Origin of the sequence: Lactobacillus sp. HBUAS51381 (assembly GCF_012641095.1) — a bacterium.
Lineage (GTDB): Bacteria > Bacillota > Bacilli > Lactobacillales > Lactobacillaceae > Levilactobacillus.
Map to the genome: position 1 here is coordinate 1 of NZ_JAAVSC010000025.1, position 43,380 is coordinate 43,380.

At 49.1% G+C, this 43,380-nt stretch carries 34 protein-coding genes; 10 read left to right on the plus strand and 24 right to left on the minus strand.

Annotated elements, in window-relative coordinates; translation table 11 throughout:
- Positions 1-138: 138 nt before the first annotated feature.
- A complete protein-coding gene (locus HEQ50_RS09090; RefSeq protein ID WP_168900206.1) occupies positions 139-1,026 on the minus strand; it encodes an alpha/beta hydrolase in 888 nt (295 codons plus the stop codon).
- 177 nt (positions 1,027-1,203) lie between these two features.
- On the opposite strand from HEQ50_RS09090, the gene HEQ50_RS09095 reads away from it, so the two are divergent.
- Together HEQ50_RS09095 and HEQ50_RS09100 are read left to right on the plus strand one after the other, a co-directional pair.
- Entirely contained in the window at positions 1,204-1,998 is a 795-nt protein-coding gene (locus HEQ50_RS09095) for a tyrosine-protein phosphatase (RefSeq protein ID WP_168900207.1), read from the plus strand.
- 69 nt (positions 1,999-2,067) lie between these two features.
- The gene (locus tag HEQ50_RS09100) at positions 2,068-3,009 is read left to right on the plus strand and encodes an alpha/beta hydrolase (RefSeq protein WP_168900208.1); all 942 of its coding nucleotides are present in this window, start codon (positions 2,068-2,070) and stop codon (positions 3,007-3,009) included.
- Positions 3,010-3,556: 547 nt separating this feature from the next.
- Here the strand turns inward: HEQ50_RS09100 and HEQ50_RS09105 are convergent.
- Positions 3,557-3,778 (minus strand): hypothetical protein, encoded by a 222-nt coding sequence (locus HEQ50_RS09105; protein ID WP_168900209.1) that lies wholly within the window; start codon positions 3,776-3,778, stop codon positions 3,557-3,559.
- A gap of 24 nt (positions 3,779-3,802) precedes the next feature.
- Positions 3,803-5,098: an adenylosuccinate lyase gene (gene purB, locus HEQ50_RS09110; RefSeq protein WP_168900210.1), complete on the minus strand. Its 1,296-nt coding sequence runs from the start codon at positions 5,096-5,098 to the stop codon at positions 3,803-3,805.
- Positions 5,099-5,371: 273 nt separating this feature from the next.
- Between purB and HEQ50_RS09115 the strand changes: the two genes are divergently transcribed.
- Positions 5,372-6,658, plus strand: coding sequence for an adenylosuccinate synthase (locus HEQ50_RS09115; RefSeq protein WP_168900211.1), 1,287 nt, complete (start codon positions 5,372-5,374; stop codon positions 6,656-6,658).
- Positions 6,659-6,683: 25 nt separating this feature from the next.
- Positions 6,684-7,670, plus strand: a complete 987-nt coding sequence (locus tag HEQ50_RS09120; RefSeq protein ID WP_168900212.1) for a GMP reductase — start codon at positions 6,684-6,686, stop codon at positions 7,668-7,670.
- Positions 7,671-8,294: 624 nt separating this feature from the next.
- Here HEQ50_RS09120 and HEQ50_RS09125 read toward each other — a convergent pair.
- The 3 genes from HEQ50_RS09125 to HEQ50_RS09135 all read right to left on the minus strand — a co-directional run bounded on the left by HEQ50_RS09125 (position 8,295) and on the right by HEQ50_RS09135 (position 10,949).
- Positions 8,295-8,723, minus strand: a complete 429-nt coding sequence (locus tag HEQ50_RS09125) for a universal stress protein (RefSeq protein ID WP_168900213.1) — start codon at positions 8,721-8,723, stop codon at positions 8,295-8,297.
- 205 nt (positions 8,724-8,928) lie between these two features.
- Positions 8,929-9,360 carry a universal stress protein gene (locus HEQ50_RS09130; protein ID WP_168900214.1) on the minus strand — a complete coding sequence of 144 codons (432 nt, stop codon included), beginning with the start codon at positions 9,358-9,360 and terminating at the stop codon, positions 8,929-8,931.
- A gap of 14 nt (positions 9,361-9,374) precedes the next feature.
- Positions 9,375-10,949, minus strand: a complete 1,575-nt coding sequence (locus HEQ50_RS09135; protein ID WP_168900215.1) for an Nramp family divalent metal transporter — start codon at positions 10,947-10,949, stop codon at positions 9,375-9,377.
- Between the two features lie 400 nt (positions 10,950-11,349).
- On the opposite strand from HEQ50_RS09135, the gene HEQ50_RS09140 reads away from it, so the two are divergent.
- The gene (locus HEQ50_RS09140; protein ID WP_168900216.1) at positions 11,350-11,994 is read left to right on the plus strand and encodes a metal-dependent transcriptional regulator; all 645 of its coding nucleotides are present in this window, start codon (positions 11,350-11,352) and stop codon (positions 11,992-11,994) included.
- A gap of 655 nt (positions 11,995-12,649) precedes the next feature.
- On the opposite strand, the gene nhaC is transcribed toward HEQ50_RS09140, so the two are convergent.
- Both nhaC and HEQ50_RS09150 read right to left on the minus strand, forming a co-directional pair.
- On the minus strand, positions 12,650-14,056 hold the full coding sequence (gene nhaC / locus HEQ50_RS09145; protein WP_370520144.1) for a Na+/H+ antiporter NhaC: 1,407 nt from the start codon (positions 14,054-14,056) through the stop codon (positions 12,650-12,652).
- A gap of 408 nt (positions 14,057-14,464) precedes the next feature.
- Positions 14,465-14,995 (minus strand): GNAT family N-acetyltransferase, encoded by a 531-nt coding sequence (locus HEQ50_RS09150; protein WP_168900218.1) that lies wholly within the window; start codon positions 14,993-14,995, stop codon positions 14,465-14,467.
- A gap of 319 nt (positions 14,996-15,314) precedes the next feature.
- Here HEQ50_RS09150 and HEQ50_RS09155 point away from each other — a divergent pair, with 319 nt between their 5' ends.
- Entirely contained in the window at positions 15,315-15,677 is a 363-nt protein-coding gene (locus HEQ50_RS09155) for a hypothetical protein (protein WP_232842726.1), read from the plus strand.
- Here HEQ50_RS09155 and HEQ50_RS09160 read toward each other — a convergent pair whose 3' ends face one another.
- Positions 15,678-16,541: an aldo/keto reductase gene (locus tag HEQ50_RS09160; RefSeq protein ID WP_168900220.1), complete on the minus strand. Its 864-nt coding sequence runs from the start codon at positions 16,539-16,541 to the stop codon at positions 15,678-15,680. It lies immediately after the preceding gene.
- A gap of 205 nt (positions 16,542-16,746) precedes the next feature.
- Between HEQ50_RS09160 and HEQ50_RS09165 the strand changes: the two genes are divergently transcribed.
- Positions 16,747-17,361, plus strand: a complete 615-nt coding sequence (locus HEQ50_RS09165; RefSeq protein WP_168900221.1) for a hypothetical protein — start codon at positions 16,747-16,749, stop codon at positions 17,359-17,361.
- Between the two features lie 253 nt (positions 17,362-17,614).
- Here the strand turns inward: HEQ50_RS09165 and HEQ50_RS09170 are convergent, their stop codons facing one another.
- Both HEQ50_RS09170 and HEQ50_RS09175 read right to left on the minus strand, forming a co-directional pair.
- Complete coding sequence (locus HEQ50_RS09170) at positions 17,615-18,376, minus strand: potassium channel family protein (protein ID WP_168900222.1); 762 nt, start codon at positions 18,374-18,376, stop codon at positions 17,615-17,617.
- Between the two features lie 211 nt (positions 18,377-18,587).
- Positions 18,588-19,760 (minus strand): ArgE/DapE family deacylase, encoded by a 1,173-nt coding sequence (locus HEQ50_RS09175; protein WP_168900223.1) that lies wholly within the window; start codon positions 19,758-19,760, stop codon positions 18,588-18,590.
- 193 nt (positions 19,761-19,953) lie between these two features.
- Here HEQ50_RS09175 and HEQ50_RS09180 point away from each other — a divergent pair, with 193 nt between their 5' ends.
- Positions 19,954-20,466 carry a YbhB/YbcL family Raf kinase inhibitor-like protein gene (locus tag HEQ50_RS09180; protein WP_168900224.1) on the plus strand — a complete coding sequence of 171 codons (513 nt, stop codon included), beginning with the start codon at positions 19,954-19,956 and terminating at the stop codon, positions 20,464-20,466.
- A gap of 31 nt (positions 20,467-20,497) precedes the next feature.
- Positions 20,498-21,010, plus strand: coding sequence for a universal stress protein (locus HEQ50_RS09185; RefSeq protein WP_168900225.1), 513 nt, complete (start codon positions 20,498-20,500; stop codon positions 21,008-21,010).
- Positions 21,011-21,654: 644 nt separating this feature from the next.
- On the opposite strand, the gene HEQ50_RS09190 is transcribed toward HEQ50_RS09185, so the two are convergent.
- The 8 genes from HEQ50_RS09190 to xylA all read right to left on the minus strand — a co-directional run bounded on the left by HEQ50_RS09190 (position 21,655) and on the right by xylA (position 35,471).
- Positions 21,655-24,216 (minus strand): YfhO family protein, encoded by a 2,562-nt coding sequence (locus HEQ50_RS09190; RefSeq protein WP_168900226.1) that lies wholly within the window; start codon positions 24,214-24,216, stop codon positions 21,655-21,657.
- 259 nt (positions 24,217-24,475) lie between these two features.
- Positions 24,476-24,850, minus strand: coding sequence for an iron chaperone (locus HEQ50_RS09195; RefSeq protein ID WP_211089295.1), 375 nt, complete (start codon positions 24,848-24,850; stop codon positions 24,476-24,478).
- Between the two features lie 137 nt (positions 24,851-24,987).
- Complete coding sequence (locus tag HEQ50_RS09200) at positions 24,988-26,358, minus strand: sugar porter family MFS transporter (RefSeq protein ID WP_168900227.1); 1,371 nt, start codon at positions 26,356-26,358, stop codon at positions 24,988-24,990.
- Positions 26,359-26,853: 495 nt separating this feature from the next.
- Complete coding sequence (locus tag HEQ50_RS09205; RefSeq protein ID WP_168900228.1) at positions 26,854-28,095, minus strand: MFS transporter; 1,242 nt, start codon at positions 28,093-28,095, stop codon at positions 26,854-26,856.
- A gap of 167 nt (positions 28,096-28,262) precedes the next feature.
- Positions 28,263-30,296 (minus strand): right-handed parallel beta-helix repeat-containing protein, encoded by a 2,034-nt coding sequence (locus HEQ50_RS09210; RefSeq protein WP_168900229.1) that lies wholly within the window; start codon positions 30,294-30,296, stop codon positions 28,263-28,265.
- A gap of 390 nt (positions 30,297-30,686) precedes the next feature.
- Positions 30,687-32,060, minus strand: a complete 1,374-nt coding sequence (locus HEQ50_RS09215) for a sugar porter family MFS transporter (RefSeq protein WP_168900230.1) — start codon at positions 32,058-32,060, stop codon at positions 30,687-30,689.
- Between the two features lie 433 nt (positions 32,061-32,493).
- Entirely contained in the window at positions 32,494-34,002 is a 1,509-nt protein-coding gene (xylB, locus tag HEQ50_RS09220; RefSeq protein ID WP_168900231.1) for a xylulokinase, read from the minus strand.
- A 119-nt stretch (positions 34,003-34,121) separates the two neighbouring features.
- A complete protein-coding gene (gene xylA, locus HEQ50_RS09225; RefSeq protein WP_168900232.1) occupies positions 34,122-35,471 on the minus strand; it encodes a xylose isomerase in 1,350 nt (449 codons plus the stop codon).
- Positions 35,472-35,728: 257 nt separating this feature from the next.
- Here xylA and HEQ50_RS09230 point away from each other — a divergent pair, with 257 nt between their 5' ends.
- Entirely contained in the window at positions 35,729-36,061 is a 333-nt protein-coding gene (locus tag HEQ50_RS09230) for an LPXTG cell wall anchor domain-containing protein (RefSeq protein WP_168900233.1), read from the plus strand.
- Between the two features lie 64 nt (positions 36,062-36,125).
- On the opposite strand, the gene HEQ50_RS09235 is transcribed toward HEQ50_RS09230, so the two are convergent.
- From HEQ50_RS09235 to HEQ50_RS09255, 5 genes are all read right to left on the minus strand, one after another.
- On the minus strand, positions 36,126-37,325 hold the full coding sequence (locus tag HEQ50_RS09235) for an ROK family protein (protein ID WP_168900234.1): 1,200 nt from the start codon (positions 37,323-37,325) through the stop codon (positions 36,126-36,128).
- A 317-nt stretch (positions 37,326-37,642) separates the two neighbouring features.
- Entirely contained in the window at positions 37,643-38,446 is an 804-nt protein-coding gene (locus tag HEQ50_RS09240; RefSeq protein WP_168900235.1) for an AraC family transcriptional regulator, read from the minus strand.
- Between the two features lie 41 nt (positions 38,447-38,487).
- Positions 38,488-39,831: a glycoside hydrolase family 5 protein gene (locus HEQ50_RS09245; protein WP_168900236.1), complete on the minus strand. Its 1,344-nt coding sequence runs from the start codon at positions 39,829-39,831 to the stop codon at positions 38,488-38,490.
- A 23-nt stretch (positions 39,832-39,854) separates the two neighbouring features.
- On the minus strand, positions 39,855-41,066 hold the full coding sequence (locus HEQ50_RS09250; RefSeq protein ID WP_168900237.1) for an MFS transporter: 1,212 nt from the start codon (positions 41,064-41,066) through the stop codon (positions 39,855-39,857).
- 18 nt (positions 41,067-41,084) lie between these two features.
- A complete protein-coding gene (locus HEQ50_RS09255) occupies positions 41,085-43,097 on the minus strand; it encodes a beta-galactosidase (RefSeq protein ID WP_168900238.1) in 2,013 nt (670 codons plus the stop codon).
- Positions 43,098-43,380 lie beyond the last annotated feature (283 nt).

Sequence of the window (43,380 nt, forward strand, 5' to 3'; positions counted from 1 at the left end):
ACTAGGTGCCAAAAGGTCTCGCCACCTAGCCAGTGCCCCGCATTAATTACCATAAACTATTGATTTAACAATGTTTCTATTGACAAGACGTAGAAAAAAGGTGACCCACCAGCCACGCTGATTGCTCACCTCTTGAACCTATCCCAACTCACCCGTTAGAATAAACTGCTTAATCTCTTTAAATGTTTTCTTGGATTCCGGTAACTCCGGCCACAAGATGTAATCGTGGAGCATCGACTTCATGGCATGTGCGGTGAACGGGGTACCACTCGCATTCGCTAGCTTCTGGAGTAGCCGTTGATCATCGGCCCACAACAACTCATTGGTCCCATAATACAACATGATGGGGCCCAGATCGTCAAAATTGCCATAGATTGGACTGACGACCGGATCGGTTACGGGCCGATCACCGGCGTACTGATAGCCAATCTTCTTGAGCGTCGCCAAGGTCAGGAACGGATCGTGTTTGGCCGCCACGTGAAGGTCCGGATTCATCATGCTCAGATCGGTCCATGGCGAGATCAAAACGGTGCCGGCCGGTAAATCCGCCTGCTGTTCTTGCAACTGCTGGAGCACCGTCAACGCCAATCCACCGCCGGCCGAGTCACCCATCAAGAAGAATTGATCATCCGGATACTGCGCGCGTAAATAGTCATAGGCCTTCAGCGCGAACGAAACGGTCTGATCCACCGTGGCTTCGGGGACTAAGGGATAATCCACGTAAGAAACCCGTAGATTTGCCTGTTGAACCAGGGCCACCATCAACTTACGATGGCCGATCGTTCCCTGCATGGTGTAGGCCCCGCCGTGTAGTAAGATGACATGTTGGGGCAATGGCGCGCCGGAACCAGCGGTCAGAATCCGCCCGCCAAAGACCTCACGTTCCTTGGTCACTACGGACTCCGGAAATTTCTTGGCGATCACGGCTTGATTCTGCCGACTGGGTTGTAAAAATGCTTGCTGCATCTGCTGCTTGAGCTGACTATGCTGGGTCTTGAAAAGTAACCATTTCCCACGCAAACTCACGACTATCACCCTATCTTTTTTACCTTCACCATTCTCTTAAACCTGATGTTTTTTCTCTTATGCCAGTATACAGCGTTTTGAGAAAAAGCGCCCCCCTCAGAAGCAATTACTAGGTAATTTCTCTAAAAACCGTTAGAATAGAACGCGTAGCAACTGACATGAAAGGGTGGGAAGTTAATGACAAACAACCGAATTTTAGCCGTGACTGGCGGCCTCAACTTTAGAGAATTAGGAGGTTACCCCACGGTTGATGGGCACACCGTTAAATGGCATAAACTGATTCGGACCGCCGGATTGGCCAATCTCACCCCCGCTGATCAGCAGCAGCTCAGTGACTATGGCGTTGTGGCGGACGTGGATTTTCGGTCCAAGGACGAACAAGCACAGTCGCCTGACAAGGTGCCGGCTGGCGTTAAATATCATTTTCTTCCCGTCTTTCCGGCCGATGATGAGACGGATGCCTCAGCGTCCGAAGTTCAGCTGGCCCAGCGTTTCTCTAAGGATGACCAATCCGGCTACAAGCACATGTTGGACGTCTATCGTCAGATGATGACGTTGCGATCCGCGCAGGTTGCCTATCACGACTTCTTTAACACGTTACTGGCCAACGACCAGCCGAACCAGTCCGTCCTCTTTCACTGTACGGCGGGGAAGGACCGGACTGGCATGGGCGCCTACTTTGTTCTAAGTGCCTTGGGCGTCGAGCCACAGGTCATTCGTGAAGACTATCTGCTAACCAACAAGGTCATCGCACCACGGATCGCCAAGCAGAGTGCGGACGCGAAGCAACGTGGCCTGGGCGACATCTTTGTCACCAACATGCGGGCCTTATACACCGTGAATGCCGATTACTTTGACGCCGCCATCAAGATTGTCAACACGCAATACGGCGGTGCCCAGGACTATTTACGCGATGTTCTCGGACTGTCTCATCGCGACATCACCGATTTAAAGCGCCTCTATCTCGACTAAATCATAGCCAGACTAACTGTCACTTAGTTAGTCTGGTTTTTCACCACAACCACGAAAGGATTTGATTGATTGAAGAAGAAAACATTGACGTGGACTCTCCCGTTGGCGGGAATTGCCGCGACGTCACTGATCGCGAGCGAACACCTCTTTAATTTCGCCTTTAAACGGGTCAATTACGTCCCGGAAACCTCTGCGGACAAGCAGAAATACGCCGATGCCTACTACGCCTATGTCGATTGGTATAAGGCCATCCCCAAGGAAAAGTGGTATCTGCACGAACACGACCCCAACAACCGCATGGTCGCGGAATACATTCCGGCCGAGTCACCGAGCACCAAGACCGTGATTATTTCTCACGGCTACAAGGGCAACGGCGAGACCATGGCCAACTTCGCCCAGATGTATCATCGGCTGGGGTTCAACGTTCTCTTGCCTGACGATCGCGGTCATGGCGAAAGTGCCGGCAAATATATCAGCTTCGGTTGGCTGGACCGCTTAGATTATTTACAGTGGATTCGCCAAGTGATTGACCGTGCAAACGCCGATGTTAAGATTCTTCTGTTCGGCGTCAGCATGGGCGGGGCCACGATGGAAATGCTTTCGGGCGAAACGCTGCCACCACAAGTGAAGGCCATCATCGCCGACTGTGGCTATTCCAGTATCGAGGCCGAGTTGACCTACCTGTTGAAACGCCAATTTCACCTGCCAAAGTATCCGATTGAACCGCTGGTCAGCACGATTTCTAAACGCCGGTTAGGTTATTACCTCGGCGACGTGACGGCGACCGATCAACTGCGGAAGAACAAGCGACCGATTCTCTTCATCCATGGCGAAAAAGACGTTTACGTCCCGGTGGGCATGGCCTATGAAAACTACGCGGCAACCCACGCCGCCAAACAATTGTGGATTGTGAAGAACGCCTCGCACGCCGAGAGTTTTTGGATCAATCCGGCCCGGTATCAAGCCCATGTGGAAGAGTTTCTCCAGACCTACTTTGACGAGCAACGCTAGAAAAACTTCAAAAATTTAGATTTCCTTTAGTAAATGGTCAAAAAGATGTCACAGCTTTCCCCCGATTCTATTCACAAACTCCGGGTATAGTAATAATCATAGTAATTAGCCAATAACTGTTACTACTCAATTCAATATCCAATCCCTTTTAGATTCTCTCCCCCTAAGAGAATCAATCCCTGGTTAGGTTCCCTCAAGCCTAACCAACTCCTCTAAAATGAGTGTCACTCCCCCTTAAAGTGACCTCACTCCTCAATCAAAGAAGCCACACCGTGCTCTCCCCGAGCCGGTGTGGCTTTTTTGATTTTCTGTCTTGTCATAATTGCCTGCGGCTGCTGGAAGTTCCGCCTGCTGTGGGGACCGGTGAAAGCCAAAGAGCGGTCTTTCACCTCGGTCTGGAGCCGTAACCCACGTCTCCAAACACGTCCAGCCTCCTTCGGCTACGACAACGTAAAAATTAACCAACCACTAAAGTAACACAACTGCTTACAGCAACGATTGTGACGGACACGGCCGCCTTGTTAATGGTCAGCCTGTTAACTGAACCCTACAAATGCCCCCACGCTCGGTACAAATACGCGCGGTGGTGTTGTTCCGTATTTTCCTTAGCCGCCACGAGTTGCTTTTGAATCGCCGCCCAGCGGTCCTCGCTGAGGAGAATGGCCCCTTGATGATGGCCCTCAATCTTAACTGGTTCGCCCGCGTTTGCCGCTTGCATCAATGCCAAAAAATTCTGTTCTGCGTCCGTCAATGAATAGGTCGTCTTCATCTGGCATTCCCCCTATAGTTATGGCTAGTCCAAGCCGAGTCGATGGAAAATATAATCCACGCGTCGTAAATGATAATGGTAGTCAAAAGCGTCTTCAATCTGTGCCGGCGTCAACCGGGCCGTGATTTCGGTATTGGCTTCTACCAACGGCCGAAACTGGACCTGTTGATCCCATGCCTGCGCAGTTAACGGTTGAACCAGGTCATAGGCGTCTTCACGACTCAGACCGGTCTCAATCAACTTCAACAGTAGACGTTGGCTGTAAATCAACCCGTACGTCCGCCCCATGTTGGCCTTCATCGTTTCCGGGAACACGTCCAGATTCGTCAGAATGCGGTTAATCCGGTGCAACATGTAATCCAACAGCGTGGTGCTTTCCGGTAAGATCATGCGTTCTGCGGAAGAATGCGAAATATCGCGTTCATGCCACAGGCTGACGTCCTCATAGGCCGTGACCATGGTACCCCGCAGGACCCGGGCCAAGCCCGTGACATTTTCCGAGCCAATCGGATTACGCTTGTGGGGCATCGCCGAAGAGCCCTTTTGCCCGGGATTGAAGTGTTCTTCCACCTCGTGAATTTCCGAACGCTGCAGGCCCCGAATCTCGGTCGCGATGTTCTCAATGCTGGTCCCAATCAAAGCGAGCGTGGCCACATAATCCGCGTGGAGATCGCGTGGCAAGACTTGCGTGGCAATCGGCTGTGGAGTAATCCCCAACTGATCGCAAACAAAAGCCTCAACCTCGGGTGGCACGTTGGCAAAGGTTCCCACGGCCCCACTAATCTTACCGGTCTCGACTTCCGCGGCTGCGCGATCGAATCGGCCCAGGTTGCGTTGCATTTCTTCATAGAAACGCGCCATCTTCAGCCCAAACGTGGTCGGTTCGGCCTGAACGCCGTGCGTCCGCCCAATCATGACCGTCTTCTTGTAGCGAAGAGCCAACGTTTTCAGCGTGGCAATCAGGTCGACTAAGCTCTGGCGAATCACCGTATTGGCTTGCTTCAGCCGGTACCCCTGTGCCGTATCCACGACGTCGGTACTGGTTACCCCAAAGTGAATCCACTTACGTTCGGCACCCAATGATTCCGACACGTTCCGGGTGAAGGCGACCATATCATGATGGGTCACGGCTTCAATTTCCGCGATCCGATCGACATCAAAGGTCGCATTGGCCCGAATCTTCTGCGCATCAGCCACTGGAACTTCCCCCAACTGTGCCCAGGCCTCATCAATGGCGATCTCTACGGCTAGCCACGACTTGTATTGGTTCTCCAATGACCAGATCTGACCCATCTCTGGTCGTGTATAACGTTCTAACATACGTTTCCTCCTATAAATATAAGCTAAAACCCGAACATTATTTCGATTGTTCCGTTAAATTACTCATGAGCTATTTTACCACAGATCATCTCATTTTAGCGAGTGTTTTCCATTGGTTGTGCCCCAAAATCACTTTTATAATGATATAAATAGAACTTTATTTGTAATTAATCCAGAAATAGTTCGCTTTTCGGTTGATTTTTAATCCCGAACTTGTTACACTAATTCTTGCTGGGTGTTCGGCCTGGCAAAATAAAGTAATGAGGTGTTGTTATGTCATCAACAGTTGTAGTCGGTAGCCAATGGGGCGATGAAGGTAAAGGAAAGATCACGGATTTTCTAAGTGAGAAGGCTGATGTCATTGCCCGCTACCAAGGTGGTGACAACGCCGGTCATACTATTGTCTTTAACGGTCAAACATTCAAATTACGGCTGATTCCTTCTGGGATCTTTTACGCCGATAAAACCAGCGTCATCGGTAACGGTGTCGTGCTCAATCCCAAGTCACTCATTGAAGAACTGACTTATCTGCACGACAACGGTGTCGCCACCGATAATCTCCGGATTTCCGATCGGGCGCACGTCATTCTGCCTTACCACATCCTGTTGGATCAAGCACAGGAAAAGACCAAGGAAAATAAGATTGGGACCACCAACAAGGGTATCGGCCCCGCTTACATGGATAAAGCCGAACGAATCGGGATTCGCGTGGCGGATTTACTCGACCACGACATCTTTGCCGACAAATTACGGCAAAACTTAATTGAAAAGAACAACGTTTTAACGAAGCTTTATAATGAAGAACCACTAGACTTTGATGAAATTTTCGAAGACTATTACGCCTTAGGCCAACAAATTAAGGATCACGTCACCGATACCTCCGTCGTTATCAACGATGCGATTGATGCCGGTAAGAACGTCCTCTTCGAAGGCGCGCAAGGCGTCATGCTGGATATCGATCATGGGACTTACCCATTCGTGACCTCCTCTAATCCGGTCGCCGGTGGTGTCACCATTGGTGCCGGTGTTGGCCCCACAAAGATTGACCACGTGGTGGGCGTCTGCAAGGCCTACACGTCACGGGTCGGTGATGGGCCATTCCCAACCGAATTATTCGATGAGATTGGCGATACCATCCGTGAAACCGGTCACGAATACGGGACGGTCACGAAACGCCCCCGTCGAATCGGCTGGTTCGATAGCGTTGTGCTTCGCCACGCCAAGCGGGTTTCCGGGCTAACTAGTCTGTCACTGAACTGTCTGGATGTCCTGACCGGCCTGAAGACCGTCAAAATTTGCAAGGCCTACGAACTCAATGGCGAAACGATTTACCATTACCCCGCAAGTCTGGTTGACCTCGACGCTTGCCAACCAATTTATGACGAATTACCTGGCTGGACGGAAGATATTACCCACTGCCATGCCGTTGAAGAGCTACCCGTTAACGCCCAAAACTACGTTAAGCGGTTGGCCGAACTGGTCGGCGTGGACATTGCCACCCTTTCCGTTGGCCCCAATCGCGAGCAGACGAACATTTTACAAGACGTCTGGAACGCCTAACTTACACGACTAAGGAGAGACCTCTATGCATCCTGCCGAAGTATTTGATTACGAAGATATTCAACTCATTCCGAATAAATGTATCATTGAAAGCCGTCACGACGCGGATACCAGTATCGAGTTTGGTCCCCACCGCTTTAAGATTCCGGTGGTTCCAGCGAACATGGAAACCGTCATCAACGAACCGTTAGCCGTTTGGTTGGCCCAAAATGACTACTTCTACGTCATGCACCGCTTCCAACCAGAGGAACGTCGCGGATTCATCGAACGCATGCACGCCCAGCAACTATTTGCTTCGATTAGCGTGGGGGTCAAACCCGACGAGCATGCCTTTATCGATGAACTGGCCGCAGCCAACTTGGTGCCCGAATACATCACCATCGACATTGCCCACGGCCACAGCGATTCCGTGATTCGGATGATTCAACAGATTAAGGCCAAATTACCGGATAGCTTCGTCATCGCCGGCAACGTCGGGACACCCGAAGCCGTGCGTGAACTGGAAAATGCCGGTGCGGACGCCACCAAGGTCGGGATCGGTCCCGGTAAGGCGTGCATCACCAAGCTCAAGACGGGCTTTGGGACCGGGGGCTGGCAGTTAGCCGCCCTCCGGCTGTGTGCCAAGGCCGCGCGTAAGCCGATCATTGCCGATGGCGGGATTCGCTACAACGGTGATATCGCTAAGTCCGTACGTTTCGGGGCCAGCATGGTCATGATTGGTTCTATGCTCGCCGGTCACCAACAATCGCCGGGAAGTCTCCTGACGATTGACGGTCGGACGTTCAAACAATACTGGGGATCCGCTTCCGAGAAACAAAAGGGCGCCTACCGTAACGTGGAAGGCAAGCAGATGCTGGTACCTTTCCGTGGCGACATTGCCGACACGCTGAACGCGATGCAAGAAGATCTCCAATCCTCAATCTCCTATGCCGGTGGCCGCAACCTCCTGGACATTCGGACCGTGGATTACGTCATCGTTAAGAGCTCCATCATGAACGGCGATAACTACTAGCCGTGAAGTTTCACTTAAAAATGTGCACCCATTAATACTCTAAAATCACACACAAAGTCGCCCCCTGCCGCTCGGTATTCCACCGATTGACAGGGGGCTTCTTTTCGCTTAGGTTCAACTTCAGGATCGCGGCTCTACGCCATAATGTTTAACCCTGACAGTTACCTACGGCTGCCAGCAATTCCGCCTGCTGTGGAGACCGCCTGCAGCCAAAGGACGGGCTTCCGGCTCGCTTGGAAGCCTTGCACAGCCCGCAAGTCTCCCAAGTCGTCTCACGGTCTAAGCTGGCTAAAACACGCCAGCTAACACCGTTGTCACGGCTGGCTCCATTACTGGCCCCCTCCGGCATACGGTGGTGAATTCGCTGAATGCCAGAGGATCCTACAACGAATCACGCACTGCTGGTTCTTGGCCATCGCCACCGTAGACGTGAGTGAAGCTAAATATGAGCTCAGCCGTAGGATTATCTTAGCGGCGATCGCCGGTTAGATAATGGCGACTTGGAAACGTCGGTCTTTGGCGGTTTCAAGCGAGCTCCGAGACCGCTTCTCAGGCTCGGGACGTCCTGCCTACCGCGATTCAGCTCATGTTTTGCGAACGGTAAGGCGGTCACCTTCCACCATGCTACCGAACCACGATCACCGTGATTGGCGCATACTTGGCCATGTAGGCGGCTTGGCTCCCGAAATGGCGGCTCAGTCCGTGTTTGGTCAAGGCCCCAATCACTAAAACATCCGGCTTAACGTCTGGAATCACGTCCTTCACGATGCTTTCTCCGGGACTACCCGAGGTCAGCATCATCCGGACATCGGACACCCCCGCCGCCAGAGCTTGCCGGCGATACTGCCGTAACTGCTGTTTTAACTCGTCATGCTCCCCACGAAGATAATCACTGTCCAACGTCTGGTAAATATTCAGGCGTTCCTTCTCCAGAACGCGCACAATGACCAATTCAGCCGCATCCCGCTTAGCTAATTGAATCGCGGCATCTAGGGCCATTACGGCATCTTTAGATTCATCGACCCCTACTAAGATTCGTTTGTACCTGGTCATGTCTCGTCATCCCCCAATTATTCGAACTTAGTTACCTCGCTCACATCTAGTGTACGCATCCCCGCCCACGACCGCTTACTCGTCGCACGCAACTGAAAATTAACCATGCAAACCACGCGACTGACGTGACCTAACCCTTTAATCTTTTGACAACACAAAGGGCCTGAACGCTTGGCCCAGACCCTTCAATTTATTTCTGATTAAGCTAACGAATGACCAGTACGGAGATTGGCGCGTATTTCGCCATGTAGGCCGCCTGGCTCCCAAAGTGCCGCCGAGCACCCTTCTTAGCCTCGGAACCCACGATGAGCAGGTCCGGCTTAACGTGTGGAATCACGTCCTTAACAATCGTCTCGCCGGGATCGCCCTCGGCCACCAGCATCCGCACTTGCTTGACGCCAGCGTCTTCGGCTTGCTGTTGATACTTGGCCACGTGCCGTTCCAACTCGCGGTGTTCGCCATGAATATAATCGGAACTCAATGCCTGGTAAACGTTCATGTCGTCGCTCTCCAGAACGGAGACAATCACCAATTCGGCATCGTCTCGTTTGGCCTGATGAATCGCGTAGTTAAAAGCTAACAGTGCGTCGGCCGAATCATCGACCCCTACTAAAACCCGTTTAAATGTCGTTGCCATTGCTGATCTCCTCCCTAATGACGTTCCTGATTACCGGCTGCTACATCGGCCGCCATCTGCTTAGCGCTCCGATGTAATTCGAAGACCGTCCAAGCTAACAACGCAACAATGGCGATGTTCAAGCCCCAAGCAATAATCGTCGCCAACGTGGTATCCGCCGCTGATGGTGTATTGCCAAAGAACCCGAGAATGGAAGCTGGCATATTGTACAGATTCAAACCGGTTAACAACAGAACGGAGAACCAGCCAAGACCCTTAATCCACCAAGAGTTCTTGAACCGATTGCCCATTTCCAACTTACTGTCCGTCATCATCAATAACGGGAGCATTGAGAATGGTAAGGCAAAGGCCAGAAAGACTTGTGAGTTGTTCATCAAATCATTCAACGCCGTGTGTTCATCAATGGCGCTCTTACCACTGGTCAACATGACACAGATTAAAACGGGAATGACGGATAATAAACGGGTAACTAACCGCCGTAACCACAGTGGCATCCGCATGTGAACGAAACCTTCCATGATAACTTGCCCGGTCAACGTCCCGGTAATGGTTGAGTTTTGCCCTGAAGCAAGTAACGCAACGGCGAACAAGGTTGAGAGTACACCGGTCTTCGCCACACCGGCCAACAAGCCGTTACTCATCGTATTGGTGTCGGACAAAGCTTGGAACAGACCGAAGAAGGATGGATCCTTCACAGCACCGCTCTTGAAGACGGCAACCCCCATGATGAGGAGCAACGCGTTGACGAAGAATGCCAGCGTTAATTGTAAATTGGAATCCAGACTAGCAAACTTAACGGTCCGGGCCACATCGTTTTCATCCTTGTGATTGATCTGCCGGGTTTGTGAAATGGCTGAGTGGAGGTACAGGTTATGTGGCATAACCGTCGCCCCAATGATTCCCAGGGCCCCACTGATTGGCGTTTGACCACCAACGGTTGGTGAAGATGAAATAGTCTTCATGCTTGGAACCAGACCCGCAAAGACACCGGCCCAGTCAGGCTTAGATAAAGCCACTTGATAGGCGAAGACGAACAGGATCACGAGAATCAAGCACATAACAATGGCTTCAATCTTCCGAAACCCAATCTTAGTCAATAACAACAGTAACAAAACATCAAAAACCGTGATAAAGACGGCGATGACCAACGGAATGTGGAACAGCAGATACAAGGCAATCGCGGCCCCAATAACTTCGGCGATATCGGTCGCCATGATGGCGAACTCCGTCATAATCCACAACACAATCCCTAGTGACTTACTCGTCCGGGCACGAATCGCTTGGGCAAGATCCATTTGACTCACGATCCCAAGTTTAGCCGCCATGTATTGTAACAACATCGCGATCAAACTTGAAATCAAGATAATCGACATCAATAAATATTGAAAGTTTTGACCACCGGTGATAGACGTTGACCAATTCCCTGGATCCATATACCCCACAGCAACCAGTGCGCCAGGACCTGAGTACATAAATAGCGCTTTCCAAAATCCAATGTTCTTGGGAACCGCCACTGTCCCGTTAATTTCCTCTAGGGAACGGCCATTGGCGTATTCAATCAATTTGTGCTTTTTAACATTGTCGCTCATGTTAAAAGCCTCCTCCTCGAAAATTTCTTACCGGATTCATTGTAACGTAAAAGTTAGCCATTGCAAATACTTTTTTAGGGCGGCTTAACTTTAATCTATGCATAAATAAAGAAATAATCTCGTTTATTAAGCGTTTACATTGCTGTCCCCTTAACTTTCCTGCCGGTCGCTCATCCCACATCAGACACATAAACTATTTTTTTGATGGTCTCAACATACCACAGTCCAAATGCCGGTACATAGGGGTTCTGCTTATAAAATAAAGTGAACTTTCTCATTGTTTAAAATTCAAGTCGTTTAAAAAAAGTTGCAGGAAGTGCGCAAAACCCTTAAAATTTGAACTGTTGTAATCTTTTTTTAGGGGTGCTTAACTATTTTTAGCTATTGGGGAGAGGATTAGATGCTACATCATCGAAATACATATTTAAAAATCATCGCGGAGTGCAACTTCGCTCGGTCGCGCGTTAGCAACAAACAAATCATGCATTTTGCGGCAGTCACACCGGCAACCGTCACCGAAATGACCCGATCCTTGCAGGCCGCTGGGTTGGTTGAACGGCGACGATACACTGGGGTTACCCTGACGCCTTTGGGCAAACGACTCGCCAGCCGCCTACTCTACCATTACCGTCTCTGCGAATTGTTTCTCACGCAAAAACTCAATCTGGCCTTGCCCCTCGTCCCAGCTCAGGCCTGGGCGATGGCGGATACATTACAGACAGAAACTGTGCAAACGCTCGATCGTTACCTCGATAGTCCGCAACGCAGTCCTTTTGGCGGCCTTCTCGATCCCAGTAAGTTACTCGATGACGCGCCCATCATGCGGTTGAGTATGGTTCCTAAAGCTACTACCGTCACGCTGGATAGTTATTTGGAGTCGACGGACCTGATTACTTATCTGCAGCACATCGGCCTACCCTTTGACACCGCTCTTCAAGTTACCGCTCATGATGCTGATCTAAGACTACTTTACCTAGAAGACGCCACGCATCACGAGTTCACCCTCAATGACCAAGCGGCTGATTACATCTACGTCAAGGCATAACAGCTTCGATTGAAGCTGACGAGGCTAGTCATGATTACAAGAGTCGTACACCGGCCGCCTTACCGTTCGCCAAATTTGGTCTGGAACGCTGTGGGAAGGGCGGGAAAAGCCAAAGCCCTGTCTTTTCCCTCGCTTTGAGCCGAAAAATCGCGTCTCAAAGTCGCCAGTTTCCAAGCAAAACCACTTGGAAACTCCCACGGCTGAGACCAAATTTGACTCACTCACGGCTATCTGCGATGTAAACAACTATCGTGGATAGCCGTTACCATCGCAGCAATCTTAAGACACATTTAGTTATTTTCAATCACAGTCAGCCAGCAATGCCGGTAGCCGTAACAGCGGTGCTAGCTGAGCAGCAGTTTGCAGCGTGGACGTGCTTGGAGACTCGGTTTTGGTCAGTCTTCAAACCGAGCCTAAGAACCGCTTCTTAGGCCGCAGATGAATATTGATAACTAGCTTAATGGTGATTTCTCTCGCCAACTAGAAACTGACCATTCTTTAGTCATAGGATGTAAAAAAGGCGCGAGCCCAATGCTCACGCCTTTCAGAGGATACGATTTAAATTTAAATGACGCAATCGGCGACTCACCAGTAAATTCTAGAGGTTTACTGACGCCCACTGTCGTCGATCTCAGAAATCACTTGACCGTTTTGACTAAGCACCTTGGCCTTCATGACTGGGGGTTGCCACCGTTGCGGCCGTAGCACTGCTATCGTCAGCAGATGGCAACCGCTTCAAGCCCACACCGGTGAACCCACTGAGGATGGAGAAGACGGGTGATAACAGACTGAAGAAACAGAATGGCAGGTAAGCCAGCGTGGAAACGCCCAACGTGTTGGCAGCAAAGACAGCAGCAACGCCCCAAGGAACCAAGTAGTTGATCACGGTCCCACCATCTTCAAGCACCCGGCTCAAGGCCAAGTTGTCTAAGCCCCGATCGTTAAAGGTCTTCTTGAAGGCTTTTCCAGGCAGGATGACGGAGAGGTACTGTTCCCCAACGAAGATGTTGACGCCAATACCGGAAAGAATCGCTGCCGTGACCACGGAACCGGTATTCTTAAGCCGCTGAGCCAAAGGTACCATGGCCGTTTGGATGATGTTGAATTTCATCAACAGGCCACCTAAGGTCAATGTTAGGATAATCAGGGAAACGGTGGACATCATGGCACTAATCCCACCACGGGTCAACAAGGCATCAACGCTGGCATTGCCGGTCTTGGAAACGAAGCCAGATTCGATCATCGTGGCCACGCTACTCAGTGACGTGCTAGGCTTTTCAATAAATAACATCACAATACCTAAACCAACATTGAGTAACAAAGTGGCGATGGCTGGAATCTTCCGCCATGCACAGACAAACATGAGGATAATAGGTAAAGCCGCCCACCAAGTAATGGAGAAGTTACCAGTTAACGTTGCAATCGTCTTGTTAATCTTGCCCAATGCATTGGCATCGGAAGAACCCGTGCCCATGAAGAAGTATAGAACCAATGATACCAAGAAGGCAGGAATCGTGGACCACATTAAGTTCTTGATGTGGGCAAACAATTCTGATTCAGCAATGGCCGAAGCCAGGTTCGTGGAGTCGGATAATGGCGACGTCTTGTCCCCGAAGATGGCTCCGGAGATGATGGCTCCAGCAACCAGTGCGGGGTTAAAGCCCATCGTGGTTCCCATCCCGAACAACGCAATCCCAATCGTGGAAATAATGGTGAAGGCACTCCCGATTGAGGTCCCAACGATCGCACAAACCAAGAAAACGGATGGGACGAACCACTGTGCGGAGATCAGGTGGAACCCGAAGACCATCATGGATGGAATAATCCCAGCGGCAATCCAAACACTGATCAACGCCCCGATTAACAGGAAGATGAAGATGGGAATAATCCCGGTTCTAATCCCGTCGATAATTCCACCGTGCACGTCGTCCCAACTAGCGCCGCGGACCTTGGCCCACAAGATAACCAACGCAATTACCAATAGGACGGGACTCATTGGGGATAGCCCAAACTTGATAACGCCTAATCCCATGACCAATAACATACCAATTAAAATAATCATTGCTTCGCCGAAACCAACTGGCTTCCAATTTTGCTTGCTGTTCTGTTCTTTCATAGAAATCGCTCCTCTTTGTTTATGCCTAGATTATGTACAAAAAAATCGCCCCCGCTGCAATCAACATTGCAACAGGGACGATTTAGACTTCAACCGTGGTACCACCCAGCTTGAGAGACTGGTTCTAGACCCAATCACTCCACTCACTAGATGGTAACGGCTCTAGTTATTCTCCGCCTGCCGGAGCAGGACATTCCACTGTATTTCGTCGTAATCACCCTGATCGGTTCGCAGCAACCACCGACTTTCTGACACCCAGATGACACGCTACTTGGTAATGGAAATTAGCGTTCGTTATTTGATTGATTTGATAATAGCACGATGAGAAAAGTCCGTCAACCTCTAATCTAAAATTTATTTAAACGAGGCGGGATATTCTAGCATCCCCCCGACCCGGGCCAAAGCCCCAGCCGTCAGCGGTTTAATCAGGTGACTGCCCATCGGAACCGCCAGACTATTATGAATGGAAAAATCTTCTGCCATCACATAGCCCCGGCTCCCGAAGAAATTCATGTCGCCCACCGCACTAATGGCCGCAAACCCGGCTAGCCGCGCCCGCGCTTCCAGTTCACTGAGCAGTTGGCTACCGATGGCCTGACCCTGCCATTCCGGGTCCACCGCCAATGAAGCCAAGGCCAAGATGGTCGTCGTGTGCCGATTGCCCCGAACCGTGACGGGACTCAACAGGCCGTGACCCACCACCTGGCTAACTTTAGGCTTCGCTACGACCTCTAGACTGGGTTGGTAATCGTAAGTTGACCGCAACCGGTGAACCAAATTAGGCGCAGTTCCTGCCGTTGCCTGAGCGGGCGTAAAAGCGGCGGTCACTAATTGGTCTACTTGGTGATAATCTTCTGGTTGGATGGTTTCAAAGCTTAAATTCAATTTGTCTACCTCTCATTTCCAAAGCGGTCTGCATCAATACTGTGCTATTATACACGACTCATCATTAAATGCGAAATTTTCGTCTGGCCTTAATCATGGCCTAAATGAATCTTAAAGATTGCTTCGCTTTTTTTCAAGCCAGGAGCCTAGTTGACTGCCGGAAAGTTCAGTGACCACCGTTTCGTTCGGAAAAACCGGGCACGCTCTGCCGTCTGATTACCCAAAATAACTTGAAATTTGGTCGCAAACTCCGTAAACTAGACAAAATCACGTAAGAATCGAGTTGAACCCTATGACCTCCAAACGATTTTGGGCGATCATGTCAATTTTGCTATACGTCGTCTTCGTTATCGTCGCCATCCTCACCGGCATCATTGCGCCCAAGCAAGTTGGCCTGGAATGGACGATCTTTTGGTATTTCACCGCGGCTGGTCTCTGTTATTATTTTTACTTCAAAAACATCAGCTACCGCGAAGTGATCTACTACGCCAAAAAACTAGGTTATCACAAGGACGACCTCGTCTCGATGGTGTCTAAATTAAAAGAGACGCAGGATGTGCCCGACCCGGACCACCCTCGTCTCTTTAGTCCCTTCGCCAAGGTTCCCCTCAGTGTGGTAAATCAATTAACCGACCAACTGGAAGCTCAGGCCAAGGACCACGATATTCCCCGCTACCGCTAATTATTTGCGACTAGAATACGTTTGGGATTGCTTGAGCCAAGCCTCATCGGCAGGATCGGGACCGACCCGTTTGCCGGCGTCCAAGGCACTAATCGCCCGCATCTCGTCCTCATCCAGACCGAAGGCAAAGATATCGCGGTTCTGCTGAATCCGGGCCTCATGCGTGGACTTTGGGATCACAATCTCCTCACGCTGAATGTGCCAGCGCAGAATAATCTGTGCGGCGCTGACGTCGTGTGCGGCGGCCAATTCATTAATGATCGGATCGGTCAACGCATTGTTCTTGCCACCGCCCAAGGGACTCCAGGCCTCATGCAGAATGCCCTGGGTTTCCAGGTAGGCGTGCAAGTCATTTTCTTGGAAATACGGGTGTGTTTCAATCTGGTCGACCACTGGCTTAACCGTGGCCGTTTCCATCAGTTTCTCCAATTGTGCTTGATTGAAGTTGGAGACCCCGATGTTCTTGATCTTACCGGCCTTGTACAGGTCTTCCATGGCCCGCCAGCTTTCGGCGTAACCGGGAGCCGGCCAGTGGATTAAGAACATGTCCAGGTAGTCAAAGCCCAGCTTGTCGATCGTGGTCTGAAAAGCCTGCTTGGTCTCATCGTAGCCACGTTCGCTGTTCCACAATTTAGACGTGACGAAGATGTCTTCACGCTTCACGTCGCTCTCGCGAATGGCGGCGCCGACCCACTGCTCATTGCCGTAATATGCGGCCGTATCGATGTGGCGGTAGCCCGCAGCGAGCGCCCATTTGACAGCGTTCTTGGTGTCCTCCGCGTTATCGACTTGGAAGACGCCTAATCCCAGTTGGGGAATCTGATTGCCATTGTTTAGAGGTAATTCGGGAATGTCATTATGCAAAATAAAAACCACCTTTCAAACTTAGTTCCACTACTATCATACAATAGGCTGACCGTTTCCGTAGTCAGAAAGCTAGGAAATCGTAAAATTTTGGCTTAAAATTTTCTTCTGCACCCATTTTGCGTTAAGATGAAGAGTGTGGTAGTTTGTCGTTTCAGCGGCAAACTTGTTTTTTCACACCGTTTCTGACATGGAGGTTTTTCAGTTGAATAACCAAGAACCAAAATCACGCGTACAACGGTATAACTTCAATCAGGATCCAAATCGCCCCACCCGTCAGCGGCCACGGAAGCCGCGGCGCTGGTGGCCGTGGGTCATGACGCTCTTAACGTTGGCCATCGCTATTCTGTTGGTCTTAGGCATCACTCACCACAACAAATCCGTCACCAATACCGTATCCACCACGAGTAGTAGTGCGTCACTCGTGGCCAAGGCTTCATCTGTCTCTGAGCAGAGTGCCTACGAGAGCTTCAAGAATAAGTACGATGATTACAACGATAACGGCATTACCGTCTCGCAAAAACAAAAGCTTCAAAATATGATTAACGATGAATCGAACAGCGCCGTCCAGTCGCGGGAACAAAAACTCCTCGACCAAGCGCAAACGAAATCGTCCGTTTCATCCAGCAGTAGTGCGGCCAGTTCCTCACAGAGTAGCCACAACCCAACGTCGTTTGACTCCGTGCACACCTTTTCTTCGGTCAACGATGCGCAGAACTGGGCGCAAGCCTCTAAGAATCAGTGGTTACAGGCGGGATACACCACCTATACCATTACCTCTGACGGTCAGGGGAATTACAATTTACAGTTCGTCCGTTAAACGCGACGCTCTTCGGAGCGGACGCGTTTTTTATTTGCGCTATTAACAATCTTTCTAGCAACACTATCCACGCAGGTCGACTTGCCTTTCGCGAAATCTGTTGCCTGCGCCTGCTAGGGATTCCGCCTGCAGCCAAAGAACAGGCTTCCGGCTCAAAGCAAGGTCCGAGACCGCTCTATGGCTCGGGCCGGCCCTCCCAGCGTTCCAGCCCAAATTTTGCAAACGGTAAGGCAGACAGTGTGGACAGCGGCCATCATTTATGCCGCTCGCGCTGAGCCGCATCCAGCTGTTGCTGCAGGTGATCGACCTTCGCCGTGAGCGTGTCGATCTTGGTCAACAACTGCGTCAAATCGGCCTGTTCGTGATCCTCCTGTTGGGTGACAACCTGTTGACTGCGATCGGCTACAAACCCGCTGAAAGTGCTCGTCAATAACCCAATAAATCCGATGCCGCCAACCATCAGGACGCTGGCAATAATCTTTCCAAAAGCCGTATGGGGTGTCTCATCGCCGTAACCCACCGTGGTCGCCGTCGTTATCGCCCACCACAGGGAATTAGCCAAGCTCTGTTTTTCCGTGAGCGAGAAGAGAAAGGCACTGAGCACGATGATGCTGACACTAATAGAAAAAAGGTAAATAAAACCCGTTTTATAAATAAATTGATGATAGGCGCGGGTCCACTTACTATTGATCCGGAGGCGCCAAAACAGGTGATGGTAGCGGATCATTCGCACTAGCCGACCCAATCGAAAGAAGGCAAAAACGGGGTGGAGTGGAATAATCCCCAGCAAGTCAAAAGCAGACTTGATTAGAAAAATCTTGCGATCTCGAGCACCAATCAATCGGATCACGTAGTCTACCGCAAATACGATCAGTAGCCCGTTGATCATCGTGAGCTCCAGCGACCGGTCGCCCCAATTAAAAAGCACGAGAATGACGAGGCCGACCGACAATAAGGTTAATAGTGTGACGACCACGTGATAGGCAACCACCCCATATGGTTTGCGCTTTGCCATGTGACTTCTCCCCCCCATTTACAATTACGTTTTAATATAGACCGTCTGCGAGAAAATGCCAGCCCCGCGAACAAAATTTTAGATGTTTGCTAGATTCTATATTCAAACTTAATAATTAAATCAACAGCAAAATAACCCGGACCGCCAAGTCAGCTCATCGGCTTGGCAGTCCGGGTTACGCTATTTACCTGTCAATGGTAACTAAAAAGCATTAGTTATGCACGGGATTGTCCTGTTGCACGCTGGCTAAGAAGGCTGGCACCAAGGCTTCATAAAAATCAACGGCCTGCAGGTACTCTTTGATCGAGATGTATTCATCGACTTGATGAGAGGTGTTACTTCCCGGGCCAATTTCAATACTCGTGAAATCCGCCTTGGACCTTAAGAACTCGGCGCCATCGTTCGCACCGCCGGACCCGACCACCTGCGTGTCATGACCACAAATTTTATCGCTAATCTGCTTGGCCAATTGGACCAACGAGGCGTTCGGATCGCCGGGGATGGCCTCCTCGGGGAAACTATAGCTCAGGTCTAATTGGACGCCGGGTTCTTGATTGAGTTTGGCAATTAGCGCTTCTAACTCGTCATAGATGACCTGATTGGGGTAGGCCGGAATCGTCCGCATGTTAGCCATGAGTTCGGCGTGGGCAGGAATCGAATTGACCTGCTCACCACCAGAAATTAAGTCAACGTTGTGGAGCAGACTACCCAGAACGGGATCGGTCTTGGTGTACTTGGCCATCACGGGCCCCACGGCGTTGTAAAATTTCATCAAATTATCAATGGCGTTGATGCCCTTCTCCGGTTGGGCACTGTGAACCCCTTTACCGGTAGAAACGACCTTGTAATCAATCACACCACGCGCTGTATACACAACGTTATCTAACCCGCTCGGTTCGGCGATGACCAGACCAGCCAACTGGTCGGCATAGCCCGCATCGGTGAGTTGGGCGGCCCCGTACTCCCCGGTCTCCTCACCCACGGTAGCCAACAGGCGAATGCTCCCGGGAAGTTGCGTCCCCTGTTCCAAGAACTCCAATAACGTGATAACAATGGCGGCAAGGCCACTCTTCATGTCCGAAGCGCCCCGACCAAAGAGCTGATCACCGACGATCTCACCGGCAAACGGCGCGTGCTGCCATGCGGATTCATCCCCCGCGGCGACAACATCCATGTGGCCGCACAACCCCAGTTGGGGCCCAGCGTTACCGATGGTGACCACCAGATTATCGCGTCCGGGCGCGTAAGTCACCTTTTCAATCTTTGCCTGGGGATAGGGGGCAAATAAACTGGCAATGTAATCGGCAACCTGTGCCTCGTGGTCGTTTACTGAGGGAATCTGAATTAAATGCTGTAAAATTTCAATCTTTGCTTGAGGGGTCATCCGCGTCAATCCTTTCGTCGTTTCATTAAGTTGTTCTTAGCATACGCCCTTTCGTGCAAAAATCAAGCTAATTTTGCAAATATATTAGTTATATTCTATACATTCGTATTTTTATACATTATTCATGCATACTCGCGACTCGTGGATGACTGCGGTATAATGAAGAGTGTGCCTAATATCTAGGAGGGATTTCATGCGAATCGTTGTGCCAACCGAAGAAAATGGCTTTTTAGCCGATGAATTTAGCAAATATGCGACGGGCGATGATGTTTATGGCGGGCAACCCGTTAAATCATTTCCCATTAAGCTTCATAAGATTCCGAAGAAGACCCAAACATTAGCGTTAAACCTCATTGATTTCGACGCCGTTCCCGTGAGTGGGTTTCCGTGGATTCACTGGGTCGCCGCCAATTTCCCTGGTAGTACCCGTGAGATTCCGATGGACGTGTCCCGGACGAACGCCATCCCCCACGTACACGGTCGTAATAGCAACGCCGGCTCCCTCGTGGGCAATACGGACCCTTTGATTAATCAAAATTACACTGGGCCCTTCCCGCCAAACGCGGATCATGACTACAGTCTGACCATTTATGCACTGAACACGAAACTCGATCTGGCCGATGGTTTCTGGTTAAACGACCTCCTCCATCAAATTAACGGCCACGTCTTAGATACAGCCACCATCACGCTGCGTGGGCGCGTCTAACGACAACTTAGTTCAAAGAAGAAGGCTAATTATGGGACAACAATACCAACAGATCTTGGTGCCCGTCGATGGCTCCATCCAGGCGGAACTGGCGCTCAAAAAGGCGGTGACCGTGGCCCAACGCAACCACGCGCACGTTGATCTGCTTAACGTCTTGCGAATCAACCACTACGGCTTCTACGCGAGCGGTTCGATGCCAGGAAGCGTGATTCATGAGCTGGCAACGGATGCGACGTCGTATTTAACGTCACTGAAGGAAACCACGACAGCAGCAACCGGCTTTGCCGACCTCGACATTCACGTGCGGTTTGGCAATCCTAAGACGGTGATTGCCCACGAATTTGTTCGCGATCACCACAACGACCTCATCATGCTGGGCGCGACCGGGATGAGTGCGGTGGCCCGCATGGTTGAAGGCTCCGTCACCGCTTACGTTAGTCGGATGGCCGAGGTGGACGTCTTGGTCGTTCGTACCGATGAACAGGGGAAACCCGTTGATACCAAACAAGTGGCGGTTGAGAATCAAGACCAACCTAAGCTTTAAATTTCGGATCGATGCAAAAGCACCGTGACTGCCGATTTTGGCAATCACGGTGCTTTTTAGGATTGATCATTAAAGGGTGAAAGATAGAAAACAGCTAGAATCCTCGTTGTGACAATGATAATAACTATTATAGGATGATGGTCGCGAGTGGCCGCCTTACCGTTCGCCAAATTTGGTCTGGATCGCTGTGGGAAGGATCGGAAAAAGCCAAGGCCCGGTCTTCTTCCTCGCTTTGAGCCGAAAGTTCGCGTCTCAAAGACGCCAGTTTCCAAGCAGAACACTTGGAAACTCCCACGGCTGAGACCAAGTTTGACTCACTCACGGCTACATAAGATGTATCCAATTAAATTGGCTAAACGCTGCCACTCCAGCGATGTCATCGCACATTTATTAGGTTTTAACCACCGTAACCGGAGGCAGGCAGAGGTGGAGGTAGCCGTGACAGCGCTGTAAGCTGTGCAACAGCTTACAGCGCGGGACGTGTTTGAAGACTGACGATCTTGGTCAGGCTTCAAACCGAGCCGGTGGACCGCTTTTCAGGCCGCAGGCGGTCCCCACAGCGCCGGAATCTCTGGCAGCCGCAGGTGGTCGTTGATGATTAATCTTATGGCGATAAGCCTTGTCAGCTGCGGCTATCCGGCTGGTCACAGCCGTTTACGGAACCAGAAAATACCATATATCGCACCGCTGAGTAACGTCACGGCTAACCCAATGCGGCTGCCAGGCACGCGGTAACTGACCACCACGTGATTTTTTCCTGGGATCACCGGAACGGCCACCATATCTCCTAAGACCGTGCGCGGCTTCACGGGCTGGTCGTTGACCGTGATTCGCCAGCCCTGTTCCTGTGGCAGGCTCAGGTAAACCCAGCGTTTGGTCACCGGAGCAGTTAGCATGCCTTGATAGTCGGTGTGTAAATGGCCCTGATGCCGCCGCAGCCGAAGCTGGTACTCGCTGACTGACCGGTGAACGGCCGCCATGCGGCTCGCCGGTAACGTGGCCACCGTCAGCGACTTCGGCGTCGGCCGGTTGCTGGCATATTTAATCGTCAGCGCTTGTCCCCGTTGATACTCGCCCAGATTAATCAGGCTGGTATTGCCATCCGCCATCATCTTAGGCGCCACGGACTGACCGTTAACCTGCATCGTCGAATACTTGCTTGAGCTCGTGGGGTCAAAGAGATAGAGCCGTCCCGTTGCTTGCGGTGTCACGTGCCAGACGTGATTGTACACGAAGTTGGTGGGATGATGATTAATCCGCCAAATGGCCTTGACCTGATCGTGACCGGCGGAGATGGGCACGAAGTAGGCTTGCCGACTTGGGCGTAGCGCCTGTAAGACGGCTTCTTGATTCTCGATCGCGTTTGACGACAGCTTGAGATTGGTGAATCGTGGGCCGACCGCAAAGCCCATCCCACTGTAGCTCCCGACCGTAACGGCTCCCGTCTTGGTCAATTTCTGATGAATGCCAAAGAGCATTTCCGTCACCGGCGTAAAGCCTTGATGACTCAATCGCCGTTCGTTGCGGGTATAGATCCCCAGATTCTTAGCCATGGAAATTGTGTTGGCGGAAATCGTTGAACTGTAGGCCGTCGACCCGTTATACCCCAACCACATGCCATCATTGTACGGATTATAGTGGCCATGAAAGCCCGGCGCCACGGTCGGCGTATTGTTTCGTATCCGGTAAAGTGTCTTGGCCGCCGTCACGGGACGCAAGCGTTTGACCGATTGATCATAGGCCTGGGCATACCGCCGTTGACTGCCATAGTCGACCCCCACTAAAGCAAAGCTAAAGTTGATCGTTACTTCGAGGATAACGATGATACCTAACCATAGGGGGCGCACTTTTCCCACCCACAACAGGCCGGCCGTCACGGCTAGGAGGACTAAGCTGGTGATAATGGCCGACCAATTCAACGGCTGCAGGCTGGCATAGTAACTGGACTGGGTGAGCGTCTGCATCTGCGGAATCAGGACGCTCCCCAATAGCATCAAGCTCCCCAGTCCCAGGGGAATCCCCCAACGCCACCGACGCGGCAGTTGCGCGATACCCGCGTGCCAGGCACTGCTGGCAATCAGAATTAACACAAAACTGAAGAAAAAGCTATTGCGAAACGGATAACCAGCGGGCGGTGTCATCAAATGCCAAATGGTATTGAATCCCCGCAGCCACATGCCCAAGAATAGGAAGGCTAAGAGCCCTGCTACCCGAACCTTCGCCCAGCCCTTCACCTGAGGCAAGCCAAAGTAGGCCACGGCCAAGAGGACGACCAGTGATGACGCAAAGATGGCCGGTCCATGGTCGAGCCGTTGGAGATAGTTGGCGGATCCGACACCCAATTGACTGAAGAACTCGAGGCCAAACGTGGGCACCAAGTGGAAATTGCCGGCCTGCGATTGGGTCTTTGGCGTTTCTAACATGCTTAAAACAGTCGGTAACAGCACCACTAACGTACTCCCGACACTCAACAACGACGCCGCCACGAAGCGGTAGCATGTCTCTTGTTTGACCCGCCACCACTCGCGAATGGATTGTCCGGCCGGCCACTCCGCCGTCACGATATAGAGAAAATATCCGACGACGAAGAGACAGGTCATATAGCCGAGATAATAGTCGGTCAAGACGCTGATCAGGAGCCAACAGAAATAACCGCCCGTTCGGCCAGAAATCACCAGCCGGTCGAGTCCCCAGGTGATCAGGGGCAGAAAAATCAGGGCGTCCAACCACATCAAATTGAAGAAGTTTAGGGCCACAAATCCACTGAAGGCGTACGCCAGGCCAAAGACCGCCACAAATGGTCGTTGGGTCCGCCAGTGCTCCTGGAGGTAAAACGTCATCGTCCCCGCCATGGTCGTGATCTTCAGTAGGATAATGATAGCCATCGCAACCGGAATCTGACTGGCTTTGAAGAACACCAGTAAGACGTTAAATGGGCTAAGCAAATAATAGGCCACCACGGGCACCCAGCTTCCGCCGAACGCCTGATGAAAATTGTATAAGTCTAAAGTGTGCCCGCGAATCAGCCGGGTAAAGTCCGTAAAAAATGGGACGTATTGCGTCCCTAAGTCGCCAATGAGCAGGTTGTGATCCCCAAACGGTGTCACGCCGCGGACCGCAAACAAAAAGGTAAGCACCCCTAACGCCAGTAAGCCCGCTAGCACGGGCAACCGCCAGTGGTTGAATCGTATTCTTTCTCGTCGCATTATTCCAAAAATCTCCCCGATAACTCAAACTACTCCGTGATTGGCAGATGCGCCATCATCCCCTGATTATTGCGCAGCCACCGCCCTTTCAGCCGTACTAGCCGTAAAGTCACGGCACGTTAAAACTGTTCCTATTGTATCATTAATGATCAGGCATGGGCGCGCGTCAAAATGTAAATTTCGCTTGCACAAATCTTTTAATCATTGGCCTGCGGGTATCAAAAATGGCGGCCCCTTTTTCCGGCCGCCATCCTTTATTTTACTTTCGCCAAAAGGTCGTACAATCGGCCTTATCGGCAATATTAAAGGCAATGATTTGGTGGAGCAAGTCGTAATCTACCGCCTGGGTCCACTTGATCCGGCCGAACTTCTTGCCCGGATTGTACTGATCTGCCGCAATCTGATCGGCAAAGTTGGCCATCGCCGGTCCCTCCGGCGCAAAGGCCAGATGCGGCTTGGCCACGCTAAATCCAATAATAAAAGTCCCGTGATCGGTAAACATGGGCTGATTCCAAGCATACCGCTGTTTAAGCTGTGGAAATTCAGTCTGTACCCAGGTCAACACTTCCCGTACGCGGTCCTGTTGGCTCGGGTCCTCAATCTTACGCAAATAGTCTTCAAATTCGGTAATCATTTGCTCACCCCACATTGTTTTGGTTAATCTTCGTTTAGTATAGCATGTTTCCGGTTAACGACTGCCCAATCTGAGCGCAGAAAAAAGAGGCAACCCTCTCAGGAGTCGCCTCAATTTTAAACGTGATTTAAGTAATCTTATTTCGTAGCACTTGCAGTTTCTGCTTCGCCGGCCTTGGCACGTAACGTAGCTTCGATCTCTTCCAGAGAACGGTTCCGCGTTTCGAAGACCTTGGCGTGAACGAACCAAATGGCGAACAGGCACAAGACCCCGTAACCAATGAACAAGCTCCCAGTACCGAAGAAGTCCAGTAAGGATGGGAATGTCAAGGAAACGACCATGTTGGCCGCCCAGTTAATGACACTGGAGAAGGAGTTCCCTAACCCACGAATATTCAATGGGAAGACTTCACCGATCATGACCCACATAACTGGGCCCCAAGTTGCGGAGAAGAAGGCAATGTAAATGGTCAAAGCGATAACCGAAATGATTGCGGCCACGTGTGACCCACCGGAGAATTTCATCCCAAAGCTCATGACGAACAGGGAAGCAGCCATCCCGATAGCCCCGTAAATCAGCATCTTTTTCCGGTCAATCTTATCCATGATCATCACGGCAACGGCCGTCACAATCACGTTAAAGATCCCAATCCCGATGTGGGCTAATAAGGCAGCGTTAACCCCGAAACCAACATCCGTAAAGATGGTTGGCGCGTAGTACAACACGGTGTTACATCCCATGACCTGTTGGAAAATCGCTAAACCTAACCCAATGATTAAGGAAGGACGAACCATCTTACTGAAGAGTTCACTCCAACCTCCACTGACAATCTTGGCTTGTTCTTGAATCTGAGCCAATTCCTTGTCAACGGCCTTCGTATCATGTTTGTTCATGGTATCTAAGACTTCACGCGCATTGTCGATGTGGCCGGTCTTAACCAAGAACCGGGGACTTTCTGGCAGAACCAACCCTCCTAAGAACAACAGTGCGGCTGGAATCGCGGCGAAACCTAACATCCAACGCCAGCCGGTGTACATGCCAGCGAAGGAGTAGTTGGTGATGTAGGCCAGTAAAATACCGGTCATAACCATCAACTGGAACAGACTGGACATGGTCCCCCGCTTATCGGCAGGTGACAATTCAGCCAAGTACGTTGGGATTAACGCAGAGGCGGCACCAACGGCCATCCCTAAGATAATCCGTGACACGATTAACGTCCAGAATTCTGGTGAAAAGGCAGAACCCAACGCCCCAATGAAGAAGATAATAGCAGATAACAGTAAGAGCTTCCGCCGACCAAACCGGTCAGACGATGGTCCAATAATCGCGGCACCCAATACGGCACCCAATAAAACGGCACTAACGACCCAGCCTTGTTGCCAAGATCCTAGGTGCATCTGTTTCTGAATAAACAGAATAGCTCCCGAAATTACCCCGGTATCATACCCAAAGAGGAGACCTCCCAAGGCACCGAAGAAGTAAACGAATCCGGTAGAAACTTTTCGCATTTATATTACTTCCTTTTACGGTTCATCGCCGTTGAATTATGCAATATGTAAGGTATTTAACTTTTGTTGGTTGATTGCGGCAACCAACTATGAGTCTATGATAGCACTTACATTTTGATTTTGAAAGCGTTTGCGTGAAAAAACATTTTTCGATCCAGATTGCTTTCAACTTAATTGAAAGTCATTCGCCCCTTTTCAATTCAACACTCTACTAACTATTTATGTTGCTATCAAGCGGTGGTTAGCCCGCCCAATCCGCGGCCTTTACACATTCTGTACACGATTTTGGTCAAAATAATATAGACGTTTGATACGATTGCCTAGCAAGAATTAATGTCTGACTGTAAAATCTAATACCTTAAAAAATTTTTAGCTCAATCCGAATTGAAAGCTTTTCAACCTAGTATTGCCTAACTAAAAGAGACTGCCCTCACCGGAACAGCCTCTTGGAAACATTTCTTTAATAATGAGTGGGACTCACAATTGCTGAACCATTTAATGAACTTTCTTGATCATCAGAATTAATCCAGCACCAACTAAACACATAATACCAGCCATTGGGAAGATCATCCGATAGCCTGAGAATCCGATTACCGTCGAGGCCATGATTGGTCCGAAGACTTGCCCCAAGGAGTTCGCCAGGTTCACGATACCTAAGTCCTTCGCGGCACTATTGGGATTCGGCAATACCGTAACGTTTAACGCTTGGTCAACCGAGTTATACATCCCCATAGCGGCCCCACTTAACCCGGCATAAACAAACATTGTCCAAGGAGCTGGGTCAATTGCTGGAATGGCGACCCCAATCCCCATCGCAACGGTCGAGAGTGCCACTAACAGTTTAAGGCTATGGAACTTATCGGCTAATGGTCCACCGATTATAGCAAATGAAACCCCTGCTACTAACAAGATCATCGACATCACAGATAAATTATGTGTCGCATTCGCTGATGACAATTTCATATAGTCCGTGAAGATATAGAGCTGATAACCTGTAATGATGAACTGAGCTGAGACAAACAGTAGCTTCCCAAATACGGCTAAGTAAAAGTCTCGAATATCCCCATGAATTGGGAATGAGAAAGCTTCTAACAATTCGGAGCCATGGAGCTTTTCAACCTTTTCACCCTTATTACTACCGTCACCAACTAAGAACAGTCCAATTAATGTAAAGATAATTTCAAATACCATGAAAATGTAGATACCGCTGTTGACGTTCGTAATGTATTGTGAAGCAATCATTGTCCCAACAGGTGTCCCGATGTTCATCCCGACCCCGTAGAAAGCGGAGATCGAACCACGATACTTCTTCGGTGCCTTATCTGCAATGAAAGCAACCAATGGCGCCACCATCATGTTCAACGCAACCTGGAATAACGACCAGTTAATAATGATCCCGGGAACCGTAGTCACCTTTGTTAAGAAGTAGAAACAGATTAAAGTACTGATCATCCCGAGGAAAATCCACGGATTCCGTTTCCCCCAACGACTCGTGGTTCTGTCGGAAAGAGCACCTTCGATGATGTTAGCAATAGTGGCCACAATCATCGCAATGGTTGCTAGTAGTGCGACGATTTGGACTTTTTGTCCTGGCGCAATTTGCTGAATTTTTGCTGGTAGCAATGTTGAGTTAACCCCTAGATAAGGGACTAACCAGCCTAACAGACCGAAGAGAATCCCAAATCCTAATCTATAGGGAAACTTTCCTTGTGGTGTCGCTTGCTTTTCATTTTCCATGATTATCCTCCTAACAAGAGAAACGCTATGTACATGCTGACTGATTGTCGCAAACAAAAAGGATTCTTACTAGAAACATCCTTTCAAATTGACCCTTCTAGTAAGAATCCACGTCGCAACTCCAGCCAGCGCTGCGTTAGAATATGAATACTCTAATTATTCGATTCTTAGTTTTTCCACAAAACCTCACGTGCATCCTCACCCGAAACAAATGGGCCAGGAACCGTGGAGACGCCACGATGGTTGCCGAAGTAGTCTTCGTTGAAGATGATATCGTCGCCATTAGGTTGTTCATAACGTTGTTCGGGTTCAAAGGCTTCACCCAACGTATCCGTTGTAATAACCCCTTCGTAGTAATCACCGAGCAAGTCATAGAGGTTGGTCTTGACGGTCACTTGGTCACCGTCTTCTACCAAGTCAACGGTGACCTGATCACTCGTGTTGACCAAGTTATCCGTTTCCTTCTTCCAAGCCTTGGCGCCGTTGAAGTAGGCATTTCCGGCAGCCCAGACTGGCAAGTGGCCATAGTGGGCGCTCATCAAATCATTCATATCGGTTTCCTTGGCAAACGTGCCATTTACATTCTTAAATTGGTCGTACCATTCGTCGTAGGTTGGATATTCATCAAAACCGTTCGTCCCGACTTGTTCAGTATCCTCGTGCTCCCGATCAACCAGCGTTTCATTTTCTGGTTTTTCGACTGGCCAGTTCTGAACAAAGATATTGTTGTAGAACCGATCATCCCCGTGCAGGATGGTCATGAAGCCAGCCACTTCCGTCCGGTGTTGGATGTGATAAGGTGTGAACCGTGGTTGGTTCTTTCCGTCAACGAAGAAGTCTGTGTTAGCCCCGATTGAAGTGATTGACCCCAACATCAGGTTGTGAACACAGGCTACACCTTGCGTTGCCAGCCGCAACGAGGCTTTAGATAACAGTAAATTGTTATCAATTAAGGTTGGCCCGTGACCGACTTCAACGAAGATATCCTGGCTTTGCATGGCCCCAACAATCCGAGTTGCCGTGCCGGTTGGCGCATAGTTGTGATCCAACAGGTTTTGCGTAATCCGCGTGCCTTGTGCTTCCCAGTCGGTCCAGATCCCCATCGTGCAATCGTTGATGTGGTTCCGGCGAATAATCACATCGATTGCCGCGTGCATCTTAATCCCGGCAATTTCGGCACCAGCCAACTCTTGCATGTTGTTGATATCATGAATATGGTTGTCTTCGATAATACTGAAGACGCCCCCTTGACGACCCACGATACCGTCCTGTTCACAGTGGTGAATGTTGTTGCGCCGGATGATATGATGGCCAATGTTTTCCTTCAACCAACCATGGTATTGACCACGGCAAACCGCATCCCGTTCCATTTGAGTTGGGCTCTTCACGTGCTTGTAGGTGAAGTATTGGTTGTTGACAGGGTCTTCATACTTCCCAAGTGAAATGCCGGCACAACGACTATGACTGATGTCACAATCTTCAATGATCCAGCCCTTTGACCAGTGCGGCCCAATCATCCCATCTTGGTAGGATGCAGGTGGAGCCCAAGTCGTGGCCGCTTTGTTGACGTTAAAGCCACTCACGGTGATATTGTTAATCCCAGTCTCTTGTGGCATGAAGACTTCCCGCCGAACGTTGATTTCAACATCTTCTTGGTTTGGGTTCTTCCCTTGGAAGTTAGCGTAGATGACCGTTTCGTTGCGGTCGGTATCCTGTCCGGTGTACCATTTGTAAACGGAATTTTTGCGTTCCCATGAACGCGCATAGACCTTGGCTTCAATACATTCTTCAAGTGACGTGGTTTCGTAGAATTGCCGATCGTTCATGTAAACTGCACCGGTATGCTTGTTGACGGGACCGAAGTACCAGTCCCCCATCACAAACTCGGTGTACGGGTTGTAAGATCCGAATAACCCGTTGTTAATCCGACTAACCCAGACGTTACCTTGGTATTGTTGCCAATTCTTAACGGCTTCCGCACCAGTAATGATCGCCTTGAGCGGTTCAACACTGCGATATGTAATCCGTTCGTCCGCTGTCCCCCCATTTTTAGGATTAACGTACTCGCGATACGTTCCTGGGAAGACCAAGACTTCATCCCCAGACTGAGCGACCTGAGCCGCCGTATTGATATTTTTATAAGGCGCGACCTTGGTCCCATTGCCATCATGTGTTGCGTGTGCATCAACATAGATTTTCACGATAAACTGCCTCCTTAAAATTAACCAGATACGATTGGTTCTTAACCCTCGCGACCACCATAGCGGAATCTCGGCTGGTTGATTTCGCATCGGTGAAGCGCTTACATTTATTAGTTTAGCCGCTCGACAAGCAAACTGTTTGAATAAATCTCCTGTTTTTTGAACTTATTCCTTGGAAATCATCACCTTAAACCTTGGAAAAGCCGCAACAGCATTGCGCTGAATCGTCCTTTCAAACCAGCGAAAAAAGACCATAAAAAAACGAACCCAGGAAGATCCCAGGTTCGCTATCGTCAAAACTAAGGTGTTGACCTGGTTCCCAAAAGGCCGTGCGTTCTCGTTCAAACTAGCGAATTGCCTCTGGGCTCAGATCCCCCATGAAATATGCTTTTATTTAGCAGCACTTAAATCGTCAGCATTAACGCCGGCCTTTTCCCGTAACGTGGCTTCAATTTCTTCCAGAGAACGGTTCCGCGTTTCGAAGACCTTAACCTTAACGAACCAGATGGCCAGGAAGCACAGGACACCGTAACCGATGAACAGACTCCCGGTTCCAAAGAAGTTCAGTAAAGTTGGGAACGTCAGGGATACGATCATGTTGGCCGACCAGTTGATCACACTAGAGAAGGAGTTCCCCAACCCACGAATGTTCAGTGGGAAGACTTCCCCAATCATGACCCACATCACCGGACCCCAGGTTGCGGAGAAGAAGGCGATGTAGATGGTCAAGGCGATAACCGAGATAATGGCCGCTGTTTGGGAACCGCCGGAGAACTTCATCCCAATACTCATGACGAACAGGGAAACCCCCATCCCGATGGCCCCACCAATCAGCATCTTCTTCCGGTCAATCTTATCCATGATCATCACGGCAATGGCCGTCACAATCACGTTAAAGATCCCAATCCCGATATGGGCTAACAGCGCAGCGTTGACCCCGAATCCAACGTCCGTAAAGATGGTTGGTGCGTAGTACAGCACCGTATTACACCCCATGACTTGTTGGAAGATGGCTAACCCAAGGCCGATAATCAGGGATGGCCGGACCATCTTACCAAAGAGTTCACTCCAGCCGCCATTCTTCATTTTGGCTTGTTCTTCAATCTGGGTCAATTCTTTATCAACGGTTGCCGTATCATGTTTGTTCATGGTATCTAAAACTTCACGCGCCTGATCGGAATGACCCGTCTTTACCAAGAACCGTGGACTTTCCGGAAGGATTAACCCACCGAAGAAGAGTAATGCGGCTGGGATCGCGGCAAACCCTAACATCCACCGCCAACCGGTGTAGATACCCGCCCAAGCATAGTTCGTAATGTAGGCAAATAAGATCCCGGTCATAACCATCAGTTGGAACAGACTGGACATGGTTCCCCGTTTATCGGCTGGTGATAGTTCGGCCAAATACGTGGGAATCAAGGCAGAAGCGGCCCCCACGGCCATCCCTAAGATGACCCGTGAGATAATTAACGTCCAGAATTCCGGTGCTAGCCCGGAACCCAACGCCCCAATGAAGAAAATAATAGCAGAGAGTAACAAGAGCTTCCGACGACCATAACGGTCAGAAGATGGTCCAATGATGGCGGCCCCGAGAATCGCCCCTAATAGGACGGCACTCACAACCCACCCCTGTTGCCAGGACCCTAGGTGCATTTGCTTTTGAATGAACAGAATGGCCCCGGAGATAACCCCGGTATCGTAACCAAACAGCAATCCACCCAATGCACCGAAAAAGTAAACAAATCCGGTCGAAACTTTTCGCATAGATATCGCTCCTTCGAACGGCATACGCCGTATTGTCAGCAGTGGCATTGTATGTAAAGAAGTATAGCTGAATGTGTAAGTTGGTCGTTTCAAGTTGGTTGAGGATGCCAACCAACTATGTATCTAGGATAGCATGTTCGTCATCAAAAAGAAAGCGCTTTCTGCACAATTATATAAAAGCGGCTAGTTTTGCCTCTATGGCCTAGATTAAGCCTTCTAGCGGCTAAGCCGTTCGCCATAATGCTTAAAAATCCGGAGCTGAGTCGTCGGACCATCCAAGGCACGTCCCCACCAATTCAAGCCGCCAAAACACGAGAAAGTTTCCAATATTTTACGATGGAAATTGTGGCGTAAAAAAGGACTGCGCCAAAAATCACGCAGTCCTTTAACAGCTCACTCTATAACATAGGTGACCTGTCTGACAGTCTAATTTCTATAGTTCTTCACGCCGGTAATCCAACAATTGGGCACTGATGCTCTTCGTTTGTTGGTAAACCTGCTTGTAAATTTTGTGCATCTTGGCATACTTCGCCGCGTTTTCGGGGTTTGGTTCGTAGGCCTTGCCGAAGTGAACGAACGTTTCGGCACAGTCTTGTAGGGAATCGAACCAGCCCAAGCCGGTTGCAGCAATCATGGCCGCACCCATGCCGGGTCCCTGTTCGTTCTTCAAGCTGACGACTTTACGGTTAAAGATGTCCGCCTGAATCTGGAGCCACAGTGGACTCTTGGCGCCACCACCGATGGAAACAACCGTATCGAAGTCACCACCGTTTTCTTCGTAGATATCGAACAAGTCTCTAAAGGAGAAGACAATCCCCTCTAAAACGGCCCGTACGAAGTCAGCCCGCGTGTGAGTGCCATCGACCCCGGTAAAGCTTCCCCGGATGTCAGCGTCGGCGTAAGGGGCCCGTTCACCCACGATATAAGGGGTGTAGAGCAGGCCATTCGCACCAACGGTCGATTGGGCCGCACTCGCAACGAATTCCGTGAAGTCTTCGGCTGGTGCGAAGGTCTTCTTGAACCAACTAAGCGAATAGCCAGCGGCCAGCGTAACGCCCATGGAATAGTACTTATCTGGAATGGCGTGGTCTTCAAATTGAACAACCCCGTGGTAGTTCACGTCCGGCGTGTCCTCATACTTCAAGACAACCCCAGATGTCCCAATACTGGAGAGCACCATATTCGGGTGTAAAATACCAGCACCCACGGCACCAGCAGCGTTGTCAGCTGCCCCACCGAAGACCTTGGTAGCTGGGGTCAAGCCAGAGAATTCGGCGTAGGCCGGCGTTACCGTCCCCGCAAAATCAATGGACTTGATCAATGGTGGGCACATGCTCAACGGAATATCGAAGGTGTCACAGATCTTCTTACTCCATTCGCCCTTAGCAACGTCCAGCAAAACCGTCCCGGTGGCATCGGAATAATCCATGGCCAGATTCCCGGTCATGCGGTAACGGACGTAATCCTTAGGCAGCACGAAGTATTTCGCCTTTGCCCAGATGTCGGGTTCATTTTCCTTGACCCACAACAACTTGGTCAACGTGAACCCTTCCAGTGGTTGGTTCCGGGTGATGTCAATAAACTCATCGCCCATCTTGGCTTCAATCTCTTCACGTTGCGGCGTACTCCGGGTATCGTTCCACAAGATAGATGGCCGTAAGACCTTCTTGTCCTTATCCAACAGGACTAACCCGTGCATCTGACCAGAGAAACTCAGGCCTTCGATGTCAGTGGCGCTTAAATGGTCATTTAAAATCAACCGTACAATGGCCACGGTCGTCCCGGAAACCCAGTCTTCTGGATTCTGCTCGTTATAACCGGGCTTCTTTTGAATCAAATCGTAATCAAAACTCTCTTGGGCGACAATCTGCCCACTGTGATCTAGTGCTGAAACCTTAACGGCACTCGTCCCTAGGTCAACACCGAGTACATACTTTCCCATCGGTCATTCCTCCTAATTGTCGGTTCGTCGATTTCTATTTTCGTTTAGAAATAAAAATGGCGGACGAACACACCGTCCGTCCGCCATTCTATTGATCTTTATTTTCGCAAAGTTCGAGATTACTTGCTCAGCGTGTCAATGATGTAATGGTTGATCGTATCCTTGACTTCTTCCAAGTGATCTGAGTGCGTAGCTGCAATCAGCTTAGATTGTGGCATATCGATCGCGTACTTTTCAAGGGACTTGAAGTCAGCCTTGCCGCTTTCGATATCAGCACCGATACCTGATTCGTATGAGCTGTAACGGTTCTTACGCAGGTTGTCCAAGAAGCCGTCTTCCTTCATAGCAACAGCGACACGTAAGCCGGCAGCAAAGCTATCCATACCAACAATGTGGCCGTAGAAGAGGTCTTCTGGGGCGAATGATGAACGACGAGGCTTAGCATCGAAGTTCAAACCACCGCGAGGGCCGATACTCCCGTTGTCAACAACTTCTGACATAGCAGCAGTCGTTTCGTACAAGTTAGATGGGTATTCATCAATATCCCAGCCGATCAACTTGTCGCCTTGGTTAGCATCCAATGAACCTAACAAGCCTGCTTCACGGGCAACACGGATTTCGTGTTGGTAAGTGTGGCCAGCCAAGTTAGCATGGTTACCTTCCAAGTTCAACTTGAAGTCTTTGTCCAAATCGTATTCCTTCATGAAGGCGATTGTGGTTGCGGCATCGAAGTCGTATTGGTGAGTCGTTGGTTCCTTTGGCTTTGGTTCGAGCAACATTTGTGCATCGAAGCCAATTTCGTTAGCGTAATCCTTAGCCATGTGGAAGAACTTAGCTGCGTGTTCTTGTTCTTCCTTCATGTTCGTGTTCCAGAGTGATTCGTAACCTTCACGGCCACCCCAGAAGACATAGTTTTCAGAGCCAACACGCTTACCAATTTCCAGACTGTGCTTCAATTGTGCGGCACAGTATGCAAAGACGTCAGCGTATGGTGAGGTTGCAGCACCTTCAACGAAACGAGGGTTGGTGAACATGTTTGACGTGTTCCACAGAACCTTCATGCCACTCGTCTTTTGGTATTCAACGATCTTGTCAACAACTTTGTCCAAGTTGGCGTTCGTTTCGCGTAACGTGTCGCCTTCTGGAGCCAAGTCACGATCGTGGAAGCAAAGGTAATCTACACCCAATTTGTTGTAAAATTCGAATGCAGCATCAACCTTGGCTAAAGCCAAGTCCATAGGATCAGTGTACTTGTCGTATGGACGTTGAGCGGTTCCATCACCGAATGGGTCAACTAAGCGTTGATCGAAAGTGTGCCAGTAAGCTACGGCAAACCGTAACCAATCGCGCATCTTCTTACCACCGATAACTTCGTCCGGATTGTAGTACTGGAAGCCTAAACCTGATTTTTTATCTGAATGACCGACGTATTGAATCTTGTCGATACCTTTCCAATATTCTTCTGCCATAATTTATAAAAACCCTCCTAGTTAGTTCGTTGCGACAACCAACTTACAAATTCAATTATACAAGGTTTTAATGTTAATGCAAGCGTTTTCGAGAAAAAGATTTAAAAAATTGTTAGCGATTGCGAAATGCGTAGAATCGGGGTTTTAAGCTAAGGCTTACGGGGCATCGTGCTGTGGCAGAATCTGACTGCTTTCCTTTATATAACCTTCAAAATTTGTTGTCTTGGATTGTCAGAGCTGAAATCGTAGGTCGACCGGTGTCCAATGGTCACGGTGCCACCATCACCCCCGGTACCGATACGGCTAAACAACCCGATCTGGTCACGCCGGATAAGCCGCAAGTAACTGCCATCAACGTGACCACCCACGGCCAAGCCGCACAACTTTCGCCTAAAAAACCGCAGCGGGTGTCGGGTACCCGAACCCCGTCGTCGCATCAGACGACCCGGACCAATCTGAACGTCTCATCACCAGCAAAACAAACCCTGCCCCAAACGAACACCCACCGGATGTCACCAATTGCCGGCCTAGCCCTCCTCCTGGGAACCCTAATTGGCTTTGGCTGGTCCCGCAAACGAAACGAACACTGAATCGCCTAAAAACGCTGACTGCCGTGGGTTAAATCCACAACAGTCAGCGTTTTTTGGGTTGATCTTAATTTTCAGTTGTTTCGGCACTCGGCCGTTCAAAATTCAATTCATAGCCATTAAGGTTCAAGACACGATGGGTGATCAGCGAGCAACCGCCCAATACCGTGGCCAACCGCGCATTGTTGGTCAGCTCGATACCGCGGTCATCATCTTCGGACAACTTACGGTAGGCCAACCGAATCTTAGGCAACAGATCCGGCAGTTCTTCCACCAACGGTGAGTTGATGAAGAAGGCATCGGGATCCAAGGTTCGCATGGTATTGTAGATCAAACCGGCAATCCCGGTCACAAAGGTCTTGAGAATCTTGGCCGTGGCCGCATCATTTTCTTGATACAACCGCACAATGTCGTCTCGATCCAGATTACTCAACCCCTTGTGTTCCTCGACTTGCTGAATAATGGCATCTTCAGAGCAAATATCTTCGGCGTGAATCGGCCGAGCATTGCCAGCATCATCAAACTGGAGACTGGCGACCGTTCGCCCAATTTCACCGGCATCCCCGTGTTCCCCCCGGAAGAGGTCACGATGAAGAACGACGCCGGCACCAATCCCCCGGTGAATACTGATGGTGACCGCACTGTTTAAATTGCGCGCACCATTAAAGTCCCGTTCGTACAGCGCGGACAAGTTGGCTTCGTTTTCCAACACAACCGGCACGTGGTAAGCCGCCGTGAAGACCTGTTCCAGATCCACATCAGCCATATCGATAAATGGTGACGTGACAACCTTATTGTCCATCACAATCCCGTGAATGGAGAAACAAATTCCCAGGAGGCCATTGTTACTGGTGTCGGCGGTCTGCGTATCGGTAATGTACTGTTTAATCCGCGCCACCATTTCATGGATCGACTGGTCCTTGGTCTCGATGCGATCATACTGCCAAATATGGCCGTCCAATCGCGTGGCCAAGGCATGTAAATGACGATAGCCCAGGTCAAACGTCAGGGTGTAACCGTAATTACGGTTAATCTCGACCAACGTTGGCTTACGTCCACCCGCAGTGGAGGCCTCCCCCAGACCTAATTCCGTCAAGTAACCATCGGCCATCAAGGTATTGTATAGCGATGAAACCGTTGACTTATTTAGGTGAAGCTGGTGAGAAATCTCGATCCGCGAGGTGGGATGATTATTGAAAATTTGTTGCAGAACGAACTTTAAATTCTGATCGTGCAACTGATTACGATTCATACTACGACGAACCATCCAATCCCTCCTTATCGCTCGGTCGTTCTTGCACCACTTCTCAAGTCCTTACTGTTAGTGCGGCCAACCATCCAACTAACCGGAGTAGCCAGCCACCTTGCTTATAATTCGATTGGAAGCGATAACAGAAACTAGCATCATGGTTCAGTGAACCAACTAACCTCAGTATCACCCACACCTTGTGAAATTTCAACTGTTTACGCTAAATTTGTTTATATTTCTGGCGAATTCAAGGTTAATAAACTTTTGATACCGAGAATTACATGACTTAGCGCAAAAAAAACGATGCCTACGTTGACATCGTTTCTGGAAAACTACTATTTAAAAAATGCTCGGAAACTTCCTGGTGTGACTTTCTCTCGTTGCTTAAATGCCGTGATAAAATAACTATTCGTATTAAAACCAACCTGTTTACCAATTTCTTCAACACTCTTGTCTGGACAATTCGCTAATAGTTCCTTGGCTTTGCGAACGCGATAATCCATTAATAAGTGATGGGGTGAACTCCCAAAATAGGCTCGAAAAACCTCTAGAATATACTGTAAGCTGTAATGCGTCTGTTCAACAAAATCTGCATTCTTCAGATCATCCATATAATTAGTCTTGATGTACTCCAGAATTGGCGTCACGATAACCGCCATCAAATGCGGACTGACTTCATTTTTTATTTGGTTTTTCTTGATCAACAGCAAAAATTCATAAACCAATACTGATGCTTGATAAGCGTCAACTTCTTCATCTTTGATCCGCTGATAACTACGCTCCACAAATTCCTGCAGTTGCTGATCGGGGTTCTTAATCTGAATATACTGACTAAAGCGAAGTGTAGCCAGCATCTCTGTAATCAATTCACCGCCAAATGTTAAATAGGCGGTTAACCATTCACCACTCACAGCGTGGTAGGCATGCGAAACATCTTTATCAATGAGAATACCTTGTCCCGGATGTAATTCAAGACACTGGCCACCCACTGTGATTTTCCCGACACCAGAAATTGTTTGTAGCCAATGAACGTATGGATAACCTTTTTTTCGGTTAATAGCTTCTTGTGGCCAGCGATTACTAATACTGTCAATGTATAACGGTAATGAATAATCTGATATTCCAAAGCTATAGCGCATACTCCCCACTCCATCAGCTGTTGTATTTTGTGGATCTATTTTTATTCCAAGACCCGATTTCTTTGTGTGTATTTCTGCATAAGTTCCGCATACTCAGTATAGGCGTCACAGTTTTTAAGTTCAAAGCTACTTAATTTAGACTTAAACGAATCAAAACTCATCGTCTTTAGCAATGGAATTAAGATACTTTCTTGCTGGTAACGGTACAAAATTCCACGCACCCTGAACTGAGCTTCATAATCCAAATCATCATCGTGGAAATCAAATTGATCCGCAATCCCCGCCACAATCTTATTGGCCTGATCCATTTCAGCATAATGCGTCCACTTCTGATGAACTTGATCAACGAACTGCATCCAAGGCGAATCAGTCTTAGGATGGGTTAGACCCATGAAGCAAGCATCCTTATACGCCCAGAGGCACCAGGAAATGTGATGATCTTCGAATAGGTCTACCGTATCATCCAACAATTCCATACTAAACGCAACATCATTAGCATCAATATCGTAGCCCGCTTCCCCACAAATCAAGGGATGATGGAGATCATGCATTGTCGATAATAAATCAACCAGCCCATTATCAAACTCCTGTTTCCGTTCCGTACGGCTCAGATCACGATCTAGCAGATTTTGTTTCCACACCGTTGGGTAGTAATGGAAACTCACAATCAGTTTATCATCTTTGATATCTTTAAGTCCTGAGAAATCCATCGCAAAGTGATCGCTCTCTAGGATCACCGCATGGTTAACATCATTCTCTCGAATCCTTGCCACAACATCTTGAAAGTATTCATTCATCGTATCCCACGTTGCCATCGCTGGTTCATTTAGAAGATCATACCCCAAAAGATAACTGTAGCTCTGCCCAAACCGCTTCGCAATCTCACCCCAAACAGTAATTAACTGATTACGTAGTGCCTTAAATTCCCAGAACTGTGGGACCCCCGTTCGATTGTCGCTGTGCCAATCAGGGTTTTGACCACCCGGCGCTGTGTGCATGTCCAGCATGCAAAAAATATGATACTTCTCACAATAATCCAAGAGTCGTTGTACCTTGGCAAACCCAAACTCTTTAAATTCCAAGGTGTTGTCATCCATAAATAACCGATAGTTAATGGGGACACGTAGAAAGTTAACGCCCAATTTTTTCAGAAATTTGAAATCATCTTCGTTCACAAAACTGTCGATATATGCATCTAAAAATTCATGGCCTTTACCGTCGCCATAAGCTCGGTCGATACTCTTTAGAATCATACTCTGAGGCCCTGGCATGCCAATCATAAAATGTTCGATATTCAGCCAGGTCCCTATCCCCAGTCCTCTTAACGTTAAGGGCTGATCCTTAAAATACAACTGGTCTTGTTTAACTTCAATAAAATCTGCCATTATAATCTCCTCCTAAAGTCGTGTTAATCCGTTGTCTTAGCTGATAATGGTTTAATCACAAAGAGCATGACGGCACCAGCAATGACTAAAATCCAACCGAAGAACAGGAACGTAAAGCCTAAGTCGCTACTTGAATGGAACGCCCCAATCCACCCTAATACCAGTGGCGTGACGAAAGTCCCAATATTACAACCCACGATCATCAAGGAAGTCGCCAGATTAATCGAATTTTTAGGGGCCACATCGGCGGCTAAGTTAAAGACGTAAGCAACCACAACGCCGGAAATCATACTGGTTAAAATAACACCGGTACCGATGATCCAAGCATTGGTGGACAAGGCGATCATCAGCTGGGCAACGCCAGTCAGGGCAATCGTAATGGGTTCAAATGTGAATTTCAAAACGCGGAGCATAGGGCCAAAGATAATCCCCGTTAAAATTCCGGCAAACTGTGCCAAACTAAGAGCAGTTGCGATGGTTGCTAAGCTCAGATAATGATTGGTCGTCACATACTCCGTAATCCGCGTATATGAGGCAATGATTGGAATTAGGTAGAGCATACAGAAGATGGTCCAGAAAACGACTTTACCATTAACTCGTTGTTTTTCTTTAGTTTTTGGTTCCTCAGCTGCCACTTCCCTAGCCTTGGCTTCAGCAGATGGTTCTGGCACATAGATGGCAAAAAGAATTGTCAGCAAGAAGGCCAATCCGTATACCCAAAACGCTGCGTGCCAGTTAAACGAAACTAACAGGATTCCGGCAACATAGGTCGTTAGTGAACTTCCTAATTTTTCACAAGAGCTTCGATAACCCATTAGATTTGAACGTTCAGGCCCGGAGAAGAACATCCCAATCATACTAACCGCATATGAATTAACGAGCCCAAACCCAACACCTAACATCAAACGCGAAACAAAGAACGCACCGTAGCTAGTCACCAAAGCTGGAGTAATCCCGGAAAAGCCGGCAATTAATAGACCGACGATAACCGTTCGCTTAATTCCAATCCACTTGGCGATCCAAGTACTCACCAACGTAGCAAATACGACCGAAATCGAAGGCAATGTCTGCAACAATTCAACATTGGCACGGGAGACATCTGGAAAGGCTTTTAGCCAACTCGGAATTGTCGCTGCGATGGCTGAACCAGAGGTTAAAATGATTGACACCGACAATAGCGACGTCTTCATCATTACTGAATATTTTTTGGGTTGTACTTCAGTTGTTTCATCCATAGTTTTCACTCCTTATTCCTAAATCATCTGATGTAAGACCACAACATCATAAGGTTTCAAATCCAGCTTATCGGTTACTGGTCCGCTTGCGACTAATGGTGTTGCAGACGGTGACGGATTTGTTATAAATTGTGGTTGATTGCTTGTATTAATAATAAATATAAACTGCTCCTGGTCACTCGCTCGTGTCGTAATTTCAACCGCCGGCATTGCCCCAAGCGGCAATCCAGCAGTAGTGTTGATCTGCTGAAGCAAATAACTCAATCCAGCCTGATCCAACTCAGCCCCACAATAGTAGGCATGTCCCCGACCAAATTGATTACTCGTTAACGCGGCATAGTCTTCGTAAAAAACATCACTGGCATAGTGGGCCAAGGTGGCGGCTGTATCCGGGATAACCAGATCACAGATACCCACCGCAGAACCAATCTTAGTTTGGCCCGGCGTCAAGATTCGAACGGGCTGCTGAGGGCCACGCGCATCGCGTTCATCAACGTGTATGCCCAACAATTGCCGCAACGGTCCTGGATAACCACCTAAAAATGCATTATCCGTTGGATCTGTAATACCCGATAAATACGTAGTGAGAAAATTCCCACCCTCACGGACGTATGCTGTAATATTACTGACAAATTGTGTGTTTAGCAGATAAAGGACTGGCGCCACGACTAATTGATACTTTGAAAAATCGCCTGTTTTAGGCACAATATCCACGGTAAGGTTGTGCCCATAGAGCATCTGATAAAACCGCTGGACCTCTTTAACGTAACTGAAGTCCGCCAAGGGTCCAATCGCGTTTTCACTGGCCCAGTAGCTCTCCCAATCGAAGATTACCGCAACCTTGGCTTCAACGTTTGTCGCTTGTAACGAGGTGGGCAATGTTGCGATCTCTTGGCCCAAACGCTGGACCTCTTTAAACGTTCGCGTGGCCGTCGAATTACTATGACTGAGTACCGAACCGTGAAACTTTTCCGGCCCGCTTCGCGATTGTTTAAGTTGGAAAAACTCAATGCTATTGGCCCCATGGGCAATTGCTTGATAACTCAGCATACGCATTTCCCCAGGTTTCTTAAGCGCATTATACGGATACCAGTTTTGCTGGTTTGGCGTCTGTTCCATCAAAAGAAACGGTTGATTCTTTAATCCCCGCATGAGATCATGTTCCATCGCATTTTCGCTAGCCGTATCCTCTGGCATAGGGTAGCTGTCCCACGAAATAACGTCTAATTCTGGTGCCCATTTGAAATAATCCAGGGCTTTTTGGGACCCAGTCAGATTCGTCGTGACGGGATGAATCTGGTCAAATCGTTTAATTACATCACGTTCCATCCGATAATTGGCCAATAGACTATCAGACTGAAATCGTTGATAATCCAAAGCTGCACCATTCAAGACCGGTTTACCATTATCAAACAAGTCTGACGTCATCATCGGTGGCTCAATCTCAGACCAATCATGGTATGTATGACTCCAAACGTTGCTGTTCCAAGCCTGATTGAGTTGTGTGAGGTCAACGTACTTGTCTTTCAACCAATCGCGGAATGCCGTCGCACAATTGTCACAGTAACAGTAACCTTCATATTCATTCGAGATATGCCAATATGTCAGTTGCGTACAGTCCCGATAGCGTTGAACCAACTGTGTAACGAGTTGCTTTGCTAGTCGCTTAAAGTCAGGACTGTTCGGGCAGGCATTGTGGCGTTTCCCGTGTTTCTGTTGAATCCCGTGGACATCCACGCGGGCCGCATCAGGATAGTGTTGAACCAGCCACGCAGGCATTGCAGCCGTCGATGTCGCCAAAACAATTTTGATCTGATTTCGTTCTAACAATGCTATGATGCGATCCAATTGTTCAAAGTTAAAGACATTCTCTCGCGGTTCCAGCAGTGCCCACGAGAAGACATTAATCGTTGCAACGTTAATGTCTGCTCGCTTTAATTTATCGATATCTTCTTGCCAAGTGTTCTCTGGCCACTGCTCCGGATTGTAGTCGCCGCCAAACAGAAAGGCATCCTGTTTAACCTTATTCACACTGCATTCACCCCTAACAATAAGTAATAATCACTAATTTAGAAAGCGCTTTCAGTGACTATAGTAGCATGTACTATTTCCTGTGTAATTAAGGAGAATGCTGATAAAATATCATAAATTGAAACTCATCGCGTTAACCATGATGAATTTAGACCGAAAAAAAGACGCTCCACCAACGCGTGAAGTGAAGTGAACCCCCAAGGTTGGACAGAAAGTCCAACCTTGGGGGTTTTATTATGGTTAAGTTTAATTTAGATTTTAGGATTAAAGTCGTCACTGAATA

Coding starts and splice junctions, on each gene's coding strand:
- HEQ50_RS09095 (WP_168900207.1), top strand. CDS start 1,204: ATGACAAACAACCGAATTTTAGCCGTGACTGGCGGCCTCAACTTTAGA.
- HEQ50_RS09105 (WP_168900209.1), bottom strand. CDS start 3,778: ATGAAGACGACCTATTCATTGACGGACGCAGAACAGAATTTTTTGGCA.
- purB (WP_168900210.1), bottom strand. CDS start 5,098: ATGTTAGAACGTTATACACGACCAGAGATGGGTCAGATCTGGTCATTG.
- HEQ50_RS09115 (WP_168900211.1), top strand. CDS start 5,372: ATGTCATCAACAGTTGTAGTCGGTAGCCAATGGGGCGATGAAGGTAAA.
- HEQ50_RS09120 (WP_168900212.1), top strand. CDS start 6,684: ATGCATCCTGCCGAAGTATTTGATTACGAAGATATTCAACTCATTCCG.
- HEQ50_RS09125 (WP_168900213.1), bottom strand. CDS start 8,723: ATGACCAGGTACAAACGAATCTTAGTAGGGGTCGATGAATCTAAAGAT.
- HEQ50_RS09130 (WP_168900214.1), bottom strand. CDS start 9,360: ATGGCAACGACATTTAAACGGGTTTTAGTAGGGGTCGATGATTCGGCC.
- HEQ50_RS09135 (WP_168900215.1), bottom strand. CDS start 10,949: ATGAGCGACAATGTTAAAAAGCACAAATTGATTGAATACGCCAATGGC.
- HEQ50_RS09140 (WP_168900216.1), top strand. CDS start 11,350: ATGCTACATCATCGAAATACATATTTAAAAATCATCGCGGAGTGCAAC.
- nhaC (WP_370520144.1), bottom strand. CDS start 14,056: ATGATTATTTTAATTGGTATGTTATTGGTCATGGGATTAGGCGTTATC.
- HEQ50_RS09155 (WP_232842726.1), top strand. CDS start 15,315: ATGTCAATTTTGCTATACGTCGTCTTCGTTATCGTCGCCATCCTCACC.
- HEQ50_RS09170 (WP_168900222.1), bottom strand. CDS start 18,376: ATGGCAAAGCGCAAACCATATGGGGTGGTTGCCTATCACGTGGTCGTC.
- HEQ50_RS09175 (WP_168900223.1), bottom strand. CDS start 19,760: ATGACCCCTCAAGCAAAGATTGAAATTTTACAGCATTTAATTCAGATT.
- HEQ50_RS09180 (WP_168900224.1), top strand. CDS start 19,954: ATGCGAATCGTTGTGCCAACCGAAGAAAATGGCTTTTTAGCCGATGAA.
- HEQ50_RS09185 (WP_168900225.1), top strand. CDS start 20,498: ATGGGACAACAATACCAACAGATCTTGGTGCCCGTCGATGGCTCCATC.
- HEQ50_RS09190 (WP_168900226.1), bottom strand. CDS start 24,216: ATGCGACGAGAAAGAATACGATTCAACCACTGGCGGTTGCCCGTGCTA.
- HEQ50_RS09195 (WP_211089295.1), bottom strand. CDS start 24,850: ATGATTACCGAATTTGAAGACTATTTGCGTAAGATTGAGGACCCGAGC.
- HEQ50_RS09200 (WP_168900227.1), bottom strand. CDS start 26,358: ATGCGAAAAGTTTCTACCGGATTCGTTTACTTCTTCGGTGCCTTGGGA.
- HEQ50_RS09205 (WP_168900228.1), bottom strand. CDS start 28,095: ATGGAAAATGAAAAGCAAGCGACACCACAAGGAAAGTTTCCCTATAGA.
- HEQ50_RS09215 (WP_168900230.1), bottom strand. CDS start 32,060: ATGCGAAAAGTTTCGACCGGATTTGTTTACTTTTTCGGTGCATTGGGT.
- xylB (WP_168900231.1), bottom strand. CDS start 34,002: ATGGGAAAGTATGTACTCGGTGTTGACCTAGGGACGAGTGCCGTTAAG.
- xylA (WP_168900232.1), bottom strand. CDS start 35,471: ATGGCAGAAGAATATTGGAAAGGTATCGACAAGATTCAATACGTCGGT.
- HEQ50_RS09235 (WP_168900234.1), bottom strand. CDS start 37,325: ATGGTTCGTCGTAGTATGAATCGTAATCAGTTGCACGATCAGAATTTA.
- HEQ50_RS09240 (WP_168900235.1), bottom strand. CDS start 38,446: ATGCGCTATAGCTTTGGAATATCAGATTATTCATTACCGTTATACATT.
- HEQ50_RS09245 (WP_168900236.1), bottom strand. CDS start 39,831: ATGGCAGATTTTATTGAAGTTAAACAAGACCAGTTGTATTTTAAGGAT.
- HEQ50_RS09250 (WP_168900237.1), bottom strand. CDS start 41,066: ATGGATGAAACAACTGAAGTACAACCCAAAAAATATTCAGTAATGATG.